Here is a 57,671-nt window from a genome sequence, read left to right as displayed (position 1 = left end):
TACCTTCCGGCCTGCGGGCTAGGAGAAGCGGAGCAGGAGCGGTGGCTCGCCTGCTGGGAAAGGCTGGACGGCCAGCCCGCGCAGCCCGGCGGCCCTGCCGGACCAGGTGGGCCCGGCCGCTGGCAGGACCTGCTGGGCGGGCGCCGGGCCCGGGTGCGCGCCGGCCTGGTGGCCGGCACCGTCCTCGCTCTGACGGCGGCCCTGGTGGCCTGGCAGGTGCACGAGTCGAACGTCGACCACTTCCGCGAGCAGCACTGCGGCACGTCCAGCCGGGACCTGGTGACGGGGCCCGGCGGGGAGTGCACGGGCGTCACGGATGGCAGCGACGGCGCGGCCGTCTTCGGGGATGACCTGAAGCCCGTCATGAAGGCCATCGGTGCGGAGAACCGCAACGTCACCGATGGCGGCGACTACGTGACGTTCGCGTTCCTGACGCCGCTGAGTTCCGCGGACGCCAACTCGCTGACGGTGGGCCAGTACGTGGCCGAACTCGAGGGCGCCTACACGGCCGTCGAGGAGGAGAACAAGAAGGACAGCAGGCCCAAGATCCGGCTGCTCGTGGCGTCAATGGGCAGCTCCGAGCGGGCCTGGAAGGCGGCCGTCGACCAGCTCAAGTCGGTGAAGGACGGCGAGCACCTGGTGGCGGTGGCCGGGCTGGGACTGAGCCAGCAGGAGACGGTCGACGCCACCCGGGAACTCGCCAAGGCCGACCTGCCCATGATCGGGGACCTGATCACCGCGGACGGCTTCGACGCCACCGGCGCGGTCGACGGCAAGGGCCCGATCAACGGACTGGCCCGGGTCGCCCTGTCCAACACCGACCAGCTCACCGCGATCAGCAAACAGCTCGGCTCCGGCCGGCGCACCGCGGCCCTGGTCAGCACCCAGGTCACCCCCAACGGCACCCGTGACCTCTACACCGAGTCCCTGCGCAAGGGCTTCCGCACCATCGCGGGCCTGAAGAAACACCTCGACCCCAACTCCGACTTCAGCTTCGACCCGCGCGGCGGGCCCGGCGCCATCCTGCCCACCATCAGCCAGAACTTCTGCAACACCGGCAAGACCATCGACACCGTCTACTACGCCGCCCGCGTCAAGTACCTGCCCGTCTTCCTCGACGCCCTCGCCCAACGCAGCTGCCACGCCCAGCCCATCACCGTCATCACCGGCTCCGACGCGGCCTCCCTCGACCCCAAAACGCAAGCCCTGCACACCGCCGACGCGCCCATCACCGTGCTGTACGCCTCCTTCCCCAGCCCCGCCCAGCTCAGCGGCCCCGCCAACCCCGACCGCGGCCTGTACACCGCGTTCGTGAAGAACTTCACCGCCCCCCACCACGACCAGCAGTTCCCCGCCCGCCACCTCACCAGCAGCTACTGGGCCATCGTCGCCCACGACGCCGTCCTCACCGCCTCCACCGCCCTGCACAACGCCGCCGCCCACGGCACCGGCCCCACCGCCCTGCCCAACCGCTACGCCGTCCGCAACGAGCTCTACGCCCTGCGCAACGACGCCGTCGCCGGCGCCAGCGGCCACTTCGGCATCGACGCCCACGGCAACCGCACCCGCACCGACACCATCGCCACCGTCCACCGCCTCGGCCAGCCCCTGCCCAAGCCCACCGGCTGACCAGACACCGTCATACCCGGGTGGTGGGGCAGGCCTGTACCGGGCCTGCCCCACCACCGTCCACCCGCCGACGCCTCCCGCGCCCGGCCCCACAGCACCGCTCCCGCCCTCGGCGGAGGCGGAAATCCCCACGTGAGTGACACCTTTCAGTGCTTTCTCCGCCTCATGTCCCATTGATCGCAATGGTCACCCGCCGGTTCCGCCGGAGGGCTACCGTCGACTTCTCGTTCATGGACTCCACGGGGGGATTAGTGATCTCGAACGGCGAACCGAACCCGGTCACCTTCGCGCCGATGACGAAGAAGGAACGCGAGCGCCGCGCCTGCCATCTGTTGGGGGCGGCCCGTGAGGGCGCCGCCGTCCTTCGCGCCCAGTGCCCTCTGGCCGAGCGCATGGAGAAGGTGAGCGAGGTGGCCGGGCATGTGGCAGGACTGCTGGGCCTGCCGCCCGGTCCGGCCCCTGTTGATGCAGCGTCTCAGGAAAAGCTCGTCAAGGCCGCCGGCGAACTGGCAGTGCTCCTACGCGCTTACAACTGGGCGGACAGCGACATCTCAGTCACCGACCTGGACAAGGCCGCAGACACACCCCACGTCGCCGAGAGAGCGGCAGCCGACGGCTTCGACGCCCTCGGTAAGCTGATCCTGCCGCACGCCACCCCCGAGGGCTGGGCGAGTGAGCTGGTCACCAGCGCCGCCAAGGGGGACGCCAAGCTGGAGGCCGGCGTCAAGTTCGCCAAGTACGTGCTGCATCCCACGCCCCTGCTCGTCCTGGACGACTTCACGAAGATGGCCGGGCAGGCGGTGCACTCCCTGAACCTCAGCCGCCTCAACGCCTGCGTGTCCACTCTGCGTCCCTTTCTGCAGGGCCCGGCCTACGGGCCAGGACGGCCGTGTCCGGGCCCGGACGTTCCCCCGGGCAGGAACTTCCGACCGGACGTTTTGAAAGGTGATCTGGGCAAGACCCGGGAAGGAGACGACGTGATCACTTCTCCGGGCGAGGGCGTGTCCCAGCATGATCCCGCCGTCTCCACCCACGAGGATCGGCACGACACCAGCGTCGGCGGCCTGAACCTGTGAGCTGCAGCGCCATGCGGCTCGGGAGCGGTCGGCAGGTACCGGGGCCGGGCTACGTCCCGGCGCGGGAGCCGATCCAGTGCTGGAAGGAGTCGTCGGTGAGGGCCTCCACGAGGAGGTCCGCGGTGCGTACGGGACTGCCCGCACCGATGTCTCCCATCCGTCCCAGTCAGCCCCCGGCAGACCGCTGACCACCGTCAGCCGCAACGGACACCCCAGCGTCCCCAAGCGGCGCGTCAACGCCGACACCTGCTCCAGCGTCCATGCAAGCACCCGCCACCACCCGGCTCGAACCCCGAACAACCTGAGGCTGCGCCGTCCTTGCACCGCGGGCAGGGTCCGCGCCGCTGGGGCGCCGGACGAGGCGCTGCTGGAGCCGCGCGACAGCGAGCCGGCCGTAGGATCGCGAAATGGATGTCGGCTGGGATTGGGGAGAGCTTCACCGCGTGCCGTGGGAGCGGTGCGGGGTGGGTGAACTCCCCGGCGTGCTGCGGGCACTGGCATCCTCGGATGTCGACACCTCGCAGGAGGCTCTCGAAGAGCTCTACGGGCTGTTGCTGGACCTGGGCAGCACCGTGACACCTGCCACCATCCAGGCGGTGCCCTGGATCGCCCGGTTGTGCGCGGCGGGTCTGCGGACGTCAGCTCTGCTCTTCTTCCTCGGCTCCGTCGCCGCCTCCGAAGAGGAAAAGGACATCCCTTCGGGCACCGCCCGGGCATCGGTCTCCGCTCAGATGCCGCTCCTGCAACCTCTGTTGGGGCATCATGACGCCGAGGTGCGGCAGCTCGCCGTCTGGGCGGTGGCTCAGTGCCGCAGCCCGGAGAACTCCTGGGAGGCGTTGGCTGCCTGCTGGGAGGTGGAGGAAGAGCCCTCCGTGCGGCGGGACTTGCTGTTCGGCTGTGTGCTGCTGGACGCGCTGTCGGCCCGCCGCTTGGTGGCCACGGCACTGACCGCCGGCCAGCCCGACGAGGTGCGGCTCGCGGCCCTGGTCGTCGTCCCGGACACCGGCCTTCCCTGGACGGCCGAACTGACTGCCGCGACGGTCTTCTTGCTGCCGGCGAGTGGCCGCATCGGCCAGACGCCCTGGCTCACCGACCCGTTTCCCGCCCTCGTCGAACGGCTCGTGGAGCGCGGGCGTCCCGGTGACGCCATGGAGGTGGTCACGGCGGCGCTGCGCGCCGAGGGCGAGGACAGGGCCGACGTACGCAAGGAGGCCGTGTGGGGCGCCACGACGCTTGGAGAGCACCGGCCGGAGGTCCGGCTGCGTCTGCTGCCCCTGCTGCTCGCCCTGGTCGATGATCCGGGGACGGCGGCGGATCGCCTTGTGAGCGCGTGGCGAAAGGAGGACGGCGCCGTCGCGCGGGAGCTCGTGCACTTGGCGTCCGGTGACGACGATGTCCTCGCCGACCGGGCCCTGTCGGTTTTGATCGCTGCGGACGTTCCCGAGGCGACGCCCCTTCTCGCGCGGCACCTCCCGGACCGCCCGCGGGCCCTGGCCGCTACGGTCGTGTCCGAGGCTAGGGGACGGATCCGTTATGTCCGGCCGCTCGCCTGCGATCCTGCACTGCTCGAAGCGGTCCGGGCGCGTCTGGTCGCGGACGGCGTGGGTGAGGAGGAAGCTGGATACCTGTTGGGACTCCTCGCACACTGGGGGCCGCAGGCCGGCACCGCGATTCCCGAACTGCTGGCCGTTCTCCCGCGTTTCCCCCGACAGGTGCCCGAGGTGCTGGCCGGCGTAGTCGCCGGGGCCGAGGGGCATCGCGAGGCGGTCCTCGACGCCCTGCAGGCCGCGGCCGACCGCCAGGGCGGCCAGGCCGCCGCGGCCGCCCTGCGTCGCCTGGCCTGACCGAGGCGAGTGCCACCGGTCCCCGCCTGGCTCGTCCTCCCGGCCCAACCAAGGCAGCCGAGGCCGTCATCGCGGTGCGACACGTCGGCGGTGATCGCCCGCGCCGCTCGACGGCTTCGACGCTGGTGTGCTCGTGGTGTGCTCGTGAAACGGCGATGCCTGGCCGCTCGAAGGCCCGGCCTAGGTGATGCCACCGGGCCGCGCACCGCCAACACGCTGCTGGTGAGCGCCTACCATCCGTCCTAAAGCAGAGCAGAGCAGGTCGGCCGCTGACGGTGCCCGGCGCCGGCAGTGTCGGCCGGACACAGGGCGCACCGACGACTGGGAGGACCGTGTGACCGCGACACCCGATCACGCCGCAGCCGGTCGGGTCCTCGTCGTGGACCCGGCTCTGGGCGATCAGGCCCTGACCGAGCTCACCGCGCTCAACGACCTGGGTCTGGTGCCGACGGTCAACCTCCGGCGCGTGACGGACCCCGCGCTCCGCTCCCGGCTCGAGGCCGACTGGGACACCGTTGACTTCGACGGCTTCGCCGAGGAGGAATTGGCCCGCCAACTGGAAGACGAGGGTCGCGGCTACCAGGTGCTCAAGTGCCGGGCCGGTATCCCGCTCACCCGGAACGTGCTGGAGCGGGCGACCGCCGAAGGCCTGCGGCGTCGCTTGGTCCTGGTGGGGCGAGCCGCTGCCGGATCGGACACGTTTGACCACGCGGCGGCGCAGCGCCTGGGAGTTGCTATCCGCACGACGCCGGGCGCCAACGCGGCTGCCGTGGCGGAACTGACCGTCTCGCTCATACTTGACGCGCTGCGCGGGATCGCACGCCGCGACCGGGACCTGCGCCAGGGTTCATGGAGCGCTGCGGTCGAGGGCCTGCCCGTGAGCAGCCTCGACGGCGCGCGGGTGGGGCTGGTGGGATCCGGGGCCATTGCCCGACGCACCGCCGAGCTCGTGCGGCCCTTCGGTGCCGAGGCGTGGGTCTTCGGATCGCCGCGGTTCACGCCGGAACGAGCGGCTGGCTGGCCGGGCCGCAGGGTGGAAACCCTGCCGGAGCTACTCGCTGGCTGCGACGTAGTGTCGGTGCATGTGCCGGCCTCCGCCGAGACCGACGGCCTCATCGGAGCGGAGGAGCTGCGGCTGATGAGACCGGGCTCGGTCCTGATCAACACGGCACGGGCGAGCGTGGTGCGCGAGGATGCCCTCGACCGGGCGTTGCGGGACCCTGACTCCGGACCTTGGCGTGCCGCGGTCGACGTCTTCGAGTCCGAGGGAGCGGACTTTACTTCTGTGCTCGCCGACAATCCGTACTGCACCCTGTCCCCGCACGTCGCGGGGATGACGAGGGCCGCGATGCGGACCGCGTCGCACCGCCTCGTAGAGCAGTTCGCGTCCTTCGTAAACGAGACCGGACTCGTGAGGGCGGTCCCCGCTGAGTCATAAGCATTCGGCGTCGCCGCAGTCTCCTTCGGACTGCTCCTGACCCTGATCGAGGGCCAGTGGCTACCCCTGTAGCACCTCGACGCTTCGGCCGCGCGGAACCGCGGCCGCGCCCAGGCACTCCAGCAGAGTGCCTGGGCCTTGGCCTCGGGGCTCAGCGCGTCGCCGAGCGGCTGCGAGTTCGATGCAGGCCAGCTGGTCACGCTCGGCGTACTTGGCCTGCGTGGGCGTACCCTGCGCGAGATTCTCCACGAGGCTGCGGAAGGTGGTGCCGTGTTCGGCTGCTAGCTGGGCGAGCCGGTCCCGCGCGGCGGTGCTTACCTCAGCGCTACGTTGCGCGCCGCTGCCGCGTCTGTGGCCGCTTTGAGGTTCACCACCATCGACCAGCGTCCGCGCATCACCGAGGGATCCGGCGCCTGCATGGGCAGCCGTGGGTGAACCTGCGAGGAGGTGGGTTCCGGCTGTACGGACACTGTCGGCGGCGAGTAGCACCGTGTAGATAGATGTCGTGGTCGAAGATCTGGACGGGCTGGGGTTCCGCGCCCATCCACGCAATTGCTCGGCGGGCCGTCTGTGTCTCGTGCGCCCGCCCCACGGTGCACCAAGCCGATGGTTCAGCACCTCACGGAGCCATCGGCTCCACGGTGGGCTTCCGTGGTGAAGACGGTCCTCTCCGTGTAGCGTCGTGGGTAGCTGTCATGGTTCCGAAGTACCGGTCGCCCGTGGAGCAACGCGCACGGGCGATTCTGCTGTTCACAGTCTCTGAGGACCAGGGCGATCACCTCCGGCTCGCGCAAGGTGCGGGAGCCGATTTCGACTCCCCTTGGAGGGCGCAATGGCCAGCGGAACCGTTAAGTGGTTCAACTCGGAAAAGGGCTTCGGTTTCATCGAGCAGGACGGCGGCGGCCCTGACGTCTTCGCCCACTACTCCAACATCGCAAGCTCCGGCTACCGTGAGCTCCAGGAAGGCCAGAGGGTGAACTTCGACGTCACCCAGGGTCAGAAGGGCCCCCAGGCGGAGAACATCACCCCCGCCTGAGCCCATAGACCTTTCGGCACCCGTCCTGCCATGCTCGCTGGGCGGGTGCTGTGCCTTTGCCGGCTGTCTCCTTCGGTTCCTAGGTTCTGTCTCTTTGGTCAGCGTCGTGCCCAGATGAGGATGGCGGCGGCGAGGTGGAGTGCGGCCTGGTGGGTGCGCGCGCTCGACTGACCGCACCCACGCAGACGACACCCCACTGGAGCGAGGCGGCTGACGCCATCGCCCAACCCTCCCTGACTGCCGCCAAGTTGCGGGGGATCACTGGTGTACTCGCCCCCCCTGACCCGGGCACCGAGCGCAGTATGCGTGCAACGCGATCGTGCCGATGGACAACATCGACCCGTGTCGTCGATCTACCAGTCAGGGCGAAGGCTGAGGCAGGATCGATTGCGCTCACAGGCTCTCTCCAGCAACCGCCCGGCGTCGCATTCCTCATCGACCACTTGGCCGCGAATACGGCGGGCCAGGCCGCCGGCACATCAGGTGGGGCGCCGCATCGGCGGTCATGACGACGGCGGGTCGGCCTTCGGGGACCGGGCGCGCCGTGTCTGGACGGATGGGGACTGTCCCTCCCGCAGTTCCCTCCAGAATGTGGTAACGGCTGTTACCATGCAGGGTATGGCGAAGACACAGCTGGGCGCACGCGTGGATGAGGACGTGGCGGAACTCGCGCGCAAGCGAGCCGCCGACCTGGGCCTGAGCATCGGCGACTATCTCGCCCGTCTGGTGCAGGACGACACCAGCGGCCTGCGCGCCCGCGCCGTGGACGCGGCCGCCCGCTTCCTGGCCGAGCACCAGAGCGTCTTCGACGACGCCGAGAACGCCCAGAAGGCCCCTCGAGGAGCGCACGCAGCCTGATGAACGTGCACATCGACGTCCCCTGGATCCTGCAGGTCGCCGAGGCCGCCGGAGCCGATGACCCGGCTCCCGACGACTACGGCGTGCCCGTCTGCGCGGTCGCCCGCCACCGCGCCGACGTGTTCGAGCAGCCCGTCTACGACGGCCCCTACGCCAAAGCCGCCGCACTCGTCCACACCCTGGGCCGCTGCCGCTGGCTGGAGCGCTCCAACATGGCCGTCGCCGCCGCCACCGGCGTCATGTACCTCGAAGCCGCCGGCATCCCCGTCAAGCCCGCCCGCGAGGACGCCGTCGCCCTCAAGGACCTCCTCCTGGACCCCGCCTGCACCGCCGGGAAGATCGCCGCCCTGCTGCGCACCTGGCCCACCGCCACCTGACCTTCAGCCCGCCCATCACGGTCTGTGTGGAACCGCCGCACCCGGTTCCACCAGTAACGACCGCGGCGATGATCTCACTGACGATAACGACCGGGAACCAGTTCGGCCTCACCCCGCACCTGTAGCCCGGTGCCACACGTGGCCGTGATCATGGCAGGCTCAGGCGCTCTGCTGTCGCACCCTGCGTCCCGGGGCGCACGTCCGGCGTGTTGTGGGAGAGCGGCAGCACCACGCTTGTCAGCGCCGCAGCTTCAGACCGACGCGCCCGTGGTGTATCGGCGGGCGGTGCTCGACAGGTCTGCAAGGGCGCTGGCATCGACGTCGGTGTGGGCGTTGCCGGCGTTGGCAGCAGGACCGAACGACACTCGGCCTGCGGCAGGGCGCGTGAATACAGGGCAACGCCATCGCCTTGAGCGAGCGGTGCGGGCGAGAGCAGCACCGGGTCTTCGGGCTGCCAAGGTGCGGCCGACTGCGAGGATCGGACGGTCCGTTGCCGGGTAGCTGGCGTTACTGGTCGGGTGGACGGTTTGGACGCCGGTGCCCGCGTACGCCTTGGGAGTCAGGGTGAGCAGGTCTCGCCCGCTGGGGTGGGCGGCCGAGGGGCGGGCGGCGTGGACGGCGGGGCAGGAGTGTCCGCAGCGCAGCAGTTCGGTGGCGGTCGGTGTCGAACGCCTCGATTCGGTTGAACCGCAGGCCTTTGATGTAGCCGAGCAGGCCCGGCCGTTCGGCGTCGCCAGCCGTCAGGGACAGCACCGGCGCGGTGCGCTGCCGAGGGCGGAGGCGAGCTCAGCACGCGCCAGCTCGGCCCGCTCGGCGTACCGCCTGCGTCGGAGTGCTCTGCGGTGCTCACCTTGGTGCTTGATCGCGTCATGGCGGTGCGAACGGTGACAACGCCGGTCTGGGCCTTGGCTGCGCAAGGACCCGCAGGCAGCTGTAAGCATGAAGACGTCGACCTACGCGAGGATGCCTCCGAACTGTCCACGGATAGAGGGACACGGCAAGTCAAACTCACCTGGCAGACGGTCAAGATCACTTGTCAGAGGTCAGGAACTGTCAGCCTGGCAGTTGCATGCTGTACCGGATCGCTCTCATTGTGAGCTCGGCGACTCGGACACCACCCTGGCCCACGTCCGCCGCTCGGGACGCCTAGGACGTGCGCAGAAGCCGTTCGACTGCCGCCCGGTCCACCTTCCCGTTCGCGTTCAGCGGGAGCGAGACGACCGCGGTGATCCGGGCCGGGACCATGTACGGGGGCAGGTGGTGGCGCAGCTCCGCGCGGTGGTCCACGGTGCAGTTGCCGGGAGCGCCGGTGTGCGCCGCGGCGAGTTCGACGCTGCCGTCCGGTGTGGGCAGCGCCACCACCACGGCGTCGAGGATGCCCGGCAGGTGCCGCAGCGCCGCTTCCACCTCGCCCAGTTCGACCCGGTAGCCGTGCACCTGGACCTGCTGGTCGACCCGGCCGAGGTGGGTCAGGGGCGTGCCGGGCGGCATTGGGCCCTCGTCGACGGTGGCGGGGGACAGCGCGGTCACGCGGTCGCCCGTCCGGTACCAGTGTGCCTTCGTGAGGGGTGTTCTCGGGTCGTACGGGCTGCCGTCGGGGGTGAGGAAACGCCCCGCGTTGTCCGCCGGATCGAGGTAGCCGGCGAAACGCTGGGGGCCGCGCACGCACAGTTCACCGTCCAAGAGTCGGCCCTCCAGGGCGGGGTGCAGGGGGCCGATCGGCACGGTGTCGTTCGGGGTGTCCGGCCATGCGTCGAGGTCGCGGGGGAGTCGGTGGCCGGTGCAGGTGACGGTGAGTTCCGTGGGGCCGTAGGCGTTGTCCACCGTGCTGTTCCCGGCGGCCCGCGCCCACGCCTGCGCCTGGCGGAGGGTGAGCGGCTCGCCGCAGAACATGCTGCGGCGCAGGCTCGGCAGGCTGCCCGGTTTCAGCGCCCGCAGCCGTTCGGCCAGGGAGATCACCGAGGGCACGGAGTTCCAATGGGTCAGTGCACGGGCTGTGGCGAAGCGGACGGGGCGCAGCAGGTCGCCTCGGGTCGCCGCAACCAGGGCTGCGCCAGTGCCCCAGGCCGCGTACAGGTCCAGCACGGACGGATCGAAGGTGAGGTCGAACGTCTGTGACACTCGGTCGCCGGGGCCGGGGCCGTAGTGTGGCACCGCCTGCTCCAAGTAGGTGCACACGTTGCCGTGCCGGATCGGGACGCCCTTGGGCTCGCCGGTCGAGCCGGAGGTGAACAGCAGGTAGGCGAGGTCGTCGGGGACGGTGGTTGGCTCGGGCAGGTCCCGCGGTGCGGTGCCGGTGAGGGCGAGCAGGTCCTCGGCGGTCAGTGTGAGGGTCGGCGCCGGCAGTTCGGCAGTGTGGTTGCAGGAGCCGTCGGTGAGGATCACGTCGAGCTGCGCGACGGCGGTCACGCGGGCGTTGCGCGCGAGCGGGAACGCGGGGCCGAGGGGCACCACGGCCCCGCCGATGCGGTGGACCGCCAGATAGCCGGCGTACGCGACGGCAGTGCGCCCGGTGAGCAGCCCGACGCGGCGAGGAGCGGCGTCGGCGCCGCTGCGCTGCAGCAGTCGGTGGGCCACATGGTCGGCCAGGGCCGTGAGTTCGGCGTAGGTGAGCCGGGTGTCGCCAATCTCGAGTGCCGTTGCGGCGGGGAAGACGGCGGCCGTGTGCGCGAACCAGTCGCGCAGCGTCCGGCGTTCGGCTCGCAGGATATCGGTCACGTGTCGTTCACACCTTTCGCGGGAGAATGCAGGGGGTGGGGGGAGGTGACCGGCGGGTCACAGGCTTTGTGAGGTGTGAGCCGTCCGCGCCATCGGTCCGGACCGGGCCCACCGCACAGCTCAGCGGCGTCGCGGAAGCGCCCCGCAGACAGATCCAGCGGTACGGTCCCCAGCGGCCGCCGTTGCTTCCCGGAGGCACGTCGATCTCCCACGGCCGCCCCGCAAGCCCGACCCCGGCCGCTTTCACGCACGCCTCCTGGGCCGTCCACACCCAGGCCACCTCCTCCGCCGCCCGCGTCGGCGCCAGCGCGAGGACGCCGGGTGCATGCGAGCGCAGCAACCGGCGGGCCAGGGTGGCGCCGACCGGGACCGCCGGGTGCTGGAGGTCCACCCCGATGCGTCCCTCGGCGACGAAGGCGCAGGCCACCATGGAGTCGCTGTGCGAGACGCTGACCGCGGCCCCGGGGAGCCCGGCGAGGTGGGGCTGCCCGCGCCCGTCGGGCACGATGTCGGCGCCGGCCAGCGGCGGCGCCACTGTGTGCAGCAACTCGCGCAGCAGACCGCGCCCGTGGAGGAAGCGACGGGCCCGCCACTCGGGTAGGGCGACGGCGCGGCGCCGGTCGTCACGGTGGGTGCTCGGGGCGCCGGAGCCCGCCACCACCCACCCGCCCTCGGCGACCGCCAAGGGCCCCACCACCTGCCTGGGACTCACAGCTGGAGCACCTCGCGGCCCAGGTCGTCGAGAACGCGCTCGGCCCCTTCGGCGACCGTCTCCAGGACCACCTCCGTCGTTCCGCCCCCGATGCCGAAGAGGGCCGCTTGCGCCCGGATCTCCTGCATGCCGCCGTCGGCGAAGCCGGTCGCTCCCCACAGGTGGGCGCACTCCCCGAGAACGTACGGCACGGTGGTACCGGCGGCGGCCTTCAGCGTGGCGGCGGCCTGGAGGTCGTAGTGCTCCGCCACCCGGGGAGCTGACCGCTCGGTGAGGGCGTGCAGCTCCCGGACGCGCACGAGAGCGGCTGCGAAACGCTGCCGGACGTGGCCGAGGTTCCACAGCGTGCCCTCCTGGTGCTCCCGTCCGGTCAGCCGGCGTCGCGTGTCGGTCAGCACCCGGCGGCACAGTGCCACGCCCCACAGCGCCCCCGCCAGCCGCTCGACGGCGATGTGCCGCGCGAACACCGGCAGTCCGAACCCGACCCTGCCCACCAGGTGCTCTCGGTTCAGGCTCACCGCGTCGAACGACACATGGCCCGCGCCCGAGCCCGCGTAGAGCGTCGAGGGTGCTGGCCGGATCGCCACGCCGGGCGCGTCGGCCGGGACCAGGACCCAGGTGAAGTTCGCGAAGTGCCGGCCGGGGCGGTGCCGGGCCAGAACGAGGAACGACTCGGCGGTGGTGGCGTTCGTGATCCACTTCTTGCCGCCGGTCACGACGACGCCCGTGGTGTCGACGGCCGCCTCGGTGCGCAGCGCGGTCAGGTCGGTGCCGGCCGTGGTGTCCGTCGCGGCCAGGGCCAGGGTCGCCCTGCCGCTCAGGGCGCGGGCCAGGACGCGCTCGACGGCGGGACCGGTTCCGGTGGCCAGGACCGGCAGGGCCGTGGCGAGCTGCACACTGGCGGACAGCGTCGCGGGGATGGCCCAGCGGGCGTCGGCCGTTGCCAGTACGTCGGCGAGGCCGTCGACGTCGATTCCCCGGCGGACGTCGCCGCCCCGGTAGACGCGGGCCAGGTGCCCGGCCGCGCCGAGGGCCGCCCACGCGGCTGATCCGCTCATGGCGGTGTCGCGCGGGGCGGCGCCGTCGGCCGCCTGGGCCCCGGCCGGGTCGGTGGCGGGCAGCTCAGGCAAAAGTGACTCCCTGGTCGCGCAGGGCCAGACGGCCGTCCGCCAGGTGCAGGCGGTCATTGTGGTAGTTGAGCGCGGCCGACCGCAGGTCGCGTACGGCCAGTTCGAGCCGAGTGGGCGAGTCCTTGAGGTAGCCGTCGCGCAGCCCGACCGCCTCGACCAGTTCTTCTACGGCGGCGAGACACTGCTCAGAGGCGGTGATCTTGAGGGAGTTGAGCAGGAGCTGCCGCGGCGCAGGGGACAGGTCCTCGCCTGACTCCACGACGGACAGCGCCTGTTGGAGCAGTGCGTGGACGGCGTCCAGGCGCTGGCGGGCGCGGGACAGGCGGGTGAGCAACAGCTCGGAGGTGATGTCGAACCGCGCGCGTCCTGCCGGGCCGCGCACCAGCCGCAGGACCCGAGAGAGCGCGCCCGCCGCGGTGCCGAGCCAGGCGGCTGACCAGCCTAGATGGGCGAGCGGGCCGAAGACGTTCGCGGCGATTTCGTGGAACTGACCCGGCTCGCCCACCACTTGGTGGGCCGGGACACGGCCGGTCAGGCGCAGGGGAGCGCTGTGGCTGGCCCGCATGCCCATCGGCTGCCAGTCGCCGGACGCCTGGACGGTCAGCTGGCCGCGGTCGGCGTAGACCAGGGACACGTCATGTGCGGTGGCGTCGCCTGCCGCGCGCATGGTGATGAGGAAACCGTCCGCGTGTGCGCCGCCGGTGACGACCGGCGCGAACCGGTCGATCTCCAGCAGGCCGTCGGCATCGGCCAGCTGGGCCTCGGCCGTGGTGAGATGACCGCCCTTGCCGGCCTCAGTGGTGACGGAGGCGAGGTAAACCTCGCCGGCCGCGACGCGCGGCAGCACCGCCTTGGCGAACCGTTCGTCGGCGTGGCGGACCAGCGCGGCCGACTGCTGGCAGTGCATGGCGAAGATCATGGCTACGGACATGTCGGCGCGTCCGAGGATTTCGGCGGCCTGCACCAGGTCGCGCACGGACCCGCCGAGCCCACCGTGGGCGACGGGCACCAGCAGCCCGAGCAGTCGCGAACGGCGTAGCGCGGCCAGCGCCTCAAGGGGGAAGACCGCGTCCCGGTCCGCATCCGCGAGATGCGCCTCGGTCACCTCGACGACCTCAGAGAGCCGGGCGGCGAGAGCGGGCGTGGCACCGGCGCTCACGCCGTCACCCGGCCGGACTCCTCGTCGGGCAGCTGCGCGGCGACGACGCGCCACAGGCTGCCCGCGGTGGCGAACGTGGCGTCGTTCATGTCCTCGTTGGGCAGTTGGATGCCGAAGCTGTCCTCCAGTTGGAAGAGGAGCTCGATGGCCTGCATGGAGTCGACGCCGAGACGGCGCAAATCGGTCTCGGGGGTGATGGTGAGCTCGTCGGGACCGGCGTGCTTGAGGAACGGCCGGAGCAGGTCGGTGAAGCGGGGGTCCACGGGGACGTGTCCTTTCAGTACAGGCGGGCGGCTGGGCGGTGGGAGAAATCAGCGGCGGACGATGCGGCAGAAGTCGTCCACGCGGCGCAGCTTCTCCGGGATCAGCTCGTCGGCGTCCAGTTCCAGACCGAGGTCGCTCTCGATCCGGTCGATGATTTCGATGAGCCGAAAGGAGGTGAAGGAGGGGAAGTAGTCCAGCGGGGTGCCGTCCAGCAGTTCGGCCTGCGGCACGCCGAGTACGTCGGCGACCATGCGGGCGACGGCGGAGCGCAGCTCGTCGCCGGCGCCACTGGCCGCCAGCGCGTCCGCGGTGAAGACGGCGTGGTCGGCGGCGAGAAGTTCGGCCAGTCGGTCCGCGGCGCCTGCCGGTTCGGGCCGGCCGAGGGCCACCCTGCGCTGGGCGAGGTAGGTCTGCTTGACCAGCTTGTCCCAGGCCGCGAGATGGGCGCGTTCGGCCTCGGTCGGCCCTGGGCGCCCGGCGCACCGCGCGCGGTACGCGGCGTGGAGTTTGCGGGCGCGGGCCAGCAGCCACGTCTCCGCCGAGAGCTGTTCGAGGGCGCGGAGCCGGTCCGGCCACGTCGCGTACGCGGTGACGTAGGGCTCGGGGTCGAAGTCGGCCACGCTCGGCTCCGCGGGCTCGAGCGGGGCCGGTGCGAAGGTGACGAGCTCGGCTGTCCCGATGCCCCTCAACGCCTGCTCATCCCCGACGTGTTCACCGGGTTCGGCGGCGCCCCACCTGGTCTCGATGCGGTAGGCGTCGGTGATGTGCCAGCCGGCGGGGCCCGCGGTGAGCAGGAAGCTGTGGTCCATGTGGGCGTTGCCGTAGTAGGGCAGCCAGGGCAGGTGGTAGCTGTCGGCGACGACGTAGTGCACCCCGGGCCGCCGGGCCGCCTGGGCGAGGAGCGCTGCGGCGGCCAGGCGGCGCCTGCCGACCGGACGCAGCCCCACCAGGGGCGCGTCGGCCGTGAGGCGCGCGTCGAGGGTGGGGTCGGCGGTGGGCAGCCCGTCCGGCAGGGGGTGCAGCGGAAGGTCCAGGCGGGCGCCCAGGCGCAGGTGGGTGCCGGGGCCGTGGAAGTGGTCCGCGAGCACGGCCAGGTTCACCTGGACGCAGTCGAGCACACCGCTGTCGACGCCCTCCAGGGGCAGAGGGGCGGGGGAGGTCGGGGGCAGGGGGATGGGCATGTCGGTGGAGTCCTCGGTCGCTCGGAGAGGGGCGCGGGTCAGATCCATGGCGGCAGCGCCGGCAGGCCGCCGGGCGCGTCGAGGAGGGCGCCGTCGCCTCGGCCGGTGAGCCAGGCGAGCAGCTCGGCCCGTGCTCCCGACACCACGGGCCCGCCGCCCGAGAACCGGGCCAGCTCCACTCCGGCGGCGTCGGTCAGGATGAAGGCGGGCACCTTCTCGGCCTCGGCGTAATAGCCGATCACGTCGGCCAGGACGATGTCGCGTGCGGTCGCCGGGATGTCGGCGACCTCGTGACCGACGTCCAGGTCGACCAGGTGCAGCACGAGTTCGCGCAGTCGGATGACGAGGATGCGGCGCGGGGTGCAGATCTCGCCAGTGAACGGCATGATCGTGGCGTCCCACGCGGGCCCGGGCAGCGTCTCGACCGCGCGCTGCAAGCTCTGGGCGCTCTCACGGACCCCGGCCACGAGAGCGGCGGCGGGCAGCAGGGACCCGGTCTCGATCTCGGCGTCCCGGGCCTCGCGGTCGGCGTACTGGTCGTTCCTGACGCCGGTGCGCGCCCAGGTCAGCAGGCGTTCCAGCGCCGGGGCCTGGGCGGCGAGGTGGCTCAGGACGTGGGCGCGGGTCCAGCCGGGCAGCCGGGACGGGCCGGTGACGGCCGTGTCGCTCAGCGGGGCGGCGGCGGTGAGGAGCCGCTCGGCGGCACGGTCGAGTTCGCGGAAGACCGTGGGGGTGGGGTCGAGTTCCTTCATCGGCTCGGCTCGAGGAGGTCGGCTACGGGCACGGGCGCCGGGCGGCCGGTGAGCTTGGCGAACGCCTCGGCGATGCGGGTGAGTCGGATGGCGATGTGCGGCAGGCGTACCGGATCGTCGGCCGCCAGTGCTTCGGCCTGCCCGCGCTCGTCCCCGTACAGCAGGCTGGTCGCCGCCTTGAAGCGCAGCGCATCCGGGGCGTCGCCCAGCAGGTGCCCGGCCAGGACGACGACGCCGGACTCGTCGAGCAGCCGCCGGGCGAGGGAGGCGGAGTCGGTGACACCGCGGGCAGCCAGTTCCGCGCGCAGCGGGCCGAAGTCGGGGTAGACGTAGAAGGCGCCGGTGGGCGGTCTGCACACGGCGCCCGCGTCGAGCGCGATCCGGTGCACCGCGCGGGCCACGGCGCCGTGCAAGCGGGCGGCGGCACGCAACCTCTCGGCCACCTCGAGAGGTTCGGTGAAGGCGTAGGCGGCGACGTGCTGCATCGGGCCCGCCAGCGTCGACCACAGCTCGCTGGCGGCCGACACCACGCCCTCCCGCAACCGCCGTCCCAGATCGCCGGCGGGGAAGCGGGCGGCGCCGATGCGCCAGCCGCCCAGGCCCAGGCTCTTCGACAGACCGGTGGTGACGACCGTGCGCTCGGGCACGACCTCGGCGGCGCTGAGGTAGCCGCCCGCCGGGTCGTGCAGCACGTCACGGTAGATCTCGTCTGAGACGACGACGAGGTCCTCGGCGCGCGCCACCTCGCAGACCTCCCGCACCAGCCGGGGCGGGGCGAGGGTGCCGGTCGGGTTGTCGGGCAGGGTCAGGACCAGCGACGCGGGCGTTTGGCCGGCGGCGCGGGACCGGGCGAGCGCGGCGCGCAGCGCGGCGGGCTCGGGGACGCCCCCGCAGTCCTCGGGCACCGGGACCGCGATGGCCCGATTGCTGGCGTACACGGCCTGGGGAGCGTAGGTGTTCCAGGCGGGGGCGGGCAGCAGAACGTCGCCGGGGAGGGTGAGCTGGAGGGCCATGAGAAGCGGCTTGCTGCCCGGCGCCAGCACAATCTGCTCGGCTCCGGTGGGCAGGCCGCGGCGCGCGAAGTACCCGGCGACGGCCTCGCGCGCTTCGGCGCGCCCCGCCACCGGGCCGTACGAGGTCTGTCCGGCCCCGTCGGCGAGGGCGCGGGCGAGACCGGGCAGCAGGGGCAGGCGGGCCTCGCCGAACGCCAGGTGTACCAAGGACTCCCCGGCGGCCCGGCGCTCGTGCACCAGTTGGTCCAGGGCTAGGTTGGGCGAGGGCGGGCGTGCGGGGAGGCCGGGCACGTGCGAGGTCCTTTCACGGGTGGGCGGGCCGCTTACGCAGGTGGTTCCACGGGCGGACGCCGGCGCGGGGGTGGGGGAGGAGGGGGCGCCGGGCTTCACGCGGTCGCCCCGGACACCGGCGGCGCGCCGCGCAGCGCGGCCGCCAGGTCCGGCGGGCAGTCCGGCGCGATCTCAAGGTCGTCCAGCCAGGCTGCCTCGAGGCAGTAGCGGGCCCGGAAGGGCCGGCCGACCAGGGCGGGGTCGCGGGCCTGGAGCATGCGCAGCTGGAAGAATGAGCCCTCGGGCGTCTCCTGCACCCCGTCCACGACGACCTTGCCGGGCGTCGCGGACATGACCGGCCCGCGCACGGTGCGGGCCAGGCCCGGCAGCGCGCGGTAGGCGGCCCGGAAGATCTCCGTCGCGCGGGCCAGCGGCACCTTGAAGTAGGCGTGCGGGCCGGTGTCGCGTTCCACGAACAGGTAGTACGGAACGGCTCCCGCAGCCAGTTCGGCCTTCCACAGCGCACTCCAGGTCGCCGCGTCGTCGTTGACGCGGGCGATCAGCGGCGCCTGGCAGTACACGACGGCGCCCGTCGCGCGGATGCGCCGCAACGCCTCCTGTGCCGGCGCGGTCTCCAGTTCGCGCGGGTGGCTGAAGTGCGCCATCACGGCGAGCTGCTTTCCCGCCTTCACGACCTGCTCGAACAGGCGAAGTACGTCGTCGGCGTCGTGGTCGGTGGTGAAGCGGTGCGGCCAGTACGCCACCGACTTGGTGCCGATGCGCACGGTGTCGACCGACTCCACGGCCAGCAGCGGCTCCACATGGCGGCGCAGCCGCTCGGTGGTCATCACCATCGGGTCGCCGCCGGTGACGAGCACGTCGCTGACCTCCGGACGCGCGGCCAGATAGGCGAGCAGTCCGGTCGGGTCCGGGGCAGCGAAGCGCAGGTCAGCGTCGCCGACGAACTGCGCCCAGCGGAAGCAGTAGGTGCAGTACGCGTGGCACGTCTGCCCCTGGCCGGGGAAGTACAGGACGGTCTCGCGGTACTTGTGCTGCAGGCCCGGCACGGGCCGCCCGTCCAGGCGCGGCACGTTGTACTGCTGCTGGCCCGAGGGGTGCGGGTTCAAGCGCGCCCGGATGTCGCCGACCAGCTCGCGCAGCAGCAGTCTGTCCCCGGGGTCGGCGGAGAGCTTGGCGAGCTGCTGCTCGTCGTCCGCCGCCAGCATGCCCCGCTGGGGAAAGGTCAGCTGGAACATCGGGTCGTCCGGTACGCGGTCCCAGTCGATCAGCCGGCTCAGGACGTATTCGTTGACCCGGAACGGAAGCACCAGCGACACCCGCCGCACCGTCTCGCGGACCTCCTCACGCAGGCCGAAGCGGGCGGCGATGTCGTCGAGGTGCCTGGGCCCGTACGCGCGGAAGCGCTCGAGCACAATCGGGCCGGCCGTCATCGGGCGACCCCCTTCGACGGACTCTTCTTCCGGTACAGGGCGTCCCCCAGGACGAGGAAGTCCAGGTCCATGGAGCGGAACGCGGCCAGCGCGTCGCGCGCGCTGTCCACTACGGGCTCGCCCCGGTCGTTGAAGGAGGTGTTGAGGAGCACCGGTGGCGCCCCCTCGCCCTCCAGGGCGTCCAGGGCCGCGCCGACCGCGGGCGCCTCATCGCCGTCGAGCACCTGCGGGCGGGTGGTGCCGTCGACGTGGACGACACCGGGCGCGACCCGCCGACCCAGCTCGGTGGCGCGGGCGGCGCCCAACATGTAGCGGCTGAGGTGCTCCTGTTGCTCCCACAGCCGGGCCCCGTAGCGGGGCCGGGTGACACCGGCGAACGGACGCCACTGCTCGCGGTTCTTCACCATGTTCACCCGTGTGTTCACCGAGGCGGTGTCCGGTACGGCGATGATCGAGCGGTGACACAGGGCGCGCGGCCCCACCTCGGCGCGCCCCTGCGCGACCGCGCCGACCCGCCCGTCCAGCAGCAACCCGGCCAGCTCGTCGATGTCCAGCGGACAGCGCCACAGATCCTCGGTGTCCGCAGCGGTGATCGCCTCAGCGCCGATGTCGCTGCCGAGGTACGGGGAGAGCGGCGCCGTACGCGAGCGGGGCGGGCATACGGTCCAGGCGGCGCCGAGGGCCACACCCGCGTCGTGCGGGACCGGCGGTATGTACACGGGCCCGGGCAGCGTGCCATTGGTGGAGCAGTTCAGGGCGACGCCTCCGCTCATGCACAGCTCCTCGACCCCGGCCGCCTTGCGGGTCTGCGCGGCGAGGTGGCTGACGGCCTCCTCCACGAGGCGCTGGGCGGTGTAGGCGACCAGGACCGCGGCGGGGTCGTCGGCGAGCCGGTCCTCTGCGACCCGCGGCCTGTCGGCGCCCGCGATCCGGGCGAAGCGCTCGCGCCACCGGGCGACCGTGTCGTCGTACTGCTCCTTGATTTCCTCGGCGGTGGCCCGCCTGGTGTGCTCGGTCAGCGGCTGGACGGCGAGGGCGAAGTCGTCGCCGTCGACGTCCACGAGGGTTTCGGTGCGCACGCCCCGGGCGCGGCCGTAGGCCGCCAGGCCCATCGTCTTGCCGGCGTTGAGGAAAGAGAAGCCCAGCCAGGTGGACGCCGCGTCGTAGGCGTAACCGAGGGAGGCGGTGCGCTGCCAGGAGCGTTCCAGGCGCGGCGCGCGGCCCTCCTCGTAAGTCCAGATGCTGGAGGACTCGTTCTCACCGTGCCCGTCGACCACCAGGACGCCCGCTTTGCGGAAGGGCGAGGCGTAGAAGGAGGACGCGGCGTGCGCCTGGTGGTGGCCGATCCGCACCACCTCTGGCAGCCGCTCGCCGAAGTCGAGGCCGACCGCGTAGGCGAGGAGCTCGGCGTCGTCGGCGAACCGGCCGAGGTAGAGCTGTTCGTCGTCCCAGCCCAGCGCGATGACGTCGATCTCGGCAGCGCTGATGCCCGCCTGCTCCAGGCACAGCCGGGCGGCGCCGACGGGCTTGCGGTACAGCGAGTGGCGCCGCCGGCTGAGGCGTTCCTCCTCGGAGAAGGCGACGATCTGGCCGTCGCCGTCGATCAGACAGGCTGCGGTGTCGTGCCAGCCAGCCGGAGGTGCGTTGACGCCCAGGATCCACATGGTCGGACAGCTCCTTGCTTCCTTGTGAGGATGAGAGGTCGGCGCTTCGGTACGAGGTCAGCGGGGGAGCGGTGCAAGGCGGTGGCGCACGGCCCGCTGGGCGGCGTCCAGGGCCGTGCCGCACTCCTCGGGGCTGTCGCCCGTGGCGATCAGCGCGGCCAGGCGGGGGACGATGCCGTGCGGGGGCAGCCGCAGCTGCGTGCCCGGCGGCGCGAGCGCGACGGCGTCCGCGATGCCGGGCACGGCTGCCGCGCCGGTGACGTCGAGTTCGCGGACGACGGCGTCGTGCGCGGGGTAGACGAAGCGGACCTCGGCGCAGCGCTCGTGACGCGGTGACACGTCGGGGGTACGGCCCAGGGCGAGGTCGGCGGCGGCGGCCACCTGGTCGACGCCAGTGGCCAGGCGGCCGAGCAGCGGGATGAAGTCGCCGCCGAGCCGCCCGTTGACCTCGACCACGCGGGGCCCGGACGGGGTCAGCCGCAGCTCGCTGTGCGTGACGCCGGTGCGCAGGCCGAGCGCGGCGTGCGCGGCCGTGACCACCAACTCCACGTCGGCGGACCAGGGTTCCTCCCGCCAGGGCGCCACCAGGTGGCCGATCTCCTCGAAGTACGGAGCGAAGCCGAGGCGCTTGCGGGCCACGTTGACGATGTGCACCCGGCCGCCGTCGACCGCGCAGTCCACGCTGATCTCCGGTCCGGTCAGGTACTCCTCCACGATGGCGCCGGCCAGCCGGTCGATGCCGGGAAAGGCGGAGGTGGTGGCCGTCTCGTAGGCCCGGCCGACCTCGTCGGGCGTACGCGCGAGAGTGACGCCGATGGAGCCGGCCAGGCTGCGGGGTTTGACCACCACGGGCAGGCCCAGGTCTGCGGCGGCCGAGACCGCCTCGGCGCGGCCGTGGACGTGGCGGAAGCCGGCGGAGGGCACCGCGGCCGCGGCGAGGACCTGCCGGGTGGTGAGCTTGTCGCGGCAGCAGCGCACGGCTTCCGGCCCCAGGTGCGGCAGGTTCAGCCGTCGGGCGACCTCCGCGGTCGTGGCGAGCAGCGTTTCGTCCCAGGTCAAGACCGCGCCCGCGCCGTCGGCCGAGGTGAGCAGGTCGGCGACGGCCTCGGTGACGGCGTCGGCGTCACAAGTGTCGGCGGTCCGGAAACGGTCCTCGATGTAGGGGCGCTGCCACTGTAGCGGTCCGGGCTGCACGAGCGCGGTCTCGACGCGTTCGGCCAGGTCGGCGAGCGCGTACCGGCGGTAGGGAGGGTTGCCGCAGCCCACCACGGCCACTCGGGCGGGTGCATGCGCATCAAGGGGCGTGCACTCCAGCGCCGTCCCGCGGGCGGTGCGGCGCAGCGCCTCCTCCACCTCGGCGGTGCTGCGCCCCGCGAAGCGGAAACGCGCTCCGGCGTGCTCGTAGCCGCCTCCGGTCATCAGCTGCCCCCGGTACGGGACGCTGCGGGCGTAGGCCGGCCCGTCCTCGGGCAGCGTCACGGACCGCACCCGGCACGGCGCGGGGACGGACGGCGGCACCAGCAGCCAGCCGCCGACGCAGCCTGTCCCCAAGGGCGCGGTCGGCGTCGGGTCGGGGGTGTCCGTCTGGTGGGCGAAGGCAACGGCCATCAGGTCGACGCCGTGCACCTCTCGCCAGATGAACGGCACTTCAGCCCCGCCGGGCCGCGCCCCGAGTTCGAGCACGGTCAGCGCCCCGGTCCTGCTCTCGAACAGTTCCAGGTGGAAGACGGAAGGCCGGGCCAGCAGGGCCCGCGCGGCCCGCGTCGTAAGAGCACCGATGCGCTCCAGCGCGGCGCCGTCGTCGATCTCCACCGAGCCGAGCACCTCGCCGGAGGTGAACTGCAGGCAGGTGCTCACATAGCGCGAGGCCCGCCAGAAGCCGAGGTCGCGGCCGTCGAAGACGCCGTCGACGTGCAGGACGCGATCCGGCACCCACGGCTGGACGATCATGTCGGTGCCGGCGGGGAAAACGTACGCAGCCAGCGCCTGCGGGGAGTCCAGCCGGGTGACGTGGGCGCTCGCGGTGCCGCGCCGGGGTTTGACCAGGACGGGCCAGCCGTGCGCGGCGGCGAAGCGGGTCACGGCAGCGCGGTCGGGGGCGTCGGCGGTCGTCGGGGTCGGGACCGCATGGGCGGCCAGGCGCTGGGCCATCAGCAGCTTGTCGCGCACCGGACGCAGTTCCTCCGCGCCGGGACCCGGCAGGGACAGCTCGTCGCGCAGGACGGCGGCCAGGTCGAGGTCCGTCTCCTGGAGGGCGACGATGCGCGTGGGCGGCCCGTACCGCTCGGCCAGCCGGTCCACGGCCTGGCGCACCGCCTTAGCGTTCTCGGTGCTGTCCACCAGCTCCACCCCGGCGGCCCCGGCCGACGGCAGGTGCGTCAGGGCCCGTTCGGTGGTGACGTAACTGACCCGGTGGGCGGTGTGGTCGAGGTAGCGGGCGTAGTCTGCGTAGCGGTCGCTCCAGCGGTGCAGGATAACGACGTGGCCGCGGGCGGCGCCGTCCTGGCACGGCAGGGCGGCGGGTCGGCCAAGTGGACGGGTGGTGCCGGGCACGGGACCTCCAGAGGACGCGGGCAGACGGTGGGAGGCGGGGCGTCAGACAGCGGCGAGAAGTGCGTCGTGCACCTCCCACAGCAGGGCGGCGCACTGGGCGCGTCCGGTGTCCCGCGCGGTCAGCCGCACGGTCAGGGTCTGTCCGTCCTCCTGGGAGCGGGCGTAGCAGTGCGGTCCGATGGTGGTGAACGGCGTCTCGAAGGAGACGGTCGGCTCGACCTGCACGGCCTCCTGCGGCGCCTGGTCGCCTGCGTCGGCGTGTGGTACGGCCACGTGATTGAAGGCGCAGGCCGCCTCGGGCGCCCGCGGCACGCGGGCGCGCAGCGCGGCGACGGCCGTCACGTCGTACATGCCGTGACGGACGGCGCGCAGGCTGCCCCAGTGCACGGCGCGGGCGAGCGTCGTGAGGTCCGCGTCCACCCCCTCCACGAGAGCGGGAACCCACTCGTTCATGGAGGTGACGAGGTCCTTCCAGCGTCCGGAGAACCGGTTGGCGCTCATCAGCTGCACGAGAAGCGTGTCGCTGTCGCACCGGCGGCCCACGGCACGGACGTAGGCGGCCAGCACGGCGCCGGCGACGGAGACGCCGGCCCGGTCGGCGAGCGCCCGGGCCGCGTAGAGCGCGGGTGACGAGCGGAGCGTGCCCTGCACGACCTCGCCGGGCGCATCACCGGGCGCGGACAGCCGGGTGGCCGAGACCCGGTCGAGCACCCGCCGCCAGTAGTCCAACGCGGCTTCCTGGCGCCGCAGTCCGTCCGGTCCGTACTGCTCGGCGGCCAAGTCGGCGGGGCCGAGCGCCGGTACGCCGAGCGTGCCGGGCGCGGCGAGCTCGCGCAGGAGGTCGCGCCTTAACACCTCCTGAGCCCAGGCGTCGGCCAGGATGTGGTGCTTGACGAAGACGAGCCGGTCTGGCGCCCGCCGTCCGTCCGCCGTGCGCCCCTCGGTGGCCAATCGCGCCCGCCAGCCGTCCTGTCGGCCCAGGTCGAAGGGTTCAGCCGCCAATCGCAGGGATAGTTCCGCCGGCCCGCCCTCCATAGGCGCGACAGTGGTGAGTTCGACCGGCTGCGCGTCGTCCGGGAGCCACTGCCGGGGCGCGTCAGGGTTGCGCAGGTCGTAACGGGTGCGCAGGGAGGGATGCCGCACAGCGAGCGCGGTGAGTGCGGCCCGCACGGCTTCCAGGCCGGTCCCGGGCGGCAGGTCCCACACGGCCACGTTGTTGGGCTCGTGGCGGCGGGTCTTCGGCAGGTCGCGGATGTCGTGCCAGACCGAGAGCTGGCCCAGGGAAAGGGGTCCCGCATCAGCCAGGGCCACGTCCCGAACCTCCAAATTCCATAATGTGGAAAATATATTCCGATTCGAGCCATAAGCTGTCACAGCTCATGGAATCTGTCCAGTGGTCACAGGAGCGGGCGATTCTGTTCGGCATGTGCTTGCCGAGTCGGCTCCCGTCTTGATGGCAGGTGTCCGGGGGGTGGCTGGCGCGTTCGCGGCAGCGTGTGAGAGCGTGGGCGCAGAACTGGAAAAGATATTCCAGAATACGGAAGAATGGGTGACGTGCTCGAGAACGAAAGCCCGACCGACCCCGCGAGCACGCCACCGGCAGCGGAAAGGACTTCCTCAGTGAGCCAACGGCCGGACGACACCGCGGCGGCGACCGGTGAGTTCCTCCACGACTTCCTGCTCGACCCCGCCCGCCACACCCCGGATCACTCGGCCGTCGTCGAACCCGCCGCCACCGGCGCACCCACCGTCACCACCTACGCCGAACTGACCGCCACCGTCAGCGCCTACGCGGCGACCTTGCACGGGCTCGAACTCGCCCCCGGCACACGTGTGCTGCTGGAAGCCGAGGTGAGCGCCGAGTCGATCGCCGTGCTCCTGGCCTGCTCCCGTGCCGGGCTCACCTTCGTACCGGTGAGCCCGGAGACGCCGCCGGACCGGTTGCGCACGCTCATCGACACGGCCCGCCCGGCCCTGCACGTGCAGGCCGCGACCGCAGAGCGCACGAACCTGCCCGCGACGCTCGGCACGGCGCGCTTCGGCGGCGGCGGACTGACCGTCGAACGAACCCCCGCGGCGACCGCCCGCCGACGGCACGTCCCGTGCGTCGCCGACCCCGCCTACATCGTGTTCACCTCCGGAACGACCGGCCGCCCCAAGGGCGTCGTCATGAGCCACCGCGCCGTGACCGCCTTCTACCGCGGCATGCTGGCGCATCGCATCGCAGCCCCCGGCGACCGCATTGCCGGCACCTCCCCGCTGCACTTCGACTTCTCCCTGCTCACCATCGGGCTCGCGCTCGGCAGCGGCGCGGCGCTGGTCCCGGTGCCCCAGCGGCTGGTGCGCTGGCCCCGGCACTTCCTGCGCGCCTTGCGCGACACAAACGCCACCCAGGTCACCGGAGTGCCCTCCGTCTGGCGCCAGGTCCTGCGCCACGAAGCGGACCGCCTGAGCGAACTCCCTTACCTGCGAGGCGTGTTGTTCTGCGGCGAGGAGTTCCCGCTGCCGGAGCTGCGCCGCCTTCAGGAATTGCGCCCGGGCATGCGGATCGTCAACTGCTACGGGGCGACCGAGTCGATGGCGGCCACCTTCGAAGACGTCCCCGAACCGCTGCCGGCCGATCTGGAGCGGCTCTCAATCGGCCACGCCCATCCGGGCGCCGAACTGCTCCTCAGGGACGGCGACGGCAACCTTGTCGACATACCGGGAACACCGGGGGAGATGCTGCTGCGCAGCCCGGCGCTCTTCTCCGGCTACTGGAACGACCCGGAAGCCACCCGCGCCGCCCTCGTACCCGACCCGCTCTGCCCAGAGTCAGGACAGGTCGTCCTGCGCACCGGGGACCTGGGGGTGCGCGGGAAGAAGGGGGAGCTGTACTTCCTCGGCCGCACCGACTCCCAGGTGCAGATCAACGGCAACCGGGTGGAGCTGGGCGAGGTCGAACGCTGCCTGACCCGCCACCCCGCCGTCACCGCCGCCGCGGCTCTGCGACTGCCGCTGCCCGACGGGGGCGGCTGCCTGGCCGCGTTCGTGGCGGCGGACCCAAGCGGCGACGCGCAAGACCTGACCGGCTCCGGCGCCGTCGAAGCCGCGCCCGACGAAGACATCGCCGCCACCCTGCGGGACTTCTGCGCCCGCACCCTCCCCGCGTACATGGTCCCCGCAGAACTGCGGGTGATCGACGTCCTGCCCGTCACCGGCAACGGCAAGGTCGACCGCGAGGCACTGGCCGCGAGCGTCGCCGGACGAGCCTGACCGGCCCGGAGCGCGCCGTGCCCGGAGCGCGGCCGCCCCGTCCCGGTCCCGCGATGTGGGGGAGCGCGGCCGTCTCTTCCCGGCCCGCTCCGCGCATGGCCGCGGCGACACCGACACCAGTACTAGCTGGACCCCCCCCGACGCCCCGATGACGACCCCACCCGAGCCGCACGGCTTCCCCCCGGAGGATCACGTTGCCCCCCACCCCGTCCGCCGCACCCTCCGCCGCCCGCCTCCGCACCCTCGTCAGGGTCCGCGCCGGCGGTCTGCCCGGCGCATTCTGGGTCCTGTGGTCCGGCACCCTGGTCAACCGCCTCGGCGCCATGGTGAACCCGTTCCTGAGCCTCTACCTCAGCCAGGTCCGAGACGTGCCGCTCGGCACCATCGGCGTCATCCTCGCCGTCGTCGGAGTCGGCTCGGTGATCTCCCAGCCGCTGGGCGGTTTCCTCACCGACCGGTTCGGCCGCCGGGTCGCGCTGACCGGCGGGATGCTCGCCAACGCCGGCTCCCTGCTGGCGCTGGGCCACGCGCAGTCGCTGCCCGCCCTCACCGCCGCCGGCTTCGCCCTGGGCGTCACCCTCGACCTCTTCCGGCCCGCCGCCCAGGCCCTGGTCGCCGACACCGTCCCGGCCGGCGACCGCACCCGCGCCTTCGGCCTACTGCTCTGGTCGGTCAACCTCGGCTTCTCCGCCGCCATGATCCTCGGCGGCCACCTCGCCACCCGCGGCTTCTCCCTGCTGTTCTGGACCGACGCCGCAGCGTGCGCGTTGTTCGGCCTGCTGGTGTGGTGCGCCGTCCCCGAGACCCGGCCGACCGCGGCGGAGCGCGGCGCCGGCGGCAGTTACCGCACCGTCCTCGCCGACCGGGCGATGCTCGCCTTCGCCGCAGTCGTCGTCCTGTACGCCGTCGTCTTCCAACAGGCCTTCACCACCTTGCCCCTGGTCATGACACGGCACGGACTGTCCGGTGATGTCTACGGGACGGTCATGGCCGTCAACGGCGTCGTCCTCATCCTCGTACAGCCTGTGATCGGCCACCGGCTCGCCCGATTCGACAAGAGCCGCGTGCTGGTCACCGGCTTTCTGCTCGCCGCCGGGGGCAACGCCCTGGTCGCCGCCGCGTCCGCAGGCCCCGCCTTCGCGCTGGCCGTCGCGGTCTGGAGCCTCGGCGAGGTTCTGGTCTTCGCCATCACCGCCGCCCTCGTCGCCGACCTGGCCCCGCCAGCCCTGCGCGGCCGCTACAACGGTCTGCTCGGCATGGCCTGGGGCACTGGCTTCCTCATCGCCCCGCTGGCCGGCACCCGCCTCCTGGCCGCCGGTGCCACCGTCCTGTGGCTCTCCTGCGCCGCCCTCTGCGTGACCGCCGCACTGACCCAACTTGCCCTGGCGCGGGCCATCAGGAAACGGACCACTCAACTGACCCTGCGGACACCTTCCTTGCCGACAGCCGCTCCCTAGGAGCACCCTGCCCCGCCTGTGCCACCCGCATCCCCCTCAAGGACCCCCACATGCCGAAAATCCTCTTCCTCGAAGCCGGTGTCTCCGCCGGAGAGGCCTTGCTACACGCCGCCCACGACCTGGGCGTCGACGCCTGGGTGGCCACCCACGAGGACATGTACGCCCAGTACCCGCCGGGGACGAGGGCACTGGTGGCCGGCACGGTCAGCCCCGACTTCACCGACCCCGCCGCCGCACTGGAGGAGTTGGCCGCCTTCTGCCGCCGGACCGCGATCGACGGCGTCCTGGCGTGCTGGGAGTTCCTCACCCCGCTCGCCGCGCGGCTCGCCGACCGTTTGGGCCTGCCGGGCCACGATGCCGGCCTGTCCCCCGCCAGTCGCAACAAGCGCCTGATGGCCGAGGTGTTCACGGCCTACGGCGTGCCGTCCCCGCGCACGGTCAGCGCTCCGGACGCGAACACGCTCGCCCAGCGCATCACGTCGGCCGCGCTGACCTACCCGCTGGTGGTCAAACCGGCCGAGAATGCGGCCTCCATCGGGGTACGGGTGGTCGCCTCGCCCAGCGACCTGCCCGACGCCGTGGCTCTCGCCCGGGCCGAGACGGTCAAACTGCCGCACGGGATTGACCTGGAGCCCAGCCTGCTCGCGCAGGAGTACGCGCACGGCGAGGAGTTCAGCGTCGAGACGGTCGTCGCCCGCGGCACAATCCACCACCTCGCCGTCACCCAGAAGTTCACCACTCGGGGAGCCGTGCGCGCCGAGACCGGCCACACCGTCCCGGCGGACCTTGCGCCTCCGGCGCGCGCGACGCTGCTGGACGCCGCGAGCCGGGCCGTGTCAGCCCTGGGACTGCGTGACGGCCTCGCCCACACCGAGATCAAACTAGACGCCGGGGGCCGGGCGTCCGTCCTGGAGACCGGCGCCCGACCGCCCGGCGACGGCATCATGGAGCTGGTCAAAGAGGCCACCGGCATCGACATGGCCCGCACGGCCGTCCGGATCGCCCTCGGCCACGAGAGCGATCTCGCCCCGACCCGCGCCGGCGCCGCCGCCGTCCGCTTCCTCATCGCCCCCCGCGCCGGCACACTGCTGGCTGTCGACGGCCTTCCAGCCGCCGGCCCCCTCCTCACCGTCACCCTCACCAAGCAGCCCGGCGACCACCTCGCCGATCCCACCGACAACCTCCAGCGCATCGGCCGCATCGCATTGCGCGGCGCCACCCCGGCCGAGGTGAACGAGGTGGCGCTCAAGGCGCTGGCAGCAGTACGGATTACCGTCGGCCCGTGACACGCAGCCCGCCTCCAACGGCGGCTCATCGACGCCGACGGCATGTGTCTGACATGCTCCGCCGCAGATCGGCCGTGAGCGGGGCGGCCGCAGGAACGACCGGCCCTGTTCTTCCACTAGAGTCCGTCTTCAAAGATCATCTGCATGGTGGATCATGGCGTTGTGGTACGTCGTCATGAACTCACCGACCAGGAGTGGGAGTTACTCGCTCCGCTGATACCCCGGGCCACGACGGGCCGGCCTCGCGTGGAGGATCGGCAGGTCATCAACGGGATGGTCTACGAGATCGGCACCGGGATCTCCTGGCGTGACCTGCCGGAATGCCACGGGTCGTGGAAGACGGTCTACACCCGCTTCCGCCGCTACGCCCTGGACGGGGTGTTCACCCGAGCCCTGCAGCAGATCCAGGCCCAGGCCGACGCAGCCGGCGACATCGACTGGCTGGTCCAGATCGACTCCACCATCGTCCGCGCCCACCAGCACGCCGCCGCCACCGGCCGAAAAGGCGGCCTGACAGCGGCAGCGGACTGGTTCACCCGGATGGCGCCGCCTGCGGTCGGGGTGCCGGGGCACGTGCTGGTGCCAGTCCCCCGCGCGGTTCCTCGTGCGATGCAATGCGGTGCGGGGTGGAAGGGGGCGGGCCGCCGTCACACCCGAGTTGACTGCGTCCCGCCACCCGACCAGCCCCCCTCAAGCGCTCCCGCGCGGGGGTCGTCGCCGGGACCGGCATGAGGGCAGCACTCTGACCGCACAGCGGCACCTGCCCAACGTCGTCGTGCAGGTCTGGTCAGTCGGGTAGTTGTCGCAGCTCCCTCACGCGCAGGCCCAGTGACTGGAAGCGGTCGAGCAGGCCGTACAGGTGCGCCTCGTCGACCACCGGGCCGAAGAGCAGTGTGTAGCCGGCGATCGTTACGTGGTCGAGTTCGGGGAAGGCCTTGGCCAGGGTCTGCGACACGTGGCCCTCGACGCGGATCTCGTAGCGCATGAACTGCTCCCGCCAACGGTTGATGGCGACGTGGGTGGCCTTGTCCCCCTAGACTCGCGGCGGTCCGTGGCTCCAAGCATCACCCGGCGCAGGTGAACCCGGCGTTCCCAGCCTACGGACGGACTTGGACTGCCTGCGGTACGGGCATGCCCGACGTGACACCGGTACGGATTCCGCGCCGTCGGCCGTGTGCGGGCCGGTGACCGGTGGCGCCTGCTTGGCGGGCGAGAGGGGGGCCAGAGGCGTGAGGGCCTGGGCTCACTGACGAAGGCGTGCCCAGGCCCTTGGATCGCATAACGCATCCGTAGGGCGACGGATGCGGCCGCGACAATCACTTCAACGACAAGATGGCCGGGCGGGTCACGTGTGCGCGTCCGGGAGCGTGGGGGGCGTCAGGTCCCCGTGGATGGAGGTCAGTTCGGCTTCGGCTTGGGCGGTGGTGCCGTACACCTGCAGCACGGTGTCCACCTGGGTCATGGCCAGCATCCGCTGCAGTTTCGGCGGTACGCAGGCCAGCACCAGCAGCGTGCCCGCGCTCTCGGCCCGCCGCCAGGCCCACAGCAGCGCGTTGAGCCCGGATGAATCGCAGAACGCCACCGCGGACAGGTCCAGCACGACGAACGGATGGCCCTGGGTGACCTCCTGCGCGAGACGGTGGCGGAAGAACGGGGCGTCCGCATAGTCCATGTTGCCGCTGACCTGCACGATCAGGCAGGATCCCGACGTACTCGCCGACACCGAGGGTTCCGTGGTCATGGTGATCTCCCCACCGCCTCACCGGGGAGACGCACACCGACTGGTGAGATGACCCTACCGATTCCCTTCACGCCGCATGCTCATCCACTCCACGGGGCAGGCGGGATCACTGCTCCAGCGGGAGCGAGTGCCAGTCGGGGTTAGGCCTCGTCGAGCAGCAGCACCTGCCCTGCATCCATGTTTGTGCGGATCCGGTGCGGGTGGGCGGGATGGCGGAACCGTCCGGGTGCGGCTGCGCAGGCGGCAGGTCCCGCGGGGACCTGCCTGCGCAGCGCTTCGACGGCCTGCTGCCGGGTGCCGGGCGGTATCGGCCGCTCCTGGCCGCAGCCCAGCACTCGCCCGTGTGTACTGCATCGACGTTCGTCCGGTTCAGCCCGTGCTGGCGCGCCGCCGCTCGTACGGCCAGCCGGTCATGTGGATGGCGTCCGTGTGGACCAGGCCGAAGATCACGTACTGCGCCGGCCACCGGCCTGCCGCCTCTACCGCGCTACTGCCGCGCCGGGCCAGACGCTGCTGGAGCCGCTTGAACACGCGGCGGCTGCGCTCCCGCATGACAGCTCGCCGTCCAGGAGCGTGGCGGCCGCGGTGCGGATCTCGGAGAACGAGCCGTTCATATCGGTGCCCTGCCTTGAGCGCAGCAGCACCCACATCCCGGTGTGCAGGTGAGCCGGACGCGCAAGCCGTTCCACTTCAGTTCAGCTGCCCAGCCCGGCGTCAGGTCGGAGGTGTCACTGCGGTAGTGACCATCGGCTCGGGCAGGGGCCATGACATGCCGGGATGTCTTCCATCTGGCTTGTGAGACTGCCTGCGCCGCGGGGTGCTCGAGGAGGTCAGGGGGTGAGGGGTTTCGCGCAGGGCGGGCCGGCACACGATGACGCGGTCGATGCCCGCAAGCTGCACCACGCGCAGGACCGTTTTGGTGGGTGCCCCTCCGGTGCGCGCCGTAATGACTTTGACGTATTCGTACGGCATCGTCTGGTGAAGTTTTGACGTGCACAGGAGGATTTCGGGCGCGGTGCATCAATCTCGAAGAACGGAGTACTTATGATCACGAAGGCTCTGCGCAAGGCAGCCGCCTCAGGTGTCTGCGCTCTCCTGGCCGCGTCCGCTGTCGCGGTCGCGGCTCCCGCGGCCAGTGCGGCAACCAGCGTGCACTGCTCGGGTGGTAACACATTGACCCTCTTCGCCGGGCTGCCTCCCGCCCCCACTGTCATGACGAGCCGCAGTGCATGTCCCGGCTACACCAACAGTGGAAGCCCGTACGTCTTTGACTTCGACGTCCTCGGCGTTCTGACCCCCCAGCCCCTCGGTCAGCCGCGCAGCATCCCTTGGTACAACGTGAGAGCGACCTGTGGCACCATCAGCGAAGACAGCGCAGGCAAGTTGACCCTGGGCTCCTGCACCTACAGCGCTTTATGACGGTGACGGCCCTGTGAAAGGCTTCGGGAACATCGTCTGATCAGCCCCAGCTTGCAGCGGACTCGCCAGAGCTTCGCCATCCAACGCGAACCGGTGGGCAAAAAACGGATCACCACGGCAATCATGCTGGCCGACGACCCCGGCGGGGACGTTACCGGCCGCCAGCTGTGACGGCGTGAGACCCAGGACCAGGGATAGCATCCGGAGCCGGCCGGGGAAGGGCCATGACACCTGGGGAGGTCGAAGGGTCCTTCCCCGGCCGACGCCATCCCACGACCGGCACCCCCAACCGGTCACGCACCGGCCGCTGATCCCCGCGCCAGCACCACGATGCCGTTCCCGTCCGGCGGCTCGACCACCGTATGCCCGCACTGGATCAGCAGGCACGCTGCCGGGATGGTCGGCGGTAGCTAGCCCGTAGCCGCAGCGACGAGCAGCTGACCGGACGGACGGAGTGCGCGCACGTGGAGTGGGGGTGAGGGCGATGCTGACGATCAGCGTGGCGGTGCTGCTGGCGGTCATCATCATCGTGCGGCTGCGCCGCACTCACGCCGTAGCCGCAGCGACGAGCAGCTGACCGTCGCCATCGTGCTCGTCTTCGGAATCCTCGTTGCCCCGACGGCGTTCGGTGAAGGAGCTGTACACGTGGTGGGCCAGCTCGCTTCGGGCCTCTCCCAGCCCGGAAGGGTGACACTCCGATGCCGGTCAGGGCCTGGCTCACTGCTCAGGGAGCGAGGGCCTCGCGCAGGGTGGGCCGGCACGCGATGATGCGGTCGATACCGACGAGCTGCACCACGCGCAGCACGAATTCGGAAGGGGCGGCCAGGCGGATCCAGCCCCCTGCTTTGCTGACTGCCTTGTATGCCTCGATCAAGAGGTTGATGCCGACGGAGTCCATGAAGGTGACCCGCCGCATGTCCACGACGATGCGGGGTCGGGTGATGCCGGTGACGTCGAGCGCCTGGCGCAGTGTCTGGACGGTGTCGTGGTCGATCTCCCCGGCCGGGCTCAGTACACGGATGCCGTCCGTGGCGGTGGCCACGACTACCAGCCTGCCGGCGTGTTCTGCATGCTTTTGGTCCGTCATCCGTCCCTCAGCCATTCGGCGATACTGGCACATCGACATCTTGCCCTGACGCGCTGCCCGACCTGCGGGCGACACTGCCGTACCAGCGGGGGAGCCGGCAGGGAGCGCGAGGCGTATACCCGCATGAAGCGGGTACACGCAGGCGGTTAACGGGGAAAGGCTGCCGTGATGGAACCACTGCCGGTGAACGAGGACGCTCCGGACGAGCAGGCCATACAGACCACCGTTGCCCTGGAAGGCGACGGCACGAGCATCGCCCAGGCGCGCCACCTGGCCGCGCAGTTCCTCACCCGGGTCCAGGCCGAGCACGGCCTGCCCGTCTCCCAGCGCGCCATCGACGTGACCCAGCTGGTGGTCAGCGAACTCGTCACCAACGCCCGCAAGTACGCCCCGGGCCCGGTGATGATGGATCTGCGGATCGTCGGCGACCTGGTCGAGATCGTGGTGTGGGATTCGGCAACGGTGCTGCCGGTGGCCCGGGCCGCGGACGCCGGCCGCGTGGGCCAGCACGGGCTGGAGATCGTCATGATGGTCGCCCAGGGCTTCGAAGTGCAGATGGAGCCGGTCGGCAAACGCGTCACCGCCCGCATCGCACTGCTCGACGACCCCGGCGGCGCTATCACCGGACGCAGGCCCCAGTAGCGCCGTCCTAGTCCAGGACGCCGAGGGCGGTGTCCGGCCATCAGCGGACGCACGCGGGAACCTGCTGGCGCAGCGCCCTGAGGGCCTGCTGCCGAAGGCCGTGCAGGGGGTTGCACCTCAAGGCGGCTGAACGCGGCATCCGTCGGGACCCGGCGCACCCGCTGCTGCACCATGATGGGTATGGCGAAGCCGCAGTTTGAGACTGTCTGCCCGCCCGGTGGTGAGTTCGGCGGGCGCCTAGTGCACATCGACGGTGTGCCGGCGGGCCGGGCCTACGGGCTGTGGGACCTGGTGGTGTTCCTCCGCCGGGCCGGCCCGAGTGAAGGGCTGGCCGATGAGGACGAGATCGCGGCGTCGGAGCTGATCGAGTGGCTCGGAGGGGGCCCGGACGAGGGAGTCGTGAACCCCGGAACCGGGGAGGCCGGGGCTCACTCGCGTGTCCGTGGGGGATCGGACTCATACACGCGTGCCCTCTCCAACGCTGACGGGCACAGCAGGTTACGCCCTGTCCGACGAGCCAGCGTCCGGCTGACCGGTGCCCTGTGCCGGGAGGCGGGAACTGGCCGCCGCTTGCTTGCCGAAGCGGCCGGCGTCGGTGAAACGTAACGGGCCCTGCCCCTCTGCCTCGGCGGGAGGCAGGGCCGTAGCGGTGTCGGCAAGACCCGCCACGTCAGCTCTGCAGATTCGGTGCGACGGGGATGGCGTGACGCACGCAGTTGGGCCGGAGTGGTCGTACTCCCTGGCTTGTGAACGTCGTGCTGGGGCAGGCCCCGCTCGTGATGGTCAGGTCGGTTTCGTTCGCGTGGGCCAGGCCGAAAACCAGTAGTGCGCCTGCCACCGGGCCGTTTCTTCCGCTGCGCCTGCGCCGCTGCCACGGGCGGGCGGGGCGCTGCTGTAGCCGCTCGAAGGCGAGCCGGCCGTGCGCCGATACCACCAGCTCGCCGTCCAGGCCGGTGCCTGCCGGCAGCTGCGCGAGGTCACTCGGGCCGTTCGGGGCGGGCTTGGAGTTGCTGCCAGACGTGCTGGACGTGGTCTTCGGCGTCCTTGACGGCTGTCATTGCGGGTCCGTCCGGCGCCTCAGGCGTGGTCGTGTCCGGTGCGGGTGCGGTACGGCGCCATGGGGGGCGGGCCGCGCTGGCGCCGTGACGGCTCCGGCGGGGGCGGGTGGTGGCCCACCGGGCGGCCAGGATGACGCCGATGGCGGCCGCGGCGGCCAGGGCGGGCATCGCGTGGGAAGCGGACACGGTGGTGGGACCTCTCCGTGCGGGGAAGACCTCCCGGAAGGGGGTGCCGGTATCCATGTCACACCGGCACCCCCGGTCAGCCGTGCGTGCGTCAGCCGGGCCAGGTGCCGGTCAGACGGCGCGTGGTGGCGGCGCCGGCCCGGTCGACGGCGGCTTTGACCCCGGCGAAGATCGCGCCCTGCACGACGGCGGCGAGCAGCACCTCCGTCCAGGTACGGTCCTCGTCGGTGGCGTCAGGGGCATCCTCGTCGTGGCCGAGCATTTTCCACGCCTGCTTGAACAGAGCGCCGGCAAGCATGCCGCTGACCGCGCCCAGCGCGAGACCGGCTTGTAGGCGATCTTCGAGGCCTTCACCGTGGTCACCCCTTGCTGCGGCGCAAGGCCAGCCACACCACCACGGCCACCCCCGCGGCCGCCAGGAGCACCGTGCGGTTGTCCCGCGCCATCTGCGCGCCCTGCGCTGTCTTGTTCCGTACCGGCTCGGGTGCCTTGTCCTGCCACACCTGGCCGGCCTGGGCCGCCTTCTCGCGGACCTGCCCGGCAGCCTGAGCCGCCTTGTCCTTCACCGGGTCAGGGATCTTGTCCTGCACCTGGTGTGCGGCTTGGACGGCCTTGGTCTTCAGCTCCCCGGCCTTGGCGGCGGCCTGCTGCTTGGCCTCGGCTGCCTTGTCCTGTGCGCGGGCCTTGACGTCCGTTTTGGCCGCTAGAGCCTCGACCGTCTGCCCGAGCTCCTCGCGGGTGTGCTCGACCTGCTCGCGCAGCTCCTTGGGGGTGGGGGCCGGGGAGGCGGCGGACTGGTTGGGCGGCTGGGTCATCGCTGTGCACTCTCCTTGATCTCGGCCACGTCGGCCTTGACGCTGTCGATGGTCTGCTGCGGTGCCGGCGGCGCGGCCTGGCTGACCTGCTTCTTGCCCATCAGCGCCATCACACCGGCGACGACGCCGAGCACGGCGGTGACGATCAGCGCTGCGGCCCAGACCGGCAGCGGCACTGCCAAAGCGGCGATCGCGGTGGCGACGAGGGCCTGCAGCATCAGGAAGCCGACCAGGCCGGCGCCGCCGAACAGGCCACCGCCCTTGCCGTAGCGCTTGCCCTTCTCCTTCATCTCCGCCTGCGCCAGCCTCATCTCGCCGCGCACCAGCTCCGTCAGCTGCTGCGAGGCCCGTTGCACCAGCTCGCCCACTGGCTCCTCGCCCGTGTGACTGCTCCTGCCGCCGGTGGCGGGCGACTGCATGGTCGACACAACGATCACCTCCCGTGTTGTTCGAGTAGTCGTGCTGACAGGCCGTGAGCCCGTCGGTGATGCGCCGGCGAGTACCCAGCAAGGACCAGCCCAGGACACCCAAGTCGCGGTGATCTTGAGCAGGAAGCGTGGACATGGGGCAGGCAGATACACGCATCGCAGCGGCCTCGGTGGGTCGCGGCGGCCCAGGCGGCTCGTCCGTGTGTGCGGCGGCTGGGACCTGCGGACACACAAGCGCCGACCCGCTCGAGCAGTTTCCGAGCCGGCCGGCGCATGCAGGCGAGCAGCGCTAGCGATCACGCCGCTCTTCGTCGACGCCCTCGGTGTCGATCTGCTCTTTGCGGACCTGGCCGCGGACCGTCTCCTCGTCGGTGTGCTCCTCGGCGGTCATGCGTACCCGCTCCACCGGCACCGTCTCGGTCTCGGTGACGGGGCGTTCCTCGTGCAGGACGACTTCGTGTTCGGCTTCGGTGATGTCCGGGCCGGACAGGGCGGCGTCCCGGTTGGCGTCGGTGATCGGCTCGCGTTCGACGCGGACCTCCTCACGGCGCACCGGCACGGTCTGCTGCACCTCCTCGGTGACGACGTACTTGCGCAGCCGCGCACGCCCCGCCTCACGGCGCTCGGTGCCCACATGCATGCGCTCCTCCGAACGCGTCATCGCATCATCACCGCTCACGCCGGACTCGGCGTAGGCAGCGCGCGGCGCGCCTGTGGTCTCACCGGTGTCGGCGTAGCCGGCGTCAGGCAAGGAGGTCGTCTCACCGGAGTCGGTGTAGCCGCCGGCGTCACGCATGCTGGTGCTCTCGGCGGTGTCCGTCTGGGCCCAGCCGCCCTCGCCGGGTTCGTTCGCCTGCTGCCAGGCGTCGTCCCAGGCCATGCCGTAGTGCTCGTAGAGGCGGTGCTCCTCGTCCTCTGACAGGTGGCCGCCGGCGTCGACGTCGACGTTGGGCGCGTCCTTGACCTTGTCCTTGGGGTAGGGCACCTCCAGGTGGTCCTCCACCATGGACGCGTCGCGGATGGGGACGAACGACTCGCTGGTGCCGAACAGGCCGGTTTTTACGCTCACCCACTCGGGCCGGCCGGTGGTGTCGTCGAGGAATATGTGCTTGGCGTCCCCGATCTTGTTGCCGTCGGTGTCGTAGACGGGGTGATCCAGCACGGTGGGGATCTGCTCCTGGGTGATCACGAACGTCACCCTCCTTCTCTGCGCGTCGCAACTGTCCCTGTCCGGCTCACCTGCCAAAGAGTGGTCAAACCATTCCATCCACGACTAAATACAGTTATTCGAGGGTGTTTTCGCAGGCGGTCCGAGGCGGTGGTGCGGAAGTCGGTCCAGGCGTACGGACGGCCTCGGTCTTTCACGAGGGGAGGAAAGGACCGAAGCCATCCGCGCTGCTGGCCCGCGCAGGGATAGCCAGCAGGCGTTGGCCCCACCGCCACGCCGGTGCAGTGGCAGGACCGCTGACACGAGATTGCGTCGTGTCCGGGTGGACAACGTATGGGCGGCCGCCGGGTTACGCGGCCCTCAGCTACCGGCTGATCAGCCAGCGGCGCAGCAGGAGGCGTGGGGCGCGGTGGGTGAGCCAGGCGGTGGCCAGGCCGATGGCGGCGCCGGCGGCGACGTCGCTGGGGTAGTGGGCGCCGCTCTGTACCCGTTCGACGGCGACCGCTGCCGCCGGTACCGCGCACACCGCGCCGGCCAGCGGCCAGGTAGGTGCGACGGCCGCGGTGAAGGCCACGGCGGCCGCGGTGTGCCCGGAGGGGAAGGATGAAGAGTCCGGGCGGTCCTCGACCTCGTCGTGTGGGATCCACTCCTTGGGCGGTCGGCGCCGGCCGGTGATCTGCTTGCCCATCCCGTTGGACACCAGTTGCGCCACTACGAGCGCCGTCACGCCGGCAGCCGCTGCCCTGCGGCCCCGCCAGCCGCCCCACGCTGCCATCACCCCGGCCGCGGCGCACCACAGCTTCGAGCTCTCTGCGGCCTCTTCGACCGCCGACAGCGCCTTCGCCGGCCCGGCCGGGATGCGGGAAGCCGCCCCTTTGGTCAAGATCCGGTCGGTGTCACGCAGTTGATCCAACAGGTTCATACAGTGCCGGTACCCCAGGTCAGCGGCTTGCAGCACGGTCGGGGGTCAGCCGTTGTCCATGCGGCGGCGGTCTTCCTCGTCCCACTTCCGGGTGTCGCGCGGCTGGGTGTACGGCTCGGCCTCCGGCGGGTGTCCCCCGGCGATGGCCCGTTGCCGGGCGGCCTCCGCGTCGAACTCCAGGCCCAGCAGGATGGCGAGGTTGCTGATCCACAGCCACACCAGGAAGACGATGACGCCGGCCATCGTGCCGTAGGTCTTGTTGTACGAGGCGAAGTTGGCGACGTAGAACGCGAACCCGGCGGAGGCGATGAGCCAGATCACCAGGGCCAGGAAGCTGCCCGGGGTGATCCACTTGAAGCCCTTGACCTTGGCGTTCGGGCTCGCCCAGTACAGGATCGCGATCATGATGGTGACCAGGACGACCAGCACCGGCCACTTGGCGATCGACCACACGGTCACGGCCGTGTCACCGAGGCCGAGGGCGGTGCCGGCCCGGTGGGCCAGGCCGCCGGTGAAGACCACGATCACCGCGCTCACCACGGCCAGGATCAGGAGCGTGATCGTCACGCCGAGCCGCACGGGGAGGATCTTCCACACCGGGCGGCCCTCGGGCATGTCGTAGACGGCGTTCGCCGCGCGCATGAACGCCGCCACGTAGCCGGACGCCGACCAGATCGCGAGGACCAGGCCGACGACCGCCATGAGCGAGCCGACACCGGCGCTGCCCTGGAGCTGCTGCACCGCGTTGGTGAGGATGTCGCGGGCGGAGCCGGGTGCGAGCTGTTTGATGTTGTTCAGCAGCTTGTCCGTGGTCGACCTGCCGGTCAGGCCCAGCAAGGACACCAGGGCCAGCAGTGCCGGGAACACGGCCAGGATGCCGTAGTACGTCAGGGCCGCCGCGCGGTCGGTCAGCTCGTCGTCCTTGAACTCACGCAGGCTGCCCTTGAGCACCGCGCGCCACGCGCCCTTCGGCAGTTTCGTGGGAGCGTCCGGCGCACGCCGCTCCACCTCCGGACCCGGTCCAGCCTCTTCTGCCGCTGGCGCGGGCTCCTCGGTGTGGTCGCTTTTCCGCCCGGGAAGATGCAGCTTTGCCATGAGCGCCGGGTACCCCCGCCGTCCACCCCAACCGTTCAGCCGCCCACCCGATGTCCAACCCCATGGTGGCGCGATGCCTCGACCGGGTGTGGAGCGAGGCAGACGACCCCGGCTCGGGTCACAGACATTTACTCCTGGCTGCTGCTGACGGCTACTTCCTGCGTGATGCCTAGACGACAGCCGTGGCGGTGCTGCTCACGGCCGCGCCCGCCAGCGTAGGCGCAGCCAGAGCGCCCACAGCGCGAACGCTTGGCGCTGACGACCGAGCCAGTGATGATCACGATCGTGGACGTGCCTATCCCGTGCCTTCCCTAATGCCGGGTTCACCCCCGGATCGAGCTGTATGTAGGGAAGAGGCTCAGAGAGCCTTGATCATGAACTTCAACCAACGGATCCCTGCTGCGGCGGTCTCGGCGCCCGGCCCGGACAGCCGCTTTCCAGCGCGTGGTCTCGGCTGTCCGAGCGCTCCGGCACGTTCCGGCCCGAAACGACTCCCGCGAGCACAGTCATGACCAGGAGGACGAGCGCGTTGTGGCGGGTGGCCGCGCCGCGGCAGCATCTCGGGGCTGGTTGTCGGCGCCAGACAGCGTAGATGAGGTCAGGCAGTGCGTCGAGGGACCCGAGCGCCGACCGGGGTGGGCGGCATAGACCGGTAGGACCTGCGACGAGGGCGAAGACCGCAGAGTGCGCCAGCCACCGCCTCGCCCTCTCCACCGCGCCGCTGCTACGCCGGGCGAGGCCCTGCTGGAGCCGCCAGAACGCGGGCAGCCAGCTCCCAGAGCATCAGCTCGCCGTCCGCCGTCCGCCGTCCGCCGCCGAGGCCGGTGCCTGCGGGCAGCTGCTCAAGGGCCTGGACGCGGGCCTATGGGAACGTCCCAGCCATGCCGGTGCCCCGTCTTGAGCGCAGCAGCACCTGCCTGCCGGTGCGCGGCGAGCTGGGCGCGGAAGTCGTCCACTTCGGCCCTGCCCACCCGGTGGGCAGGACCGTGCTGGCCGCGGCGGTGGTGAACATAGGCACGGGGCAGAGTCCAGGACATGCCGGGTGCCCGGCGGCAGTGTCCCCGCATGCATGCGCGCAGGACGGCAGCGACGCCGCAGCTCTGGTGTCGCCCGCTAGCTTTTCTGCAGGGTACGGGTGACGCCCGCGATGACGGCGGTCGTCAATACCCAGCCCAGTGCGATCAGCAGGTAGGCCAGGCACTGGAGGCTGCCGTTCGACCAGTACCAGGCCGTGCGCTGTCCCAGACCGCCAACGGGGATCAGGAGGTCGAGCGTGTAGACGAGGGGCTGGAACGGCGGGCCTTCGTCTGGTTTGACCGGGTTGGGGGAGTGGGTGCTGAAGGACAGTGTGCCCAGCAGCGTCAGTGCGAGGAGCCAGATGCCAGCCAGCCAGGGGCGGTAGCCGTAGCCGACGGTCATATCGAGCAGGTGCCCCCACGCGCGCGCTGGCTGGGGCAGGGTTTGACGCCGGTGGCGCTGTTTGGCCAGGAGTACGCGGCGGGCATCGTCGTCGTGGCCGGCCCTGCGGTACCAGCTCGCCAACTGCTCATAAGGCTGGGGGTTGTAGCCCGGACTCCGTCGAATCCACACCACGCGGCGGGCCGCGGAGGTCAGCCGCCCAGCTTCCTCCTCTGTTGCGATGGAGCCGTAGACGAAGCCGTCCAGCTCCACCACGAGCGGCCAGCTGTGGTCGTTGTCGTGAAGGTAGGAGACCTGCGCGCCCCGCAGGTCCACGCTGGCGGACGGTTGCCGGGCGAGGGTGAAGTCGAAGTCGGCTGCCTGCATCAGCGCGGCCGCCAGTGACGGGCCGTTGCGGTCGGGCGGCCCGTTCAGGACGGCCCCTTCGAAGGTTAGGCTGTCCGCGATCCGGGCGCCCCGCAGCCGTACGGCCCCGTTCGCGGTGAACCCGTCGGAGAAGTCGAGCGAGGAAGCTGCAGCGTTGTCGAGGGCGAGCGCCACCCCGCGCCCGCCGGGGTGCTCCAGTAGTGCGCCCCGCATGTGCAGGCCCCCGGGCAGATGTGCCCCCATGAGACGAACTTCGCCGCGGGCGACGAATCCGTCGTCGCAGTAGACGCCACCCTCCGCGACCAGGCCGCCGGCGGACACAGCCCATTCGCCGGGTGCGGAGATCTTGGCGCCGCTAAGGTTCACCGCGCCGCTCACATGGGCGTTGATGAGCGACAAGGCAGTGGGCCGGCGGTGGAAAGGCGTGGCAGAGCCGCTTGTTACGTGTGAGCGCCGCAGGTCGAGGCGTCCCTCGATGCGCATCAAGCCGGCCTCCACGCCCGGTACTCGGCTGTCCACGATCGCGATCGACTGGGTCGACGCTCCCGAGAGGTCCACCCCCTCCTCAAAGCAGCAGTCCTCGAGCCAGAGAGAGTGAGCGATCTGCGCGCCGGCAAGGTTGAGGCGCCCGGATATCAGCGCTCCGGCAAGCCGCAGGCACGCGACGGCGCCCGTCTGCGCGGTGTACGCACCCTGAAGCAGCGCCACGATCACGGAGGCCCGAACCGTCCGTCCGGGGTCCGGCCGCCCACTCTCAGCAGCAGGGTCGTCCCCTGGCACACGGGTACGCAGGTTCACGCGGCGTCCTTCGGGAAACGCGTCCCACAGCTCACGCTCTGGTGAAGTCAACTCGTCGTAGGAGAGCACCCGTGCAGAGTAGTGATCTACCTCCGTAGGGACGTTGTAGATTACCGGATGTGGCGCTGAGGAGCGGTCCAGAGGCCGCGGTAGTCATTGCGGCGGAGGCGGTTGGCCCTGCAACGTTGCGCGATCATGTCGTGCCATCTGCGCTGTGCAAGGTTGCACGCCGTCCTTGAGCTTGGCCTCCGGCCAGTGCGAGGCGGTCCACCGCCAGTCCTCGACCGTCGAGCGGGCCTCCCCGATGTCGTCGGCAAAGATTTGCAAGGACCTCTCGACGGTGAACAGGTGGTCGGTGCCGTTGGGCATCCATCCGCCCACCGGCCGCATCGGCTCGATGCAAAACCTTGTCACCCGGTTGGTGCCTGGCTTGGGACACCCTCGACCTGGTGAAGGGTGGAACCGGCTCGCCTGCCAGCATGGCTGTGGGGGATGCTGAAGGGCGTGAGCAGCGTGCCTATCGTCGTGCACCGGCCTTCGCCTTCGGGTGGCCGGCGAGTGACCCTGCACCGCAACGGCCACGACGAGATACTCGGCACCGCCTACAGCGATCAGGACCTGGTCGTGTTCCTCGAACATGCCGGCGTCGCCGACCCTGAGGCCGTTCTGGACGATACACGCTGGGTGGAGTGGCGCGACGGCCCGGCCCACGTGTTCAGCGCCGCCTGACACCGGTAACCGCCTGCTGCTGTGGCTGGACGGGTCCGTCCGCTCAATCGCATCAGGATTGTCCAGCAAGCTCCTGGAGGGCGCCACCACCATGGCGGCCACGCAGGGCATCCCGATGGCTGAGCAGGCGCTCGCCGCGCTGATGCAGTAACCGCTCCAGCACCACCACGGGCCCCGGGGGATCAGCCATGACATCCCCGGGGCCCGGCTTTAGGGAGTCGCGCTGTTCAACGATGACGGGGCGACGCCGTCATGCCGCCGGCTGAGGCTCCACCTGGCGCAGGCAGATGCACATGCCAGACTTGTCGAGGGCTGAGCCCTGCGATTGAGCGGGACTTCCCAGATTTGAGAAGTCCCCCGATTTTTGGCGGGCGCCGCTCACGCAGCGAGTCCATCACGACAGACGGCAACTACCGAATCGCCAATGGGCAGGCCCTGTCCTGCCGTGTCCGCGGCGGGCGAATACACAGGACAGGGCGGGCGCAACGTCGGCATCGGCATTGCGCTGCCAGTCTGCCCCATGGCTCGTTGCGTCCGGGTGGCTCACCGGCGTGTCGGAGAAGACCGTGAGCCCCGCACCGGAGGTCGGGGCTCACGGCGCGCGATCCACGGGGATGGACGATCATGCGCGCGCCGTCTGGACGGGGGTTACGGCCCCGCGCGGCCCGTTCCGGGACACGTGACCCCCTAGATGAGCGATTCCAGGGGGTAGTTGCGGCTGCGGGGCTCAGTGAGCTGGGAGCAATCAGGTCCGGTTGACGGCCCTCGTCTGGGACAGCCGACGGGAGTAGATACTGGCCCTCAACGCAGGCACGGATGAGGAGCGCAACCAGTGACCAGCGACAACCGCGTAGGACCGCCCAGTTTTGGCAGTGAACGCGACATGCTGCGGGCTTTCCTTGACTACCACCGCGCAACCCTCGTCATGAAGTGCGAAGGGCTCACTGACGAGGAGCTGCGACAGCAGTCGATGCCGCCGTCCACGCTTTCGCTGCTCGGTCTGGTGCGGCACATGGCGGAGGTGGAGCGTGCTTGGTTCCGTCGAGTGTTCGAGGACCACGACGCGCCCATGGTCTGGTCCGACAAGATCGACTTCCAGGCGGCGTACGACGCGAGTGCGTCGACCAGGGACGAGGCGTTCGCGGCCTGGGAGGCCGAGGTGGAGAACTCGCGCCGTATCGAGCGGGAGGCCACGTCCCTGGACCAGGCCGGGTATCAGCCCCGATGGGGCGAGGAGGTGTCGCTGCGGATGGTGATGCTGCACGTGCTCCTGGAGTACGGCCGCCACAACGGGCACGCAGACTTTCTGCGTGAAGGTGTCGACGGGACCGTGGGCGCCTGAGTCCGCGGGAGCCATTGATCTCCACAGGCTGACCCGTTCCACCTGGCCCGCTCCGACACCGGACCTACGCCGCACTGGTCGGCGGGCCGCTGGACGATCTGCTGCTGGACATCCACAGGTGGCGGACCGAGGAAGTCGACGACGGTGTCGCCCTGGTGACCGAACTCGGACGGTGGCCCGGCGGCCGGGCCCTGTACGACCTGCGTCCCGGCGAGCCCCACACGCCCGGCCCGGGTGTGAGCTGCCGCTTCTTGCGCATGCGGTGCGGGCGGGCCGGGTGACGGAACCGTCCGGTAGCGTCCCGGGCGACGTCGACCGCTACCCCCAGCACCACCGCGGGCTCTACCAGGACGACGTCGAGCGTGCGCTGTGTTCCCCAGCCCGCCGAGAAGGTCCCCCCTCCCACCGGTGCACGTGCGCTGGCCGAACCAGGACGTCACCCAGGGCCCGCGCGAGACGTGCGGACAGCGTCGTGCTGCGCCCGGCGTACTGGAGACGCCCCGCGACGTCGTAGCGACCCAGCAGCACCGTCCTGGGCGCCTCCAGAGTGCCGGTGATCGCGCCGATGATGGCTTCGGTGGTGGTGCGCACCTTGTACTTGCGCCAGGCTTCACGGACGATCTCGTCGATCAGGGAGCCGGACTGCGTGGAGCCGTCATCGGTGACTACGCTGAGCACAAGGGCGTACCTTCCCGACCCGCGCTGCGAACGCGGCCTACTCGGAGACCTCCAAGGGATCATTCGGGAAGGTACGCCTTCCGCGTTTCTCCCGACACGGATCCACAGGTTCCGAGGATTGCTCTCTGCACCTCACCCGCATCGACGGCACCCATCTCACCGTGAACGACCGCTGCATCCCTCTCGCTGCCCCCGTCATGGAACGCCTGACGGCCTACCTGGAGCACCGCTCGCAGCGCTGGCCCGCCACCACCAACCCGCACCTGTTCATCCACTTCCGCACCGCCACCAGCGATCGCCCGGTCGGAACGCTGTGGATCAACCGCACCCTCGGACCCGCCCTGACCCCCCGCCGGCTGCGCGAGGACCGCTACCTCGACGAAGCCCACGCCACCGCAGGAGACGCCAAAGCCCTCACCTGCCTGTTCGACCTCAGCACCAAAGCCGCCCAGCGCTACACACGAACCTTGTGGCACTCACCGTGATGGACACGCTGCGGCGGCGGCGCGAGCTCCGCAAGATGCGCCGGGGCGGCCGGGCGGCGCGGCGACATTCGACTACGGGGTGGGCAGGCCGTTGCGGATGAGCCACTGTTGGGCTAGGACCGATCCTGTCTGTGCGGCGGCGCGGTTTAACCGCTCGGCGTCGTCACGGTGGCCCTTGAAGAACCGCAGGTGGGCTAGGCCGTGCAGAGCGTGGCTGTTGCCGGCTGCTGCGGCAGCGTGCGCGAAGTCTTCTGCGCGCTGGTGATGACCCTGGCCTTCGCAAGTCCACGACATCCATTCCAGCGCCTTTGGGTGCTGTGCGGTGGCGGCCGCGCGGTAGAAGCACAGGGCGGTGGCGTGGTCGCGGTGGTCTGATCGCTCGCGCGCGTGGGCGACCAGGACACCGGCGTGGCCGTGCTCCGCGGCAAGACGGCACAATCGGTCCGTATCGTCGAGTTTTCCGGCATCGGCCCGAAGCTGGGCCAGCGTGAGGGCGGCGGCCGGATCTCCGTACTGTGTGAGGGCGGTCTGCGCCATGCGGTCGGCTGCGGCCGCGTCGCCCCGGGCCTCGTAGTGCGCGGTGAGCCACTGCGCGGCTACGGGATCTCCGGTCTCAGCAAGTCGGGAGTAGATCTGTTCGGCGGGGCGTCGCATGCCTCGTCCCGACAGGTGGTGGGCCAGGCTGCGTGCGCCGTTGCGATCGCCGCTGCGCTCGTAGGCCCGGCGGGCCAGACGTGCGGCGTCCCTGAAGCGTCCTGCATCTCCGACGAATGCGGCAAGTTCACCCAGGAGCAGGCTGTCGAGACGGTGCTTGTCGATGAGTTCCTCGGCCCGCTCGAACTGTTTAAGGGCCATCAGGCGACGGGTGAACCATGGCAGCGCAGCTACGTCCCCGCACGCCGCCGCCTTTACATAGAGCTGTTCACACTCCACGGCCCCCATACTTCGCGCCGCTTGGGCAAGTTCCCGCAGGTCTGTGTCCGTACGAGAGTGTGCCGCTGCTGCTGCCCACAAGGAGGAAGCAGGGCGTTCCTTCTCCCTCGTCGCCCGGCTTCTCTCATGAAGAATGTCCGCCAGCTGGTATAGCGGACCGGAAGCAAGCGGCTGATCGGGACGCGGCCGGTGCCGGGCGAGCGGCCCTGGCAGTTGACGGTGTTGCCGAATCAGCTGGGTCAGGTGGGAGGCGAACCAGTCCTCATCTAGGGTGTGCCAGGTCGCCTCGTCTATGTAGCCCTCAGCGGCTGTCCGCAGAAAATCCTCTGGAAGCAGCGGACCGTGACCGAATCGGCGTGCGTCCATGGCAGCGTGGAGGATGGCGCGGGCCGCTCCGGCGGATTGCTCGTAGCGGCGCCACAAATGCGGAGCTCCGGCCAGAAACTGGGTGATGCGTCCACTGACGGCACGGCTACGGGCCAGTTGCAGGCGCGGGTCGGAGGCTACGACAGCCTCAGCACGGGCCAGGTCCGTTGTAGTGAATGCGGCAGGCATTTCGACCCTGACCGCCAGGTCAGCAAGCTGATGTGCCGCCCCTATCCCGAGAGCTACGTCTTCGTCCTCGTACGCGCTGTCCGTCAACTTGCTCCAGAAGTCCGGCCATATGGTGCCTAGGACAAGAACAGGTCCGCGCTGTGGATCTGTCAGTAACGCTTGCAGGCTGGCTGCAACCTGTGCCGCATAGTTCTTGACCAGCAAGTACAGATGTGCGTCGTTCAGCCAGAGCACCGTGCGTGGCTCGAGAACACCTTCCTGCAAAACAGACAGCAGCGCCGCAGGCCGTTCAGGCGCCAGCGGATGCACAATGCGCCAGTCCGGGAGTTCAGCCCGTACAGCCTCCCAGCAGGACCGAGTCTTGCCTGTGGAAGAGCCGCCAACGACCATGACTAGCCGGCTGCCCTTGGCTGCCCCAGCCACCTGGCGCCGCAGCTCAACATCAATGCTTGCCGGACGATCGATGTAGGGAGGAAGCACAGAGAGCGCCCCCGAACGCCCATCCGCCTCGAAGACGGGGTGGACCTCAAAGCGCAAGGCATCAGCGGGCTCCAGATCGGCCACTACGCTCACCCGGTGAGAAGCAGCCTGACCTCGAGGCGGCGGATCTCCGCGCAGCGCGACACCCCGCGCCTGCAATCGGCTCCGTAGCATGGCGACGTCCACAGCTCCGGCCCGCGGCCCCCACTCCTGCGCTAGTTCCTCGACCATCCGGAACACCGCAGCAGAATGCGGCCGGGTCCCTGCCCGGAGCACCCGATCCTCCAGCACGGAGCAGAGATACGGATACCGCGGACTGATCTGCTCGGCGGGCTCGACCTGCACGATCAGCCGGCGCGCGATCCGAAAGGCGCTCAGCTCCACCAACTCTGGCGCAGGAGTCACCACGCCGCCTTCTGCGAGAAGATCGCGGATCGTGTCCACCAGGTGCTGCCACACGCGCCGTTGATCCCGACCCAAGGCCGACAGCTGGCGCAGGAGGTCGTCCACGCTCTTCTGCGCGGCTGCATACGCAGCCAGCTCCCGCAGAACCTCCAGCCAATGAAGGGGGCCGGATGCAGTCACGCCGAGCCGGTGCCGGTCAGCATCGATCTCATCCCCGAAAGACTCGAGACTCCGCAAGCACTGCCGCATCGTCTTACGCCACGGCTCACTACTAGGAGCAATCTCCAACGTACGTTTGACCTGGCGCTCCACCACCAACTGGTAAGAGCCCTTACGACTAGAGACGACAACGTCATCGAGCGGGAACTCGCTGCCCTGCTGCAGACGGACCGCATCCGGTACCACGTCGAGACCCGGGACGCTCACGCCACACAGCAGCGAGACCAGATCGAGGGCCGCGACTCGGTACTCATAGATCGTGCCGCCCCCACCCGTGCCGATTGAAGAAGCCCCCCTGCTCACCGCTCACTCCTTAGCCAGACGCGGGCCAGACGTGCAACCACGTCCTGCCCCCGGCAATTTAAGGGAGACGATCTGTCCAACGCTGCCCGGCAGACACACAGACGTCCGCACCCGAAGGCTTCGTCTCCTTCACCCGGCGCGAGCCCCAGACGCACGCACTCAGCCGGAGGCCGCACCGCACGGCTGTGATGCCGGCAGCCGGGTCTTTCGCCCTCTTCGACAAGGTCGTGGACTTGGTGCGGGTGGGGCGGCTGGAGGGCCGGGGCGGTGCTTGGTGTCTCCAGCCGTGCGAGGGGTACACCGCGCAGACACGATTCAGCAAACCCCGCCCACACAACCCCAACACCAACCGCTGGCCGTGCCGGAGCTGACCACCGTGGCCCACTACGACCCCTACACGGCGAAGCGCCGTGCCGAGCCTGGTCCTCTCGCCCGGCACAGGGCAGCAAGGGGTCCTCCGGGCGGGAGCGGTGGGAAACCGCTGCGGGCGGGGCGATGTACGGGTGTGCGCGGCGATGATCTACGAGCTGTATCGGATGATGGGTGCTTCGGTGGTGGGTGCCGCAGCGGCGGGGCAGGAGGGGCCGTTTGGGCCGGGCTGGGGCGCGGACGGCGACGGGAGCGGGGCGGACGGCTTGGATGCGGCCGTGGAGGCGTACGCCGTCTACGCCGCCCACCTCGAGGGCTGTGGTGAGTGCGGGGCGCAGCGGTGCGTCCTGGCGCGGTGCGAGGTGCCCGGTGGCCCACCGGAACGATCGCAGCGCGGCGAGCTTGTTCTCCCATGCCTCCTCGCCTGGCTCCCAGACCATCCCGGCCTCCGGCGCGTCCAGCAGCAGTTTGCGCCGCTCCTCCAGCTCCCCGGCCAGCAGCGCCCCGCGCTGCTGGTGGACCCAGCGCCCCAGCGGAAAGTCCTTTGTGACCCCCACGCCTACTTCGACGTCGTAGGGGACGGCATAGAGGCCGGTGATCTGGTTTTCCTTCCGCCAGCGGAGCAGGGCCTGGTAGCCCAGGCAGGGCAGGCACGGTTTCGCAGCTGTCCTCACCGGTCTGGCTGAGTCAGCACTGTGCGGGCCGCAGCCGCCTTGTCTTTCTCGTCGGTCAGGGCGAACAGGTTCATCAGCACACTGGCTGCGGTGATGTGCCCTAGCTTGTCGACGAGGGCTTGGTAGTACTGGGCGAGCGCGGCCCGCAGCGAGGCGTCGCTGTCGGCGACGGCGTCCATACCCGTGCGCAGGCCCGTCAGAACGAACGGAAGTGAAGACGCCGTGATCCACGGCTGGGTGAGAATCTGCCAGACCAGGACTTGGAGGTTACGGCCCCGGTAGGAGGGGGGCGTGGTAGCACGGTGAAGCCCAGCGTAGGCGGCGCTGAGCCAACCCGAAGCCTCCTGCGGCAGAGAACCGATGACCCGGGAAGCGGCCTCGAGAGCGAAGGTCGATGCAGCCTGCGCATCCAACCAGGCGGTGGGCCGTGAAAGGGCGACAGCCACCGCCTTCGCCTGCCAGCCATCTGCCTGCGCCGCGACTCGGTACAGGTCGGCAGAGAACGGAATGTCCACGAAGTAGTTCCGCAACAGCTCGGCCTGAACGACCAGGTTCTCCTCGAACGTCAGCGTGCCGCTGCTCACACAGGCGTCCAGCAGGGTCAGAGTCCCGAACGCGGCTACGTCCTGCGTTCGTGCAAGAGTGCGCAGGACCCGGTCGTCGCACCACAGAACGAGAGAGTGCTCTTTGGCGTAGTCGACAGCTGTCAACCATGCCGTGCCGCGAGCCCTGGTCAGACGCGGCAGACTGCGCAGCTCAGGCCGTGACACCCGAGGGGTGGACTGCATGATCTCGACCAGGCGCGCTGCCAGGGACCGCAGCGCAGCCAACTCTTCCGGCGTAGAGAGCAACACAGTCGCTTCGGTGCTGCGTTCGTCCCAAGCCAGGGTCACGTCGGAGCGAAGAGCGATGGACTCTTTGGCGCGCAGTGCATCCGCCAGAAGCTGGTCGGTCGTCGTGACCGCCTGCAGGTGGCCGACAAGTTGCTCGGACACGCCCGGATCCAGGAGGGCGAGTGTGGCGACCGCGCTTGTGTCGAGGACCACCCGCCCGCGAAGCGCCGACTGCACAGCTTCCGTCTCTGCCGACTGGACGGGGAAGTCGGCGGCATACACGACCGGTCGTTCGGCAGTGCGGCGTACGCAGGTTTCCGCGTAGGTCCGCCCTGCGGCCAGTGACAGCAGTCCAGCCGGCAGTTCGCCACCTGCGACCTTTTCGCGAACCTCCTTAGTGTGCTCATGGGCGCTGCGCAGCTCTTCGGTGAGATTCGCCAAGGGATTGTCCGGCGGTCCTACCGAGACTGCGCGGAAGACAGTGCTCGCAGGGAAACGCTCTAGATAGCTTTCGGTAGCGGCCCGAAGCCGATCCGCGTCCTGCTGTGCAATCAGCCTCGTTGGTTCCGCCGCCCGGAAGTGCAGCGCGCCCAAGAGCCGGCCAAGGAATTCCTCATCGTCCGGCCAGCGCTGCATCAAGGCCAAGGCGCGGCCGGTGAAGTGCGCATCCTTGGAGAAGGCAGCGCCCAGACCGATCCACAACAGGGCTTCGTCCCGACTGCGGGGCTCCACCGGTGCGCCCCGTTCGGTCAGGGTCTGCCAAGCCTGCTCGGGCAGGGCCCGGGCCGCGTAGCACCGGACCAGCGCCCACCGGGCATCATCATCCAGCGGGTCGAGAGAAAGGAGCTGCAACGCGGCGTTCGTGGCCTGGTCCATGCGCCCGTCGGCCGACTCGACTTCGACGAGTAGGGCATACATGCGTCCCTGCCCCGCCCAGTCGGCCCCCGCCATCCTCAGTGCGGCCTCTGCGCATTCGCGAGCGGACGCATAGGCACCGGACTGGCGGAACAGTCCTGCGGCCATGGCCATCAAGCGGACATCACGCCAGTGATCTGCACCGTTCCGCAGCGTCTGGGCTGCCAGCTGGATGTCACCACCGCGGTGGTAGCGCTGAGCCAGCTTGAGAACGATCAGAGGACTCCGGGTGACGTTAGCGCGCAGCACGGCCAACCCGTCCCCGGAGCTGCCCTTGAGAGCCCGAGCAAGCAACTCGATCTCCGCGACTGCTTCAGGAAAATGGGCCGCGAGGTGCTTCAAGTCCGGGAGCTCAGCACCCGCCTCGGCCAGGCCCATGGCTGCGATCAGCTGCTCCTGCTCAGATCGCGCAGCCTCCCAAACTCGCAGCCACAGCCCCCTCACCTGAGTGTTCTCCGTGTCACCGCCCCGGCGTACCTCTGCGATCAGCGCCGTGATGTGCGCCTTGGTGAACGAATCGGTCATCCCCTCCAGCAACTGCTCGGCTTCCTGCTCTCGGCCAGACAGGGCAGCAACGAGCGCGGTCTGCTCGTACAGTCTGTCGTCGGCCGCCTCGCGGGGCAGAGCGTCACCCTCTGGTGGTGGTTGAGCCAGGCTCCACGCCATCGCCAAGTCTGCAGACAGAACGGCCGCCTGCACCGCCAGAACGGCCGCTTCGGTGCTGTCGCCGTACCAGGCGCGGCGGCTGTTCCTGACCCGGACCGACACCGTCAGGGCATCCTGAGCATCAGCTAGCCGGGTTGGAGTACGGCCATGCACGGCGTGCTGCAACAGAGCCGCGGCCAATCGGACGGAGGTGCTCGTGAACGTTTCATCCTGGTTGGCCGCCCGAAGCAGTGCCAGTGCTTCGCCCTCCCGGCCCGCCCGCGTCAATACCTCGGCCTCAAGCTGAACACGCAGAGACGCGGCCAACGCATTGTGTGGCTCCCAGCGGGCCAACTGCCGAAGGCATCCGGCCCAATCCTCGTCGAGGAAGTCATGCAGCGCACTCAACAGGGGCGATACTGTGTCCTGGTGTTGGTCGAGGTACTGACGCACTTCCCGATCTGTGCTGGAGCCGGCCTGCAATGCCGCCCGGGCTATCAGGAAGTCTCGAGGATGCCCGCCTTCGCGCAGGGACCCTTCGAAAAAGACCCGCGAAGCGTCTGGCTCGCCATACTCGGACGCCACCTGCCCAAGCCAGCCCCACGCCTGCGCCGGTGCCTGCCGCAGCCAAGTCGGATACTCGACAGCCCATCCCTGCAAGATGGCCCCACGCCCAAACTCCGTTTCGGTGAGCAGCCCCACTGCCGTCTCCACGGCCGGCCAAGCAGCACGCAGCCGCCGTGCCTCCTGCGACGACCACGGACTGAGGGTGCGCAGAGCAGCATCGAAGTCGCTACGGGTATCAAGACGGCCAAGCACGTCATCGCGGGAAGCGAGGACTGCCTCCCGGGTCTTGCCCCCATCCTCTATCGCAGATTGCCGCCCCCACTCACCGGTGAAGAGTGCCGCCTCTTGCGGCGAAACCGAGCGTACGTACTCCTCCATCACGATGCGCAGCACCCGCAGCGCATCCAGGCGGCGCTGCTCGGCATCACGGCCGGGAATCAAGTAGATCAGCCGCTGAGCAGCCTGTTCGAGGGAGGATTCAGTGCACTGGCGCAACTGCTGTGCAGTGTCCGCTCGCGTTAGCCAGAGACGCAGCGACTTGGCGCTGACGGGTATCCCAACTGCGGCCACCCTCTTTGCCGCAGCACGCGCCACCCGCCGACCGCGGGTGAGCCTCTGGAGAAAGCTCATGCTGAGTCGGCTGGCCACTGGCCCGGCTGCCTTAGCCAAAATCGCCGGTGCAAGTGGATCCATGACGCCCTCCCGCCCGTATGTGTGGCCCCTTGCCAGAGGATGGACACGCATTGATCAAAGCTACCGCCCTGGGCTGACACTGCAGGCGACTCACCGTCGCCCCGACTAAGCCCACTGCACGCCCAGTTCCCGTAGTGCGGCCAGCTGGTGCGGGGTGAGCTTGTCCCGTCGGGTTTTGGTGTTGCAGTACCAGATGCCGAGCTTGACGTCGGTCCCATCGGGCAACGTCTCCACCGCCTTGCGGGGCACGGGACGGCCGGCGCCTTCCTGTTCGACCCACTGTGCGAGGGCCGCGAGGCCGCGCTGGAACGCCGGCTGCGCCTTGCCCCCTGGCGCTTCATTGCGTCCTTGGCGGCCGGGGCGGGAGATGGCGCCTCAGCGGGCGTGACGCCCAGCTGGGTCAGCCGCTGCTGCTGCTCGGTGGACAGCTGCGTCCAGGTGGCCGGCTGCTTTTGTTGCTGGAGCCATCGTCCGATGTCGTCGCCGTCCATGAGTACGCCGGGTGCGATGTCGGGCAGCTGGCCGGCCCCGACGATCCGTCCGTCCTCGCCACGTCGGACGTGGACCTTGCGCTTGCCGCTGGTGAGAGCGCGGGAGGCGAGCTGCTCGACCATGCGCTCATCATGACTGCGCAGGCCTTGCAAAACGGTTACGAGAGGGCGGAACGAGGCGCTGGCGACCATGTCGGTGGGGTCCTCGCCGGGCTCCAGGAAGCCACCTTGGTGCTGCTGGCTTTGTTGAGCCGGAGGGCGCGGCCGATGTTCTGGGCGATCTCGACCTGGGAGCCGCGGGTGTCCGCGAAGCAGATCGAGTCGACTCCCCGTTCGCCGGTGGTGGTCACTCCTTCCCCGAGCACGCGAACGCTGGCGAGGAAGGCGCGGTGGACCCGGCGCCCGGCGGCGTCGATGCCGTTGGCGAACTGCCTGATGACCTCGCGGCGCTCGGTCCCGAGGTGGTCGCCACACAGCCATGCCGACCACACCCGGTCTAGGGGTACATGGTGGCGGCCTCGAGTTCGTAAAACTCCGCGTCGATCGGTGACGCAGGGAGCTTATCGGCGGCGGCCAGGTCCTCGTCGGTGGCGTCGTTGGCGTACAGCGCGGCCGCCGTCTGCGGGAGCTTCTCCGCGAGCGCGGCGGCTTCCTCCACCTTCTGGTGGAACGTCATGACGGTCGTGAGGTTCCACTTCCCCGCGTGCTCCAGGAGCGCGGTCTGCTAGCAGGCCCGGCCGCCCGGCGTCGCCGGCCGTCAGGGACAGCACTGGCGCGTACAGGTCGCCGAGTCCGCCGGAGGCCTGGACGTAGAACGCGGCGACGGCCTCGTTGAACGGATCCTTCGGCTCGTACAGGGCGCCTGCGGTCGTGTGGTCCAGGACGACCGCGATCTGCGCCACCACGCTGCCGCCCGCGGGCCGTGCGCAGCGGCGCCGAGGCGCTTCAGCAGGGCCCGGGCTTTGGCCTCGGCTTCCGGACTCGGCGCGCTGCCGAGGGCGGAGGCGAGCTCGGCGCGGGCCAGCTCGGCGCGCTTGCCGTACTCGGCCTGTGTGGGTGTCCTTTGCGCGAGGTCCTCCACCAGGCTGCGGATGGTGGTGCCGTGGTCGGCCGTCAGTTCGGTGAGCCGGTCCCGCGCCGCCTTGCTCACCTTGATGCTCGTCTCTACGCGGTCGACGCCGGACGGAGCGCCGGACGCTCGGCCAGGGTCCACCTGGAGGTCGATGCCGGGCCTACCCACAGCGGGGCGACACTCCCGCTCGGCGGCCCTGCTGGACGCCCGAAGGCCGCCCAAGGCAGCAGTCTCATCGAGGCGGTCTCGGCCACACCTCCGCGCGATTCAGAACCTTCATCGCCGGCCGCAGACCAGCAGCATCCCTGCATATCCGGAGCGAATAACTTCGTGTTCTCTGATTCGATGCACGGTCATCTCGCCTGTGATGCGACTGAAGATTTCCTCGACATCCCTTTTACTCACGGAATAAGCAGGAAACTCGACTCCCCCTGTATGGTATCCCGCCGAATTTTCCATGAATGTGGCGGCGAACGGTGCCCCGGGTTTCAGGGAGCTCACGAAGCAGTCTACGGCTTTTCGGAATTCATGGATCGACCCGGTGATTGATTCGGCGACGAAGAACATTGTTCCTACATCCCAGCGGCCGGGCTCCGAACCGAGATCGAAGATGTTTCCCCGTGTGACATGAGTGCTTCTCCGGAAAAGCTCCCGGGGATCGCTGACGCTATGGTAGGCCGCCCTTTTGCGCAGAACGTTCCAGAATTGGTCCCAGTGCGGGTCATAAGAAAGCATCTGGCTGTTGAGGTAGTTCACATTGTTGGCCGACAACTCCAGGAGGGTGATGTCCTTGGCCCAGGGAAGCATGGTCAGCGCGGGGTACAGGTTGGGGCCGGTACCGACATCGATGCCGGAGAGATCCTCCCGATCACGGCCCTCGAAATGATCACCGAAGTAGTCGCGCACCTCGGAGATGAGCGCCTCGTCCTCTGCCAGCATGTGCAGGTAGTTGTGGCCGACGTATGCATGGGGGTCGAAAGCCTCCCAGGGGGCATCAGCGTTCAAGCCCTCAGCCCGGAGAGCACTTTGACGCCCCGGCGCGGCCCCGCTACTTGACTGCGCAACGCTTACCTGCGTTGCAACCTCCGCAACAGGCCTCGGCGCCGACACACCGGCTTCCGCAGTGAGGCGCTGCACCTGCCGGCGAAGCACCCCGAGTTCCCGGTGCAGCAGGCGCAACTCCTCACCCTGCGCCTCCAGCAGCGCCTCGGATTCCCTGGCGTACCCGGTGGCCGCGAGCAACTTCTCGCGATCCGCGGCAGCGGCCGCCTCCGCCTCCTTCCGCAACCGCACTGCCTGCTCCAGGCGCGTCGTGGTCTCCTCGGCCCGCGCCTTGGTCTGCTCATAGCGTTGCTTCGCCTCGCGCAGCTGCCGAGACAGACGTTCCAGCTGCCCAACCAGACGAGTGTTGCCGAGCCGTGCGTCCTCCAGCTCTGCCCGGCAGGACTCAACCTCCACCTCCAGGAGGTGTAGCTGCTCCCGGAAGGAGTCGGCCACTGCGTCACGCCGACGGCTGGCTGCTTGCGCTGTTCGGCGCAGCTCATGCAGTTCGGCGACCTCGAGGTCGGTGACGGTGGCGCCGCTGTTGCGTACGAGGTGGACGAGCGCGTCTGCGTGTTCCTTGGCCGCGACAGTGTCCGGCGCGGAATCCCTGTTCGGCTTGCCGGAAAGGAACCGGTTGAGCACCGAAGCATCGATCGCAAGAAGCCGTGCGACTTCCCGCTGGGACTTGTCCAGGCGCGAGAAGATCTTCTTCAGCGCCTGGGCGTAGGCCAAAGCTTCGGGCCCTGGCTCTTGCTTTGCTTCGCTCACCGGCCACCCCCTGGACAGGCATGCTACCCCCGCTCCGAGCACGTCTTGCAGAGTCAGCAGCGTTGCGTATCGCTGCGCAATGCCGGTGGGGGCTTCCTTGTGCGTTTCGCAACAGGGACGGTCTTTCCCAAGATGCTGGTGCGAGCACTTGGAGAGTGGGAGATGAAGGCGGGACTCGAATCCTTTGTCACGGCAGCGGGGAAGGCGGCAGAAAGTGCGGGCGGTCCGCGTGCGCTGGATATCGCTATTGCTCTGACGGTGGGTGTGCTGATGGCGCTCATGGCGGGTTTGCTGCATAGGTCGGATCGTCCGGACCCGGCTGTTGCGGTGACCTACTCCGCGTACGCCGCGGTCATGAGAGCCAGCATCACCCTGTTCGGCACGGCTTCCCTGACGCTGGTCGCCCTGATGTCCCCTCAGCAGGGCGTCGGCGCATTGGTCTTGCTTTTGTCGGCAGTGGCTGGGGCGGTCTACGGCGTGCTGGCCTCATGTGACAGCAGCACGGTCCAGGCGGCGATCTGGCAGGGCGTCAAGGCGACGGCATCCGCAGCCGGCCTAGGACAGGCCTTCCTGGCCCTCTACGGAGGCTGAACACGCAGAGCAGAAAGGGGAATTGAGGCCCTGCGGGGTAGCCCCAGTAGGCTCTGCCCCCGTCTTTGGGGGTCCACCGGAACCCTTAATCCCTCCCAGTAGATTCTGCTGGTGTATGGGTGACGCGCCAGGTCCCCAAACGGCACACAGGCGCCTTCTGTGATGCATTACACCGACCGGGCGTTAGACACTCAGGTTACGCATTGACAGATTCCGCCCTAATGGCAATTTGTCCTGTGTGTTCGCGGGATAATTGGTCAAACGTGAAGCGGCTAATCTTTAAGGTGGGGAAGAGTGGGGGGAGCGCAGCGGAGCCCCTCACTTCGACGGGGCCGGCGGACCTCGTCAGGCCGACGGTCCGTCACTCTCGCATCAGGAGTGGTAGCTGGGATTCCCAAGCCTTACACAGGGCCGCACGTGATGCATCCCCTTGCTGCTAGCCCAGGCGCCCGCGCAAGCGCGGGCGAACCCAATTCGCGCCTGCGCGAATTGGGTTCGCTTGTGAATTCCGCTTGCGGAATTCAATTCCCGCGCTTGCGCGGGAATTTGGCGGAGCGTCAGCGGAGCCGTTTTCTATACAGCGGCTTGCCGCTGTATTACCCGCTCCGCGGGT

The 57,671-nt window shown here is 70.2% G+C and carries 43 protein-coding genes and 5 pseudogenes (1 of these 48 running past the window's edge); 17 read left to right on the top strand and 31 right to left on the bottom strand.

What is annotated here, in order from left to right:
• The 7 genes from E4U92_RS37070 to E4U92_RS26565 form a co-directional block, all read left to right on the top strand.
• Positions 1–1,629, top strand: partial view of a hypothetical protein gene (locus tag E4U92_RS37070; RefSeq protein ID WP_137302997.1) — the 3' portion only. 228 nt of this gene lie to the left of the window's left edge; 1,629 of the gene's 1,857 nt are visible here — the last part of the coding sequence; its start codon lies off the left edge, out of view; it ends in the stop codon at positions 1,627–1,629.
• Positions 1,630–1,859: 230 nt separating this feature from the next.
• Positions 1,860–2,705: a hypothetical protein gene (locus E4U92_RS26600; RefSeq protein WP_137302996.1), complete on the top strand. Its 846-nt coding sequence runs from the start codon at positions 1,860–1,862 to the stop codon at positions 2,703–2,705.
• Positions 2,706–3,112: 407 nt separating this feature from the next.
• Positions 3,113–4,549 (top strand): HEAT repeat domain-containing protein, encoded by a 1,437-nt coding sequence (locus E4U92_RS26595; protein WP_137302995.1) that lies wholly within the window; start codon positions 3,113–3,115, stop codon positions 4,547–4,549.
• Positions 4,550–4,883: 334 nt separating this feature from the next.
• Positions 4,884–5,987 (top strand): NAD(P)-dependent oxidoreductase, encoded by a 1,104-nt coding sequence (locus E4U92_RS26590; RefSeq protein ID WP_168725205.1) that lies wholly within the window; start codon positions 4,884–4,886, stop codon positions 5,985–5,987.
• A gap of 832 nt (positions 5,988–6,819) precedes the next feature.
• Positions 6,820–7,023 (top strand): cold-shock protein, encoded by a 204-nt coding sequence (locus tag E4U92_RS26580; RefSeq protein ID WP_067228799.1) that lies wholly within the window; start codon positions 6,820–6,822, stop codon positions 7,021–7,023.
• A 618-nt stretch (positions 7,024–7,641) separates the two neighbouring features.
• A complete protein-coding gene (locus tag E4U92_RS26570) occupies positions 7,642–7,881 on the top strand; it encodes a hypothetical protein (RefSeq protein WP_137302992.1) in 240 nt (79 codons plus the stop codon).
• Positions 7,881–8,258, top strand: a complete 378-nt coding sequence (locus tag E4U92_RS26565) for a fic family toxin-antitoxin system, toxin component (protein ID WP_137302991.1) — start codon at positions 7,881–7,883, stop codon at positions 8,256–8,258. The genes E4U92_RS26570 and E4U92_RS26565 overlap by 1 nt, the downstream gene beginning before the upstream one ends.
• A gap of 1,146 nt (positions 8,259–9,404) precedes the next feature.
• Here E4U92_RS26565 and E4U92_RS26555 read toward each other — a convergent pair.
• From E4U92_RS26555 to E4U92_RS26500, 12 genes are all read right to left on the bottom strand, one after another.
• On the bottom strand, positions 9,405–10,976 hold the full coding sequence (locus E4U92_RS26555) for an AMP-binding protein (protein ID WP_229863566.1): 1,572 nt from the start codon (positions 10,974–10,976) through the stop codon (positions 9,405–9,407).
• 7 nt (positions 10,977–10,983) lie between these two features.
• Positions 10,984–11,688, bottom strand: a complete 705-nt coding sequence (locus E4U92_RS26550; protein WP_174864030.1) for a 4'-phosphopantetheinyl transferase family protein — start codon at positions 11,686–11,688, stop codon at positions 10,984–10,986.
• Complete coding sequence (locus E4U92_RS26545; protein ID WP_229863568.1) at positions 11,685–12,818, bottom strand: acyl-CoA dehydrogenase family protein; 1,134 nt, start codon at positions 12,816–12,818, stop codon at positions 11,685–11,687. Before E4U92_RS26545 ends, E4U92_RS26550 begins: the two co-directional genes overlap by 4 nt.
• Positions 12,811–13,977, bottom strand: coding sequence for an acyl-CoA dehydrogenase family protein (locus tag E4U92_RS26540; protein WP_137302990.1), 1,167 nt, complete (start codon positions 13,975–13,977; stop codon positions 12,811–12,813). Before E4U92_RS26540 ends, E4U92_RS26545 begins: the two co-directional genes overlap by 8 nt.
• Complete coding sequence (locus tag E4U92_RS26535; RefSeq protein ID WP_137302989.1) at positions 13,974–14,240, bottom strand: acyl carrier protein; 267 nt, start codon at positions 14,238–14,240, stop codon at positions 13,974–13,976. Before E4U92_RS26535 ends, E4U92_RS26540 begins: the two co-directional genes overlap by 4 nt.
• A 48-nt stretch (positions 14,241–14,288) precedes the next feature.
• Entirely contained in the window at positions 14,289–15,422 is a 1,134-nt protein-coding gene (locus E4U92_RS26530; protein WP_137302988.1) for an acyl carrier protein, read from the bottom strand.
• Positions 15,423–15,460: 38 nt separating this feature from the next.
• Positions 15,461–16,174 carry a maleylpyruvate isomerase N-terminal domain-containing protein gene (locus tag E4U92_RS26525; protein ID WP_137302987.1) on the bottom strand — a complete coding sequence of 238 codons (714 nt, stop codon included), beginning with the start codon at positions 16,172–16,174 and terminating at the stop codon, positions 15,461–15,463.
• A complete protein-coding gene (locus E4U92_RS26520) occupies positions 16,171–17,478 on the bottom strand; it encodes a pyridoxal phosphate-dependent aminotransferase (RefSeq protein WP_137302986.1) in 1,308 nt (435 codons plus the stop codon). The genes E4U92_RS26525 and E4U92_RS26520 overlap by 4 nt, the downstream gene beginning before the upstream one ends.
• Before the next feature lie 95 nt (positions 17,479–17,573).
• The gene (locus E4U92_RS26515) at positions 17,574–18,908 is read right to left on the bottom strand and encodes a KamA family radical SAM protein (protein ID WP_137302985.1); all 1,335 of its coding nucleotides are present in this window, start codon (positions 18,906–18,908) and stop codon (positions 17,574–17,576) included.
• Entirely contained in the window at positions 18,905–20,572 is a 1,668-nt protein-coding gene (locus tag E4U92_RS26510; RefSeq protein WP_137302984.1) for a carbamoyltransferase C-terminal domain-containing protein, read from the bottom strand. Before E4U92_RS26510 ends, E4U92_RS26515 begins: the two co-directional genes overlap by 4 nt.
• A 57-nt stretch (positions 20,573–20,629) precedes the next feature.
• A complete protein-coding gene (locus E4U92_RS36015; RefSeq protein ID WP_168725204.1) occupies positions 20,630–23,125 on the bottom strand; it encodes an ATP-grasp domain-containing protein in 2,496 nt (831 codons plus the stop codon).
• A 42-nt stretch (positions 23,126–23,167) separates the two neighbouring features.
• Positions 23,168–24,436 carry a condensation domain-containing protein gene (locus E4U92_RS26500; RefSeq protein ID WP_168725203.1) on the bottom strand — a complete coding sequence of 423 codons (1,269 nt, stop codon included), beginning with the start codon at positions 24,434–24,436 and terminating at the stop codon, positions 23,168–23,170.
• 309 nt (positions 24,437–24,745) lie between these two features.
• Here E4U92_RS26500 and E4U92_RS26495 point away from each other — a divergent pair, with 309 nt between their 5' ends.
• The 4 genes from E4U92_RS26495 to E4U92_RS26480 all read left to right on the top strand — a co-directional run bounded on the left by E4U92_RS26495 (position 24,746) and on the right by E4U92_RS26480 (position 29,855).
• The gene (locus E4U92_RS26495; protein ID WP_229863571.1) at positions 24,746–26,380 is read left to right on the top strand and encodes an AMP-binding protein; all 1,635 of its coding nucleotides are present in this window, start codon (positions 24,746–24,748) and stop codon (positions 26,378–26,380) included.
• A gap of 194 nt (positions 26,381–26,574) precedes the next feature.
• Entirely contained in the window at positions 26,575–27,837 is a 1,263-nt protein-coding gene (locus E4U92_RS26490; protein WP_229863573.1) for an MDR family MFS transporter, read from the top strand.
• 50 nt (positions 27,838–27,887) lie between these two features.
• Complete coding sequence (locus tag E4U92_RS37065; protein ID WP_137302981.1) at positions 27,888–29,123, top strand: ATP-grasp domain-containing protein; 1,236 nt, start codon at positions 27,888–27,890, stop codon at positions 29,121–29,123.
• A gap of 144 nt (positions 29,124–29,267) precedes the next feature.
• A complete protein-coding gene (locus tag E4U92_RS26480) occupies positions 29,268–29,855 on the top strand; it encodes an IS5 family transposase (RefSeq protein WP_137302980.1) in 588 nt (195 codons plus the stop codon).
• Positions 29,856–29,910: 55 nt separating this feature from the next.
• On the opposite strand, the gene E4U92_RS26475 is transcribed toward E4U92_RS26480, so the two are convergent.
• From E4U92_RS26475 to E4U92_RS26455, 4 genes are all read right to left on the bottom strand, one after another.
• Positions 29,911–30,108 carry a hypothetical protein gene (locus tag E4U92_RS26475; protein WP_137302979.1) on the bottom strand — a complete coding sequence of 66 codons (198 nt, stop codon included), beginning with the start codon at positions 30,106–30,108 and terminating at the stop codon, positions 29,911–29,913.
• Between the two features lie 360 nt (positions 30,109–30,468).
• Positions 30,469–30,864, bottom strand: coding sequence for an STAS domain-containing protein (locus E4U92_RS26470; RefSeq protein WP_137302978.1), 396 nt, complete (start codon positions 30,862–30,864; stop codon positions 30,469–30,471).
• 369 nt (positions 30,865–31,233) lie between these two features.
• The gene (locus tag E4U92_RS36010) at positions 31,234–31,416 is read right to left on the bottom strand and encodes a DNA ligase-like domain-containing protein (RefSeq protein WP_168725202.1); all 183 of its coding nucleotides are present in this window, start codon (positions 31,414–31,416) and stop codon (positions 31,234–31,236) included.
• Positions 31,417–33,007: 1,591 nt separating this feature from the next.
• Entirely contained in the window at positions 33,008–33,325 is a 318-nt protein-coding gene (locus E4U92_RS26455; RefSeq protein WP_229863575.1) for an STAS domain-containing protein, read from the bottom strand.
• Between the two features lie 213 nt (positions 33,326–33,538).
• Between E4U92_RS26455 and E4U92_RS26450 the strand changes: the two genes are divergently transcribed.
• Positions 33,539–34,012, top strand: a complete 474-nt coding sequence (locus E4U92_RS26450) for an ATP-binding protein (protein ID WP_137302976.1) — start codon at positions 33,539–33,541, stop codon at positions 34,010–34,012.
• A gap of 977 nt (positions 34,013–34,989) precedes the next feature.
• Here the strand turns inward: E4U92_RS26450 and E4U92_RS26440 are convergent.
• The 9 genes and pseudogenes from E4U92_RS26440 to E4U92_RS26400 all read right to left on the bottom strand — a co-directional run bounded on the left by E4U92_RS26440 (position 34,990) and on the right by E4U92_RS26400 (position 42,636).
• Positions 34,990–35,256 (bottom strand): hypothetical protein, encoded by a 267-nt coding sequence (locus E4U92_RS26440; RefSeq protein ID WP_137302975.1) that lies wholly within the window; start codon positions 35,254–35,256, stop codon positions 34,990–34,992.
• A 91-nt stretch (positions 35,257–35,347) separates the two neighbouring features.
• Positions 35,348–35,610 (bottom strand): annotated as a pseudogene (locus E4U92_RS26435) (DUF4235 domain-containing protein).
• A gap of 5 nt (positions 35,611–35,615) precedes the next feature.
• Positions 35,616–36,071: a DUF3618 domain-containing protein gene (locus E4U92_RS26430; protein ID WP_137302974.1), complete on the bottom strand. Its 456-nt coding sequence runs from the start codon at positions 36,069–36,071 to the stop codon at positions 35,616–35,618.
• Positions 36,068–36,490 carry a phage holin family protein gene (locus tag E4U92_RS26425; protein WP_174864032.1) on the bottom strand — a complete coding sequence of 141 codons (423 nt, stop codon included), beginning with the start codon at positions 36,488–36,490 and terminating at the stop codon, positions 36,068–36,070. The genes E4U92_RS26430 and E4U92_RS26425 overlap by 4 nt, the downstream gene beginning before the upstream one ends.
• Positions 36,491–36,788: 298 nt before the next feature.
• Positions 36,789–37,688, bottom strand: coding sequence for a DUF2382 domain-containing protein (locus tag E4U92_RS26420; RefSeq protein ID WP_137302973.1), 900 nt, complete (start codon positions 37,686–37,688; stop codon positions 36,789–36,791).
• Positions 37,689–38,031: 343 nt separating this feature from the next.
• The gene (locus E4U92_RS26415; protein ID WP_137302972.1) at positions 38,032–38,589 is read right to left on the bottom strand and encodes a phosphatase PAP2 family protein; all 558 of its coding nucleotides are present in this window, start codon (positions 38,587–38,589) and stop codon (positions 38,032–38,034) included.
• Positions 38,590–38,634: 45 nt separating this feature from the next.
• Complete coding sequence (locus E4U92_RS26410) at positions 38,635–39,684, bottom strand: YihY/virulence factor BrkB family protein (RefSeq protein WP_137302971.1); 1,050 nt, start codon at positions 39,682–39,684, stop codon at positions 38,635–38,637.
• A gap of 1,113 nt (positions 39,685–40,797) precedes the next feature.
• Complete coding sequence (locus E4U92_RS26405) at positions 40,798–42,336, bottom strand: oxidoreductase (RefSeq protein ID WP_137302970.1); 1,539 nt, start codon at positions 42,334–42,336, stop codon at positions 40,798–40,800.
• 84 nt (positions 42,337–42,420) lie between these two features.
• A complete protein-coding gene (locus tag E4U92_RS26400) occupies positions 42,421–42,636 on the bottom strand; it encodes a hypothetical protein (RefSeq protein WP_168725200.1) in 216 nt (71 codons plus the stop codon).
• Positions 42,637–42,771: 135 nt separating this feature from the next.
• Between E4U92_RS26400 and E4U92_RS26395 the strand changes: the two genes are divergently transcribed.
• The 3 genes and pseudogenes from E4U92_RS26395 to E4U92_RS36765 all read left to right on the top strand — a co-directional run.
• Positions 42,772–42,996 carry a hypothetical protein gene (locus E4U92_RS26395; protein WP_137302968.1) on the top strand — a complete coding sequence of 75 codons (225 nt, stop codon included), beginning with the start codon at positions 42,772–42,774 and terminating at the stop codon, positions 42,994–42,996.
• 832 nt (positions 42,997–43,828) lie between these two features.
• Entirely contained in the window at positions 43,829–44,338 is a 510-nt protein-coding gene (locus E4U92_RS26390) for a DinB family protein (RefSeq protein WP_137302967.1), read from the top strand.
• Between the two features lie 41 nt (positions 44,339–44,379).
• A pseudogene (locus tag E4U92_RS36765) lies at positions 44,380–44,619 on the top strand (hypothetical protein); the annotation flags it as partial.
• 316 nt (positions 44,620–44,935) lie between these two features.
• Here the strand turns inward: E4U92_RS36765 and E4U92_RS37265 are convergent.
• Positions 44,936–45,016, bottom strand: a pseudogene (locus E4U92_RS37265) (VOC family protein); the annotation flags it as partial.
• Positions 45,017–45,213: 197 nt separating this feature from the next.
• On the opposite strand from E4U92_RS37265, the gene E4U92_RS26370 reads away from it, so the two are divergent.
• Positions 45,214–45,501 carry a hypothetical protein gene (locus E4U92_RS26370; RefSeq protein WP_137302966.1) on the top strand — a complete coding sequence of 96 codons (288 nt, stop codon included), beginning with the start codon at positions 45,214–45,216 and terminating at the stop codon, positions 45,499–45,501.
• Between the two features lie 72 nt (positions 45,502–45,573).
• On the opposite strand, the gene E4U92_RS36755 is transcribed toward E4U92_RS26370, so the two are convergent.
• The 5 genes and pseudogenes from E4U92_RS36755 to E4U92_RS26335 form a co-directional block, all read right to left on the bottom strand.
• Positions 45,574–48,396 (bottom strand): hypothetical protein, encoded by a 2,823-nt coding sequence (locus tag E4U92_RS36755; protein WP_229863664.1) that lies wholly within the window; start codon positions 48,394–48,396, stop codon positions 45,574–45,576.
• 710 nt (positions 48,397–49,106) lie between these two features.
• Positions 49,107–49,403 (bottom strand): annotated as a pseudogene (locus tag E4U92_RS36750) (helicase associated domain-containing protein); the annotation flags it as partial.
• A gap of 32 nt (positions 49,404–49,435) precedes the next feature.
• The gene (locus E4U92_RS36005; protein ID WP_168725201.1) at positions 49,436–53,092 is read right to left on the bottom strand and encodes a PIN domain-containing protein; all 3,657 of its coding nucleotides are present in this window, start codon (positions 53,090–53,092) and stop codon (positions 49,436–49,438) included.
• Positions 53,093–53,197: 105 nt separating this feature from the next.
• Positions 53,198–54,307: pseudogene (locus E4U92_RS26350) on the bottom strand (helicase associated domain-containing protein); the annotation flags it as partial.
• Between the two features lie 624 nt (positions 54,308–54,931).
• Positions 54,932–56,467, bottom strand: a complete 1,536-nt coding sequence (locus E4U92_RS26335; protein ID WP_229863665.1) for an SCO2525 family SAM-dependent methyltransferase — start codon at positions 56,465–56,467, stop codon at positions 54,932–54,934.
• Positions 56,468–56,512: 45 nt separating this feature from the next.
• Here E4U92_RS26335 and E4U92_RS36745 point away from each other — a divergent pair, with 45 nt between their 5' ends.
• Entirely contained in the window at positions 56,513–57,058 is a 546-nt protein-coding gene (locus tag E4U92_RS36745; protein WP_229863667.1) for a hypothetical protein, read from the top strand.
• The last annotated feature ends 613 nt before the right edge of the window (positions 57,059–57,671 follow it).

It is taken from the genome of Streptomyces galbus (assembly GCF_005280195.1).
GTDB lineage: Bacteria > Actinomycetota > Actinomycetes > Streptomycetales > Streptomycetaceae > Streptomyces > Streptomyces galbus.
This window is presented reverse-complemented; position numbering and strand designations above follow the sequence as displayed.

Bases quoted from the DNA above. Each gene is read 5' to 3' on its own strand.
- E4U92_RS26525 (WP_137302987.1), bottom strand. From the start codon at position 16,174: ATGAAGGAACTCGACCCCACCCCCACGGTCTTCCGCGAACTCGACCGT.
- E4U92_RS26475 (WP_137302979.1), bottom strand. From the start codon at position 30,108: ATGCGCTACGAGATCCGCGTCGAGGGCCACGTGTCGCAGACCCTGGCC.
- E4U92_RS26570 (WP_137302992.1), top strand. From the start codon at position 7,642: ATGGCGAAGACACAGCTGGGCGCACGCGTGGATGAGGACGTGGCGGAA.
- E4U92_RS26480 (WP_137302980.1), top strand. From the start codon at position 29,268: ATGGTGGATCATGGCGTTGTGGTACGTCGTCATGAACTCACCGACCAG.
- E4U92_RS26595 (WP_137302995.1), top strand. From the start codon at position 3,113: ATGGATGTCGGCTGGGATTGGGGAGAGCTTCACCGCGTGCCGTGGGAG.
- E4U92_RS26370 (WP_137302966.1), top strand. From the start codon at position 45,214: ATGGAACGCCTGACGGCCTACCTGGAGCACCGCTCGCAGCGCTGGCCC.
- E4U92_RS37065 (WP_137302981.1), top strand. From the start codon at position 27,888: ATGCCGAAAATCCTCTTCCTCGAAGCCGGTGTCTCCGCCGGAGAGGCC.
- E4U92_RS26415 (WP_137302972.1), bottom strand. From the start codon at position 38,589: ATGAACCTGTTGGATCAACTGCGTGACACCGACCGGATCTTGACCAAA.
- E4U92_RS26600 (WP_137302996.1), top strand. From the start codon at position 1,860: ATGGACTCCACGGGGGGATTAGTGATCTCGAACGGCGAACCGAACCCG.
- E4U92_RS26565 (WP_137302991.1), top strand. From the start codon at position 7,881: ATGAACGTGCACATCGACGTCCCCTGGATCCTGCAGGTCGCCGAGGCC.
- E4U92_RS26580 (WP_067228799.1), top strand. From the start codon at position 6,820: ATGGCCAGCGGAACCGTTAAGTGGTTCAACTCGGAAAAGGGCTTCGGT.
- E4U92_RS36010 (WP_168725202.1), bottom strand. From the start codon at position 31,416: ATGCGGGAGCGCAGCCGCCGCGTGTTCAAGCGGCTCCAGCAGCGTCTG.
- E4U92_RS26515 (WP_137302985.1), bottom strand. From the start codon at position 18,908: ATGACGGCCGGCCCGATTGTGCTCGAGCGCTTCCGCGCGTACGGGCCC.
- E4U92_RS26400 (WP_168725200.1), bottom strand. From the start codon at position 42,636: ATGCCCAACGGCACCGACCACCTGTTCACCGTCGAGAGGTCCTTGCAA.
- E4U92_RS26530 (WP_137302988.1), bottom strand. From the start codon at position 15,422: ATGCCCATCCCCCTGCCCCCGACCTCCCCCGCCCCTCTGCCCCTGGAG.
- E4U92_RS26510 (WP_137302984.1), bottom strand. From the start codon at position 20,572: ATGTGGATCCTGGGCGTCAACGCACCTCCGGCTGGCTGGCACGACACC.
- E4U92_RS26470 (WP_137302978.1), bottom strand. From the start codon at position 30,864: ATGACCACGGAACCCTCGGTGTCGGCGAGTACGTCGGGATCCTGCCTG.
- E4U92_RS26410 (WP_137302971.1), bottom strand. From the start codon at position 39,684: ATGGCAAAGCTGCATCTTCCCGGGCGGAAAAGCGACCACACCGAGGAG.
- E4U92_RS36005 (WP_168725201.1), bottom strand. From the start codon at position 53,092: ATGGATCCACTTGCACCGGCGATTTTGGCTAAGGCAGCCGGGCCAGTG.
- E4U92_RS26450 (WP_137302976.1), top strand. From the start codon at position 33,539: ATGGAACCACTGCCGGTGAACGAGGACGCTCCGGACGAGCAGGCCATA.
- E4U92_RS26430 (WP_137302974.1), bottom strand. From the start codon at position 36,071: ATGACCCAGCCGCCCAACCAGTCCGCCGCCTCCCCGGCCCCCACCCCC.
- E4U92_RS26425 (WP_174864032.1), bottom strand. From the start codon at position 36,490: ATGCAGTCGCCCGCCACCGGCGGCAGGAGCAGTCACACGGGCGAGGAG.